Genomic DNA, 57,671 nt, shown 5'->3' with positions numbered 1-57,671 from the left:
GTAACTGGCTCACCGGTACTCAGGGATGGCAGGGTGGTGGAAGTACAGGGGTTGTTCCAGGATATATCGCAGCAAAAACAGGCGCTGATCGAACTCAGCAACAGCCAGGAACAATTGTCCTCCCTCACTACCAATATCCCCGGGGCCGTCATGCAATATAAAATCACTCCCGATAGCAAGGAGGAACTCTTGTACCTTAGTCAGGGGTCCATTGACCTGTGGGGCATCCCCCCTGAGGAAGCTATTGCGGATATCAGCATCCTTTGGAACGCCATTCTTCCAGGTTACGCCCAGGGGCTGCAAACAGCTATTGAGCATTCCGCCCGCGAAATGACGACCTTTTCCTTTGACTGGAAAATCCGCCACAGGGATGGAACGATCAAGTGGGTTAATGGCAAAGGCTCTCCCAAAAAATTACCTGATGGCAGTACCGTTTGGAATACCATTATTACGGATATCACGCCCCTAAAAAATGCCCAGCAAGCGTTGGAGAACCAAAGCCTGATGCAGGCAAAGCTGATGAAGATTGCTTCCGAATACATCAACTTCCCTATTGAGGAAATGGACGACCGTATTCAGGCTTCTCTCAAAGAGATTGGGCAATTCGTCAATGCGGACCGGGTTTATGTGATACAGTACGATTTCGAGAAAAATACAGCCTCCAATACCCATGAGTGGTGTGCCGATTCCATTGAGCCCGTAAAAGACAGCCTGCAGGATATCCCGATAGAGGAATATATAGTATTGATAAATCTCCACGTAGAGGGTAAAAACTTTATCATCCCCGATATCTCAAGGATGGAGGAAAGCACCGCTAAGACTGACCTTCAGCGGCAGCAGATCAAAAGCCTGCTGACAGTGCCCATGATGCGGGAAAATGAATGCCTGGGCTGTGTGGGCTTTGATTCTGTACAACAAGTCCACGACTATTCGGAAGAAGAACTCAAGCTGCTTAAGCTTTTCAGCGAAGTCCTGGTGAATACCCTTACCCGGGCTAAAAACGACCAAAAACTGCGCTCCAGTCAGGAACAACTTGCTAAGCTGACCGCGAGCGTGCCAGGTGCAATCTTCCAGATGGAAATGGATGCAGAAGGGAAAATTACTTTCCCGTTTATGAGCGAAGGCATTCACGACTTGCACGAAAACCTGACCCCTGCCTTGTTGAAAGCCCAACCTGAATTAGGGTTTTCGGTCATTCATCCGGAGGACCTGCCCGGCCTTCTTGAAAAGATCGAACAATCCAGGAAAAACCTGACTCCATACTTCGTTGATTACCGTACTATTCATCCCAATGATGAAGTGCACTGGAACCGGGCTATTTCCCAACCGGAGCAAAAGCCCGATGGAAAGGTGGTTTGGCATGGTATTTTTCAGAACATCACGGAGCAGCGAAAACTTGAGGAAATTCACAAGTTTGCCCAAGAGCTAAAAGTGAAGAACAAGGAGATGGAGCAGTTCGCCTATGTGGCTTCCCATGACTTACAGGAGCCGCTGCGTACTATACGGAGCTATTCCGGCCTGCTCAACCGCCGGTTTAATGATCAGCTGGGAGCGGATGGCCAGCAGTTTCTCAACTTCATTGGCGATGCTTCCCTGCGCATGAGCAACCTTATTAAAGGACTCCTGGAATACAGTCAGATTGGAAGCGACCGCCGCGTCAGCACGGTTGATTGCAATGTGCTGCTGCAGGAGATACTGCAGGACCTGAACTCCAGCATCAGCAAAAACCAGGCAAAGATCAAGGTAAACCACCTGCCTACCCTTCAGGGCTATAAGGTGGAATTACGGCAGCTCTTCCAAAACCTGATCAGCAATGCCATCAAATTCCACAAAGCCGGTGAGGAGCCTGTGATAGAAATTCATGCAACTGAAAAACAGAATTACTGGCAATTTTCGGTAAAGGACAACGGGATCGGTATTGACCCAAAGTATCAAAGTAAAATTTTTACTATTTTTCAGCGCCTCCACCGGCCGAACGACTACGAGGGAACAGGCATCGGACTGGCTCAATGCAAGAAGATCGTAGAGATGCACCATGGGCAAATCTGGCTGGAATCGACAGAAGGACAGGGTGCTACATTCTTTTTCAACCTTAAAAAAGGAGGATATGACTCAAAAGCTGAATAAGATACTGCTGGTTGATGATAATGAGGCCGATAATTACCTGCACAAGCTTATCATCTCTGAGGCACAAGTCGCGGAAACCGTGGTAGACCAACCTGATGGCAAAGCTGCTATAGAATATCTGCAGGGCGAAGCCGGAAAGCTGCCACCTGATCTCATCTTTCTCGACATCAACATGCCCCGTATGAACGGATGGGAGTTCCTTGAAGCCTACAATCAACTACCCGATGAAGCGCAAAAAGCAGTGGTGATTGTCATGCTTACCACTTCCGTTTTCAGCAAAGACCGGGAACGGGCAGAGCACCTGCCCAACTTTTCCGGTTTTCTAAATAAGCCGCTGACCCAAGAGGATCTGCTCCGGGTACTTCGGAAGAACTTCCCTGACCGCTTCGAATAGACTACTGCCCCGGTACGCCAACCTGTATGGCTTCCTCCAGGTGAATATTCATGGTGGGCGTACCGCTGAAGTTTTCCACCTCTCCACGGAAACAGACTTTTTTGTTAGCCAGGACGATCTGTGGATCGAATGAAAAATTGGGCAGGTCTTTTTTGCGGATAAAAACGGAAAAAATCTGGTTGGGGAAGCGCTTATCGATATTCAGCCAAAGATTGCCGCTGCGGCTGTAACGGGTGCTTACGACTGTGCCGCATACATTAATCTCCGTTCCCTTGCCCATATACTGCCGGCTTTGTACCGTATTAAAATGATTGGGTGGCAAGTCGGGTGGAAATAAAGGCTCCACGTCTCCACCAGCCAGTTCCGGGATCCACGCGCTTTTATCAAGGATTTGCTCCAGGGCATTTTCCTGGACTTCAGGCAGCTTATTGAAAAAATCCAACCCCGTCACGGCCTCCACCTGATCTATAGAGACAGCAAAGCTCTCCAGCGGATAGCTAATCTCTTCATTGGGCATAATGAAGCCAATCCCGCGCCCGTTTTTCAAATCAAGCGCTACTTTGAAGTACCGCTCCGGAATGGATACCTTGTTGACAGAACGCTCGATCACCGGCAAATCCGGCTCCAGTACCGGGCCTGTAACGACATACAACTGCACGCCCGGGTTTTCGTACAGGTAGCCCCGCAACAGGGCTTCGAGCTCTGCCCAGGCCTCCCGGTTGAATTCCGCAACCTGAGGCGACATATTGGAGTAGTAATAACTCTCGGAAAGGGCCTTTTCGGACCACCGGAAATCAGCAGAGGGTGCCAGGTGGCCCCGGTCATACCCAAACCCATCGTACTCATAGGTACTGTCTGCTTGCAGATATTTAAGGAAATAATCTTCCTCCACCGCTGTACCGGTTGCCACTTTGGGGTCAGGCCGGAAATCATTCGTTCGGCCTACGTTGCCGGAAGTGACGTCCGGCAGGATAATATGCGCTACCCAGGCGGCCTGTTCGTGCGCCTCGGCATACTCCAATGCCATGGCTGAATGCATAATGTAATCTTCGGAGGGTAGCCCGATAGCTTGAAGGTCATGCTGAATGCGCTCCAGCTTAATGCCTTCCCGCCGCTCGTTGAGGACTTTCTTTTGAGCCTCCAGGGCAGCCAGTTCAGCCTCTACAGCGCGGAGTTGTTCGTCCAGGTTTTGAGCCTGCAGCAAAGCCGGGAAAAGTAAGATCAGGAAGAGTAGGGAGCGGAACATAGTCTCATTTTTTACCAAAGTTACAATTCTTTACAATTTCAGTTTGGCTACATTTGCGGGAAACGTCCATTTCCATGCGGTACTTTCTGCACTTTGCATATCAGGGTTATAATTTCCGGGGCTGGCAGCAGCAGCCGGGTGAAGTGCGTACCGTGCAGGGGGTAATGGAGGGGGTTCTCCAACGTATCCTGAAGCATGAAGTCTCACTCGTAGGCTGTGGACGCACTGACGCGCAGGTGCATGCCAGCCAGTATTTTGCGCATTTCGATACACCGGAGGAACTGCGAACCGATTTCAAGTTCATCCTCAATAAGAATTTACCGGCCACGATTTCCATTTTTGATATCATACCGGTACATCCCAGAGCTCATGCCCGCTATGATGCCACCGACCGGCAGTACGACTATCTTTTGAATACCCGCAAGCAGGCCTTCCTGGGCGAGCTTAGCGCCCTGTACCTGCGGAAACCACCGGATGTAGCCCGTATGCAGGCCGCAGCAGCACAACTTTTACAGTTTAAGGACTTCCATGCGTACTGTCTGACGCCCGACCGGCACAATACCACGATTTGCCACCTGCGCGATGTCCGTATTTTTGCTAATCCCGACCGGACCCGGATACGCCTGCAGTTTACTGCCAACCGCTTTCTGAGAGGCATGATCCGCATTCTGGTGCACCGACTGCTTGAGGTAGGCTGGGAGCAAATTACACTGGATGACTTCCTGCAGCCTCTGCGTGACCACAACCCGCCCCGCCCCTTGCGCTCTGCTTATCCGGAAGGTTTGTACCTTTCCAAAGTAACCTACCCCTATATTGATAAGCCGCCCAGGGTTCAATTGAATTTTGAAGCGTAGCCGGGGCGCGTTACCAGACTACTACTTTCCGAACAGCGCGCTGCCCTTCAGCTGTTATCTGCAAAAAGTAGATGCCGGCCGGAATAGCCTGCAGGGACAATAGTGCCGTAGCTTCCTGGCTTTGCACGGTTGCAACCACCTGCCCGGCCGCACTGATGAGCTCCAGTGAAGCCTGAATCTCCTGCCCCAGCTGCACATGAAGTACGTGCCGTGCCGGGTTGGGGAATACCTGTACCCGACTTGCCCAGCCCGGTTCCGCCACCGGAGAGGTACTGTCCAGCCAAAGGTTGGTTTGGAAGGCGTTTAAACCGCCACGCTCGTTGCCCACGATCATTTCCAGCTTGCCATCGTTGTCAATATCAGCTATGGCAGGACGGGTGCGGATACCAACGCGGACATCGCCCATGCGCTCGGAATCCAGGTCAAAGGTGCCGGACAGGTTGCCCTCGATATTGTTGTAGACTTCAAGCTGCCCGGCTTCTGTTCCTGTCACCAAAACATAGGTCCCCTGCTGATCAATGATCTGCGGCGCAGAGTAGCCTGAAATGCTGCCAGGGATGGCCGTGTTGATATTGCCCAACGCAAGGATATTCGGGGCGGCTTCCGGGTCAGCATCAAACAAGGGCTCGCCAGCCGTTCCAATATTCTTGAAGAAATTGATATTGCCGGTCCGCTCACCGATAACCAGATCGGGCAGCCCATCCCGGTCCAGGTCAATGATTTGGGGCACGGAGAGGCTGCCCACATCTATATCCATGTACTCGTACTGCCAGGGGCCGAAAACCATCGGATTGCCGGCACCTGCGATATTCTCAGCATAAAAAAGGCGGCCCAGCACCTCTCCCACCAGTATGTCTTCATCACCATCACCATCCAAATCGCCGAAAGTGGGAGCAAAATTGGTGTAAGAGTTGAAAACAGAAAGCCCCAGGTAGTCCTCATCCACCAGCTCGAAGGCAGGAGATTGGGCAGTACCGGTATTTTCAAAGAGATAAAGACGAGTGTCCCGTTCGCCAAAGGGCTCAAAAGCGCCAACCGTACCCACCACCAGGTCCAAAAGCCCGTCTGCATTATAATCCACAAAGGTGGGGCTGGCACCGGTACCAAAGTCGAGCATATCTTCCACGAAAAGATCCCGCTGTTGGTATTGGAAATCCGGCATATCAGCGGTCCCCGCATTCGGGTAAGCCCAAAGCACGTTGCGGTCTTCCGAAATATTGACAGAATTGGGGGCAACCAGCAGGTCCTTAAGCCCGTCAAAGTCGATATCGGCCCGGAAGGCTACCGGAAATTGCGGCACATCCGCCGTCACTCCATTCACAGGGAAGCCGAGTTCCTGATCCGTAATCCAGGCCTGCTCGCAACTGCCACCGTTGCGGAGTAAATTAAGCGTAGAGTAGGTGACATCGCCCAGTAACATATCTTTATCGCCATCCGCGTCAGCATCGTAAGTGAGCAGGGTACTTCCCGGGTGGCGCTCCGTCAGCCCGCCCTGTAAGCTGAAGCAGCCTCCGGGGTTCTCTGCCAGGCCAACTTCCTGCTCAATGCTGTTTTCAAAAATACCGCCCCAGCAGTTTCCACCAGTTCAAAAATGAGGCTGTCGCGCCCGTACCCCTCTTCAATAGACTGATTGGCGTACAATTCTATGTAACCACCGGCCGGATTGAAGGTCAGGATGTCCAGGTCTCCATCGCAGTCCAGATCATCAATTGCCGGATAATCCACGTTACTTACGTAAAGCTGCGTGGTCGTCCCGTTGGACAGTACAAAGGGGATGATGTTATTGGGGTGCTTCAGAGGCAGGCGCTCAAAGGCGATGTGCCCGTCCTCGTAATAGCCGGTGTAGACCAGAACGCCCTGCACGAATTCCGTACGCTGGGACTGCCCGAAAATATCCATTATGCCGTCATCGTTGAAATCCCGCATAATGATCCAGTCGCCCAGCAGTTCCGGAAAGTAGCGGGCATAGCCCGGTGCGTAAGCAAAGGCCCCTCCGGTATTCAGGAAAGGCAGCAGGACGTTGCCGGTGCGGTCGAAAATCACCAGGTCTGTGAGCCCATCCTGATTCAGGTCCACTTCGTTGGGCTGTGGATTGTTGAGCCCGCCGGCGAAGGGCAGGTCTTTTGCTTCCCCATCCACTGTTACCGGGAAGGAAATGGCCGGATAGGGTTGTGCATCCGACGAGAGCGCGTGTAACAGTACGGTCGCGAGCAGTAGTGCCAATCTTTTCATAATTCGGAATTGGTCGTTTATTGAAATCTTCGTTAATTGTGTGCCTTTCAGAATTCTATTTCCTAAGAACAGTTATACAGCGCAGGAGTTATGGCTTTGCCCCTGCTTTACGGCGGCTGAATTTATTAAAAAGCAAGCATGAAAAACGCTTACCGGTACCTTTTTCTACTCTTTTGCAGTGCGCTTACCATATTTGCCTTTGGGCAAAGCACGGCTCCCTCCCTCGGCAAAGACTACCAGCTGCGTGCCGGTCGGGACCACCTGGTTTTCGCTTCGGCCCAGAGCGGGGATTCCCTCGCCCTCGAAATCAACAGCACCAAACATACTCTGCCGCTTATACGGGGAGAAGCCAAACTACCGGTTGAGCTGTCCCAGCGCGGAGCGCTGCTGCTCATTCAGCATGCTGGCAAAGGCTACCGGCTTTATCACTTATCTGCCCGCAATGATGGTACGCCCCGGTTGCGCCGTATCCCGATGTGGCTGTCGGTGGTGCCCCCGCTTATCGCCATCCTGCTGGCCCTGATATTCAAGGAGGTCATCGTCTCTTTGTTCGTTGGGGTTTGGGTGGGTGCCTTTATTGCCGGAGGTATGCGCATTGAATCCCTTTACTATACCCTGCTGAGCCTTTTTGATGTCGTAGAACGCTATGTCATTCAGGCCCTGGCCGACAGCGGGCACCTGGCTATTATTGTCTTTTCCTCACTAATAGGCGGCATGGTGGCCATTATTTCCCGAAACGGGGGTATGGCCGGAGTGGTACTGGCCTTTTCGCGCTACGCCCGCTCTCCCCGCAGTGCACAGTTCATTACCTGGCTGCTGGGCGTGGCCATCTTTTTTGATGATTATGCGAATACGCTCATCGTAGGCAACACCATGCGTTCGGTAACGGATAAATTCAGGGTCTCCCGGGAAAAACTGGCCTACATCGTAGACAGTACGGCGGCACCGGTGGCGGCTGTGGCTTTTATTACCACCTGGATTGGAGCCGAATTGGGCTACATTGATGATGGTTTGCTGCAGATCACTGAAAAAACGGGTACGGACCTGGGACTGACGCCTTACGGGGTCTTCATCAGTTCTCTGAAATACTCCTTTTACCCGGTGATGACCCTGGCTTTCATCCTCATGCTGGTTTACACCAAACGGGACTTCGGCGGCATGTACGCTGCGGAGAAACGGGCGCGGGAAACGGGCGAGCTGTTCACCAAGCGAAGCGCCGCAGCTGAGGAGGATATGGAAAACCTGGACCCCATTGACGGGGCACCGCTAAAGTGGTACAATGCTGTTATCCCCGTTGCGCTGGTCATTCTGATTACCCTCTACGGGCTCATCGATACCGGGCTGGCAAGCACTTACGGCGAACTGCTTGATGCGGGGCTGGCACCGGCATCCCAAAGCTGGGGGGCAGTGTGGGGCAGCATCAGCGCCCTGCCGGATGTGGGCGATTCCTTTTTGATGAAGGTGGGCAAGCTGATCGGAAATTCCGATTCCTATGTCGCTCTGCTGTGGGCTTCCCTTTCGGGCGTGATCGCCGCCATCCTTCTTACTGTAGGCGGTCGTATCATGGGGCTGGCAGACGCCATTTCCACCATGATCACCGGTTTTAAAGCTATGCTGCCGGCCATTCTCATCCTCACAATGGCCTGGTCTCTGGCAGCCACCACCGAGGAACTGCATACGGCAACCTTCCTCACTTCCGCACTACAGGACAGCATCAACCCGTTTGTCATGCCGGTCATTATTTTCATTTTGGCAGCGGTGATCAGTTTCTCCACGGGCTCAAGCTGGAGCACCATGGCCATTCTCTATCCTATTGCAATCCCCACCACCTGGGCGATTTGTGTGGCACAGGGGGTGGAAACAGAGGCCGCTATGGAGCTTTTATTCAATGTGATCTCTACGACGCTGGCCGCTTCGGTGCTGGGCGACCACTGCTCGCCGATTTCAGACACCACCATTCTCAGCTCCCTGGCATCAGACTGCAACCATATTGACCACGTGCGCACACAGCTGCCTTATGCTTTGACGGTAGGGGCGGTGGCATTAGTTGCAGGCGGGCTGTCTACCTTTTTAGGTGGCGGCTGGGGCATTTGCCTGCTGTTGCTGGTCATTGGGCTTACGGTCTTGTTTGGCATAGTGCGCACTTTCGGGAAATTAGTTGACTAACATAACCAAAGTATAACCATGAAGAATGTTTGGATTCTGCTGCTGGCGATCTGCCTCAGCACTTATGTAAAAGCCACGGAAGGCATGTGGCTACCCTTGCTGCTGGCCCAGCTCAACGAGCAGGAAATGCAGAGCATGGGCATGAAAATGACTGCCGAGGACATCTACAGCGTCAATAAAGGCAGCCTGAAAGATGCGATTGTCCACTTTGGCGGCTTTTGCACCGGGGAGGTCATATCCGATCAGGGCCTCGTACTGACCAACCACCACTGCGGCTACGGACAGATTCAGAGCCATTCCTCTCTGGAAAACAACTACCTGGAGGACGGCTTCTGGGCCATGAACCGGAAACAGGAAATCCCCAATCCCGGACTGTTTGTCACCTTTATCGTCCGTATTGAGGATGTGACGGATTTGGTCCTGAACAACGTCACAGAAGATATGGACGCCAAAATGCGGCAATCATGGGTAGACAAAAACACGAAGGAAGTGACCGCTGCCGCTAAAATGGAAGACTATCAGGAAGCCATGGTGCGCGACTTCTTTGAGGGCACCAAATACTACATGTTCGTCACGGAGACTTACCGGGATATCCGCCTGGTGGGAGCGCCGCCCTCCTCTATTGGTAAGTTTGGTGCGGATACTGACAACTGGGTCTGGCCGCGGCACACCGGCGACTTTTCCCTTTTCCGCATTTACGCCAGCCCGGATAACAAGCCGGCCGAGTATAGTGAGGAGAACGTGCCCTTCAAGCCCCGCCACCACCTGCCGATTTCTCTGGATGGCGTGGAAGAAGACGACTTCACATTGGTTTTTGGCTTCCCCGGGCGTACCGAAGAATACCTGCCGGCTGCTGCTATTGAGCAGCGGGTGGATGTGGTCAACCCCATTCGGATCGGCATCCGCGACCGTGCCCTGAATGTCGTTAATACCGCTATGCAGGCTGACCCGGGAGTACGTATCAAGTACGCCTCCAAGCAGTCCCGCATCGCCAACTACTGGAAAAAGTGGATCGGTGAGAATCAGGGTATCAAGGCAACGGACGGCGTAGGCCGCAAAAAAGCCTACGAAGCAGAGTTCAGGGAACGCGTGATGGGCAACCCTGAATGGCGTGAAAAGTACGGCAGCCTGCTGAGCAGCTTCGAGCGCTTGTACGGCGACCTTGAGCCTTACGCCGCGACCAATACCGCAGTTGGGGAAATCGCCGGGCGCAATATTGAGCTGTTCCGACTGGCCAACACCCTGCATAGCGTTGTCAAAATGTATGAATCCAGCGGAGCACCAATGGTGGAAAGCCGAATGGGCCGCCTTGAAGATTTTGTAGAGGATTTTTATAAAGACTATGAGCCTTCGGTGGATCAGGGCGTTTTCGCCACGCTCATGGATTACTACTTTACAGAAATCGCCGATGAGCATCAGGCGCCATTTGCCGTAGAGCGCTATGTGGAAGCCGGCAAGGATGCTGATAAGCTGGCCTCCATGATCTATCTGAAAAGCAAGCTGGCCCGCCCGGGCGTATTGGAACTGGCTATGGAAGAGGGCCCGGAGGCGCTGATTAAGCTCATCAAAAATGATGTGGCCTATGCGCTGGCCCGTGCTATTTCTGATTACAACGATAATAATGTGGCGGGCAAATACCGGGACATCAAAGCCGAAATTGATAATCTTCAGCAGCAGTACATGCGCGCGCAAATTGACGTTTTCACTGAGCGCCGCTTCTACCCGGACGCCAACGGCACCCTGCGCGTTACCTACGGCAAAGTCGACGGTTATCAGCCCCGCGATGCTGTGCGCTACGAGCCCGTCACCTACCTCGATGGGGTCATGGAAAAGTACGTGCCCGGCGACTACGAATTTGACGTGCCACAGCGCCTGCGCAAGCTTTACCAGAAGAAGGACTACGGTGATTACGGAGAAGATGGCAAAATGCCGGTCTGCTTTATCGGTACCAACCACACTACAGGCGGCAACTCCGGCAGCCCGGCTATTGATGCCTACGGCAATCTCATCGGCCTCAACTTCGACCGCGCCTGGGAGGGCACGATGAGCGACCTGAACTACGATGCCTCCATTTGCCGCAATATTATGGTAGATGCACGCTACATCCTGTTTGTCATCGACAAATTTGCCGGTGCCGGTCATTTGGTGGACGAAATGACTTTGGTGCACCCGAAGAAAGGGTAAACGGCTGATTTATTGTTTATTGGAACGGGGCATGCCGATTATCGGCATACCCCGTTTCACTTACTGCCCGGATTCTTCCCATTCTAAGGCCCTTTTCCCTACCTTTGTACCCCGTAACAAAACAACCTGTTGGGCAACCAGCATCTACCAAAGAAATTTCACATGACCAAGTACATCTTTGTTACGGGCGGGGTCACCTCTTCCCTCGGTAAAGGTATTATTGCAGCTTCACTGGCTAAACTGCTGCAGGCGCGGGGCTTCTCCGTGACCATTCAAAAATTCGACCCTTACATCAATGTAGACCCGGGCACGCTCAATCCCTATGAGCACGGGGAGTGCTATGTGACCGATGACGGGGCGGAAACGGACCTCGATCTGGGGCACTACGAGCGCTTCCTGAACACGCCTACTTCCCAGGCCAATAACGTGACCACCGGCCGGATTTATCAGACGGTGATTGAGAAGGAGCGGGCAGGCGACTACCTGGGCAAAACCGTGCAGGTCATTCCCCATATTACCGATGAGATCAAGCGGCGGGTGCAACTCCTGGGCGCTACCAATGAATACGATATTGTGATTACCGAGTTGGGCGGTACGGTGGGCGACATCGAGTCCCTGCCCTATCTGGAAGCTCTGCGGCAATTGCGGTGGGAGCTCGGCACCGACAACTGCCTGGTCATTCACCTGACCCTCATCCCCTACCTGAATGCGGCTAAGGAGCTGAAGACCAAGCCGACACAGCACTCTGTGAAGGAACTGTTGAATACCGGTATTCAACCGGATATTCTGGTGTGCCGCACGGAGCACCCCATTGGCATGGAAATCCGCCGTAAGCTGGCCCTGTTCTGTAATGTGGATGTGGGCTCCGTTATTGAAGCAATCGATGCGGAGAGTATCTACGATGTGCCTCTGCTGATGCTGCGCGAAAAGCTCGATACAGTAGCTATCACCCGTCTGCGCTTAAAGGACCGGCAGGAGCCACAGCTCAATGCATGGAAAAACTTTCTGGGAAAACTCAAAAACCCTACCTACGCCATCAACATCGGCCTGGTGGGCAAGTACAACGAGCTGCAGGATGCCTACAAATCCATACACGAATCTTTCGTTCACGCCGGCGCTGTAAATGAGTGCAAGGTAAAAGTCCACCCTATTCACTCCGAACAGCTGGAAGGCACGCCCGAAGAGGTAGCCGAGCGGCTGCGGGATTTTGATGGTGTGCTGGTAGCCCCTGGCTTTGGGGAGCGCGGTATTGAAGGGAAGATCAATGCCATCAAATATGTGCGGGAACAGCAGGTACCGTTCTTTGGCATTTGCCTGGGCATGCAGTGCGCCGTTGTGGAATTTGCCCGCAACGTCATGCAGCTGGAGGGTGCTTCTTCCACCGAAGTCGATCCCGGTACGCCCCACCCCGTTATTGACCTGATGCCCGACCAGAAAAAGATCACCAAAAAAGGTGGCACCATGCGCCTGGGCGCCTACCCCTGTGAAATCCGCCGCCGGAGCAAAGCCAGTGCAGCCTACGGCAGCCTGAAAGTCAGCGAGCGCCACCGCCACCGCTACGAGTTCAACAACCAATACCGGGAGGCCATGGAAAAGGCAGGTATGATCGCTTCCGGTATTAATCCGGACGCGGACCTGGTGGAAATTGTGGAAATCAAAGACCACCCCTGGTTCGTTGGCGTGCAGTTCCACCCGGAGCTCAAGAGCACAGTGGAAGTACCACAGCCCCTGTTTGTGGCTTTCGTGAAAGCAGCGCTGGACCGGAAGTACAACTCGGAGCAGTAATTGGTACCGCCCACCCGGACCGAAAAGTGGCTGCGGCCGGCACTGCTGGCTGCAGCCGTTTTGGGGATTGCGTACAGCAGCCCTTTTCCATTTTTCTGGGATACGATACAACTCGGTTCCAAGCATGCTCACCATTATTACCATACCGGCTTTGCTCAGCTCTTGCTGCCCGATGACATTGACAGCGGGCACCCGCCGTTTTTCGGGATGTACCTGGCGGCTACGTGGATGCTGTTTGGAAAATCGCTGGCGGTGAGCCACTGGGCAATGCTGCCTTTTGTACTAGGCATTGTGGGGCTGTTGTTCCCGGTGGGGCGGCACTTTGGCGGGAACCGGGGATGGGCATTCCCTCTTCTGGCTTTGGCCTTGCCACCGCTGTCCGGGCAGTTGGTACTGGTCAGCCCGGATGTGGTGCTGGCGTTTGGCTTTCTGCTGGGTTTATTTGGTGTGCTTTACCAAAAAGACTGGGCATTGGCTCTTGGTGCGCTCCTGCTCGCTGCTGTCAGTACCCGGGGGATGATGACGGTCGTGATTTTGTTTTTGTTTGAGCTGTATCTGCGCTTTTCAATGCTCAATCGAGCCGCAAACAAGCCGATGACATACCTGTATAGTGTTCTGAAAACGCTCCCGCCCTACCTTCCATCCGGGCTGCTGGCCCTGGCTTTCCTGCTTTACCATTATCTGGAAAAAGGCTGGATCGGCTACCATGCTGGTTCCGAATGGGCGCCAAGTTTCGCTCGGGTGGGCCTCGGCGGGCTGCTCAAAAACGGGCTGGTCCTGGGCTGGCGGCTGGCCGATTATGGCATGGTGTTCAGCTGGGTGGCCCTGGGGCTGGTGATTTGGCGAAAGCCAACGACCTTCCGCCATCCAAAAGTCCAAAGTGCACTATGGCTGGCCGGTATCAGCTTGGTTTTGCTCACGCCCACCTTTCTGCTGTACAGCGGGCTGCAGCAACACCGGTATTTGCTACCTTTATTGCTTGCAGCATTACTCCTCGCCTTCACGGCTATTGCTCAAAGCTCGTGGAACCGTATCTGGAAGGACCGCCTGTTTGCGTTGTTGTTCACCGGGTTGCTTACCGGGCACTTCTGGGTATACCCTGACCACATTGCCCAAAGCTGGGACACTACCCTCGCCCACCTGCCTTACTACCGCCTTAAAGACCAGATGATCGCCTATCTGGATGAGCAGGGCATCCCGCTGGAGACCGTAGGTGCTGCCTTCCCGGAAACCGGGCCACAGTATTTCAAAGATTTATCCGACAGGGCATCTGGCTTTGCGCCAAAGGATTTATCCAAACAGCGCTACATCCTTTACTCCAATGTGATGAATGATTTTTCGGATGGGGAACTGGAGCAGCTTCAATCAGGCTGGACGGTCCTAAAACAGCTGGAAAGGGGCGGTGTGGAGCTCGTTTTATTTGGTAAACCCTGAGGATCAGCGTAAAGAAAGACCAGGCTACTGTCAACAATTTTGTCGGATTCTCGTCTATAATTACCGATAAACCATAAGCCCCATGAAGTTCTGGCTACTTTTCGTTGTTCTTGCATTTCCTACCTTGGCATCCGCTCAGCTTTGCGAAGGCGAGCCCGGTGCCGCCGCCCTGTCCGAAGGTTTTGGGCAGGGCCCCAACTTCGGGCCACCGCTGCCATCCGGCATAACCAGTTACAGCTACAACGACGGGAGCCCCCAGGCCGGCACCTACATGGTCACGAACCGCACTCAGCTCAATGGGGCAAATTGGCACGATGGACTGGACAATACCCCGGATGACGGGTTCGGGTATATGCTCCTTTTTGATGCGGCTGATACTCCGGGTGAGTTTTTCAGCCTCCTTATTGACGGGCTTTGCCCCGGCACCCGGTATGAATTCAGTGCCTACATAACCAATGTTGTTACGCCCTCAGCATGCGGTGGGGAAAGCACGGAGCCCAGTATCCGCTTTGAGCTCCGTGACCCGGATGATGAGGAACTGTTGGAAAGCCTCTCGACCGGAAACTTACCGACCACTCCAATCCTGAGCTGGAACCGGTTTGGCATAGTTTTCACCCTGCCGGAAGACCAGGATGCCCTTCGGCTCAGTATCCTTAATTTTGCGCCTGGCGACTGCGGCAATGATTTCGCTATAGACGATATCAGCCTGCGCATTTGTAATCCGGTGCGGGAACAGACGGCTACCCTGTGTACCAGTACCCCTCTGATTATTGACGGGCGGGAATTTCCAGAGCCCGGCATCTACAGGGATACTCTGCCAGGTGCCCCATTTTGCAACGACAGCATTTTGATCACTGAAATCATTGATGGCATTGGAGACGAGGTGTTGCTGGATACTTTCCTGTGCCCCGGGCAGGCCTTTGCTGTTGGTGACCGATGGTACGATAAGCCTGGTTTTTACACCGATACGCTACTGAGCAGCCTGGGGTGCGACAGCGTGGTGCAATTGCTGTTATCTACCGTTGATTTTGAGGCCAGTGTGCAGGCTTCACAAGATACCATTATCGCCGGGCAATCCGTTCAGTTGCAAGGGAGTGGCGTCGGGGTTGGGCCTCTGATTTGGTCCTGGCAGCCCGATAATGTTTTGGATTGCAGTGATTGCCCCGAGCCAACAGCGACCCTGTTCGAAACCACCAATTTCCTGGCTACAGTACGCGACAGCCTCACCGGCTGTACCGATACGCTTGAACAGCGGATCATCATACCGCCCTGTGAGGATATCTATGCTCCTACGGGTTTCTCCCCCAACGGCGACGGCCGGAATGATACCTTTGAGATTTTCTTCGGACCTTGCGTGCAGGAGGTCCTCCAACTGGAAGTTTTTGACCGGTGGGGCGGCCTGGTCTTTCGTTCCCGCGTGCCCAATGATACCTGGGATGGCCAACGGGCAGGAGTGCCCTGTAATAACGGGCTTTACGTTTACCAGGCTGTACTTGCCCTGAAGGATGGGACCAACCGCATCTGGAGGGGAAGCGTGCAGCTCCTTCGATAAAAAATTCAAAACAAAAAACAGTCCTCATGCGCAAACTCAAACTTCAGGAACTCAACCGGCCTGATATCGACACCTTCAAAGCACAGCCCAAAGCCCCTGTGGTACTTGTGCTGGACAATATCCGCTCCGGCCTGAATGTCGGGGCTGCCTTTCGGACTGCTGATGCTTTTGCGCTGGAACACATCCACCTTTGCGGCATCACCGCCCGCCCGCCGCACCGGGAAATTCTGAAGACGGCCATCGGAGCTACCGAATCGGTCAGCTGGAGCTACCATGAAGACACCATTGCTGCCATTAAACAGCTACAGGGACAGGGCTATACTGTGCTGGCCGTAGAGCAGGCAGATGAGCGGACCTGGTTGCAGGACTTCCGCTGGCAGGAGGATCAGAAAGTTGCGTTGGTCTTCGGCAATGAAGTAGAAGGCGTCAGCGATGCCGCGATGGAACAGGTTGATGGCTGCCTGGAAGTACCACAGTATGGCACCAAGCATTCCCTGAATATTGCGGTCTGCGTAGGAGTCGTTTGCTGGGAGGTCACCAGGCAGTGGCGGTTTTGATGACACCCGGCGCTCTCCCTGTCCGACGTAGTTCGAGAACAACGAAGTCGGTCCCTTCGCCGGGCGTCCTAACAAGACCAACCGAGAACACCGGGGGAAAGTACCGCCTCCGTCAGGACTATGGCAGTCAGAGCGTACCCCGGTGTTCGAAAAACCTTTAGTAGCTTTGTCAAAAAACGGATGACAAAGACCCTCTTGCCAATCCTCCTCACCTTATTGGCGCTGACCGCTTGTTCCAACTCCAAAACTCAGGAGGCAGCGGAGCCCACTCCCCACCCCACCCGCGGCGTATGGCTGACCAACGTAGACAGTGACGCCCTCTTTTCCAAAACCGGGCTGGAAGCCGCAGTGGAGCACTGCGCCCGCCTGGGCTTCAACACCATTTATACCGTCACCTGGAACCGGGGCTACACCCTCTACCCCAGTGCGGTTATGGAAAAAACCTTTGGCGTACGCATTGACCCCAAGCTCGGAGGGCGCGACCCGCTGCAGGAGCTCATTGACCTCGCTCATGCTAAAAATATCCGTGTGGTTGCCTGGTTTGAGTTTGGATTCGCCAGCTCTTATAAAGAAGCGGATGGGGGCTACCTGCTCCGGCAAAAGCCACATTGGGCCGCCCGGGACTCCGCCGGGCAGATCGTCTCCAAAAATGGGTTTCAATGGATGAACGCTTTTGATCCGGAAGTGCAGGACTTTGTGCTTAGCCTGGTAAAAGAGGTAGTGGAAAAGTACGATGTAGATGGCATTCAGGGCGACGACCGACTGCCCGCTCTGCCTTCGCTGGCCGGGTACGATAGCCTCACGGTAGCCGCTTACCAAACAGAACACGATGGGCAGCGCCCGCCGATGAATTACAAGGATACAGCCTGGGTGGACTGGCGCGCCAACCGTCTCAACGACTTCATGGGACGGATGAGCCGGGAACTTCGGGCCCTGGACAGCACGCTGACCCTGTCCTTCTCCCCCAGCATCTATCCCTGGAGTAAATTCGAATACCTGCAGGACTGGCCGACATGGGTAAAAAATGGCTGGGTGGATGAAATCTGCCCGCAGGTCTACCGCTACGATATTGAAGCCTACCGCTCAGCACTCAATGCCATCGTTAATGAACAGGTCGCGCCAGAGCAGCATCATCTGCTCGCCCCCGGCATCCTGCTCAAAGTCGGGGACTATATCGCCTCCGACACCCTGCTCCGCCAAATGGTGGAACACAACCGCTCGCTCGGATTGGAGGGCGAAGTCTTCTTCTTTTATGAAGGGCTGAAAAGGCAGGAGGCCTTTTTTGAAGAACTGTATTAGCCCCGGCCTGACAGGCTGAGGCTAATCAAATTACTTATTCAGTCCCCCTTCAAACGTAACCGGTAGCTGCTGAAAGGGGCGTACCAGCTCATCCGCTAACACGGACCATTGCCGTCGGGTGATTGGGGCTTCTGCTTCAGGCAGGTTGAGCCCGGCAGCCTTATCCACTTCTGCCACAGCCGCTTCAAATGCATCAGGTTTGCCCCGCCAGGCAACCTCCAGCGAAAGTGCCCCTGCCAGTTGGACCAGTGCGTTTTTGGCTTGAGCTAAGGTAACGGGAGCCCCGTCGGTCTTTTCGTTCCATTCCATGCCCAGCCGGATTAGGCCCTGTGCCAGAGCAGTGTCTGTCAGGATGGAATCCGGGTAGAACCAGGTGCGGTTGGCCCACTTGTAAGGCTCGCCTGTGCCTGCCAGCAAACCGGCAGCACCGATCCGTTGAATGGCTTCGAAGTGGGGATCGCCGGGTTTTACATCGTAGTAAGGCATCAGGTAACCACCGGCCTCCAGCACGCCCTGCTGCACTTCGCGCACGGGCAAATCTGACACACGCTGCCCTCGTTGAGCAGCCATTGCCGCCATCAGGCCAGCCGCCTGCCCTACCTGCAGGATCACCGGCTGCAAGCGGGTGGAGCCATTGGCGATATTGGTTACCGAAATGGCTTTGTCGGCCATCAGCAGGTTGGGTACTCCCTGAACGACTAAACTGCCCGCCGGGATATTGAAGGAAGGTACCTTGGGAAAGTCAATCTCCGGAGCTTCCGGATTTTTCTCATGATGGTGGTCGACCGGGTAATCCCCCACAGCAATACCCGTCCGGTATAGGGGCGGATCGTTATCGTAAGGGCTTTTGATATGATTGATAGTCGTGAGCACCAACCCTTTGATACGCCGGCCTTCACGGTGATAGGGCATTAGAGCCATACGGTCCTGAGTGGGGAATTCATCATCTGCAAGGCCCAGGTTGGTATAGCCCAGCTCGTTCTGCAGGTAATATACAAACTGCCGGGTTTGATTTTTCGCCTGTTCATAAGCCGCCACCCGTTCTTCTTCGGTCATTGCCATCACGTTCACATAATAATCATTGCCGATAATCGGCCAGTTGATCATGTACTTGTTATTGGGCAGCTTGCCGTAGTCCAGCATTTTATCGCACTCAATACGCTCCGGGTCATCACAACGCTTGCGGCAAAGGCAGAAGAACTCCTCCGGGTCGTACCCTTCAGGCGCTTCCAGCAGCGGAGCCTTGCCTTCTCCATAATCTTTAAGAATGGCTACATAGGTCAGGTCCTGCACAATAGTATTGGCTTGTTCCGGCGCCATGCTTTCCCCGGTTTCGGACCGGCTGTCCATGCCCACCCAAAAGTCTGCGCCGGCAGCGGCCGCCACATCCCCAAGGTCAGTACCATCTACCAGGATTTTGCCTTTCAGAACCTGTGTGCTTCCGGATTCGGATACGGTACGGACGGCCCACAGGTCGCCGGAGCGCCAGACCGAATCCCACCTTGCAGATGGGAAAGGCGTCAGCAAGGCTTCCCTTTGTATTATGGAATCCAGTATTGCCGCCCCTACATGTGGTTCAAACTGCGTATTGCTCACCCAGCCCGTAAAGACAGCTTCCGGGCCGCCGTAGTAGTCATAGAGTGCAGAGCGGAATTCCCCCCACAGCCCCGCCGGCATTTCATGGTTGCCATCGATAGCGCTCACGCCTGCAGAAGTCAGCATCCCGCCATACCATGGCATTGGATTGACCAGGGCCGTCTGCGCACCGGACCGAGCCGACTGAATTGCTGCAGCTGTCCCCCCTGTGCCCTCACCGACAACCAGCACATCATATACCAAATCAGATACCGGTGCATCGGGGCTGTAACACCCCATCAGCATCGAAAGAAAACACATCGTCAGGCAGCAGGCTAAGTTTTTTTTCATTTTATTAAGTCATTTTTTAGTGAAAGGAATTCAGCAGCTTTTACTAAATCGTGAGCCCTGAAAAGCACGGTTTACAGTATTTCCCGCACAACTAGGCAATAACGTGCAAATTCCGGCACAAACCGGCAACTACTTTACTGCATGTTCAAAATTGTGTGCGCACACAATTTTCTTAAATTTATTGTGCGAATCTAACAATTATGCATAAATTAGTCCCCGGAAAGCGATAAAATAGGGCAGGAAGCAAAATTACCAAAAGGAAATTCCAGCTTTTTGACCTACCTGTAAACCGCAAATCTGAAACAGGCAAAAAACGGCGGTTAATTGACTTAGCCTTTAGTTTTCCTGCCTTCCCATCGAACATTACCTGTCTGGCATGACCGGTAGGTTTGCTATTTTAGTATCCCCAAAGTCATGAAAACGCGACTATATCATCAACTAAGCCTTGTAACCAATTTTCATGATTGTGATCAACAAAATTCAAAACAATGAGTAAAAAACTACTAACGACCCTATGCTTTGCCATGCTGCTGGCGTTCCCGTTGGTGGCACAGCAGACCGTCACGGGTACGGTCACCTCTGATGGTGAATCCCTGATCGGGGTGAACATCATCGAGAAAGGAACCTCAAACGGGGTGCTAACCGATTTGGACGGCAACTACTCCATTAAAGTTGGAGAAGATGCCACTTTGGTATTCAGCTACACCGGCTACGAGACACAGGAAGTGGCGGTAGGCAGTCAAACCAAGATTGATGTACAACTCTCTGCGGGTGTTAACCTGGACGAGGTGGTTGTCACGGCCTTGGGTATTCAAAAGGAAAAGAAGGCACTGACCTACTCCGTTTCTGAGGTAGACCCTGCCGGGTTTGCTGAAGCACGTGAAATGAACGTAGTTAACTCCCTTTCCGGAAAAGTAGCAGGTGTGAACGTCTCCACTACTTCCACAGGTGCTGCGGGCTCTTCACGGGTAGTCATCCGTGGTAACAACTCACTTTCCGGCACGAACCAGCCTTTGTATGTTGTGGATGGTATTCCTATCGACAACACCAACCTGGGCTCTGCCGGTATGTGGGGTGGTTCTGACGGAGGTGATGGTATTTCTTCCATCAATCCTGAGGATATTGAGAGTATTTCTGTTCTGAAGGGAGCATCTGCAGCTGCTCTTTATGGTTATCGCTCTGCAAACGGTGTTATTCTTATCACCACCAAAAGCGGTAGTAAGCGTAAAGGCATTGGCGTAGAGTTCAACTCCAGCGTACGGACAGAATCGCTCATCAACACTTATGACTTCCAGCGGGAATATGGTCATGGCCGTAACGGTACTGCACCAACAACTGTAGACCAGGCGCTGGAAGAGCAGCTTTACGCCTGGGGTGAGCCTTTGGATCCTAACCGGAACGTCATGCAGTTTGACGGAGTAGAGCGGCCCTACGGTGACGCAGGGGACAACATCGACCGATTCTATGAAACAGGTCTGACATTTATCAACACGCTGACTTTGACTGGCGGTTCTGACAAGGTAAACTTTCGTTTCTCCGCTTCAAACCTGGACAACAGCGACATCATGCCAAACTCTGGCCTGACCCGCCGCAACTTCACTCTGCGTACCAACGCACAGCTGAGCGAGCGTTTCAGTGCCTCGGTTTCCGCAATGTATGTACATGAGCAAGCAGACAACCGCCCTCGTCTGTCTGACTCTCCAGGTAATGCGAACTACACAGCGTGGTCACTGCCGGCTACTATAGATGTGGAAACACTTCAGGGGGACCCTAATAAGCTGGGTGCCGGAGAAGATGGCACAGAGCTGCAGTTCAACGACAACGTATTCGTAACTAACCCTTACTGGGCTGCGCATCAATTCGATAACGACAGCAAGAAAGACCGCCTGATGGGTAAGGTGCAGCTACAGTACGACATCGTTGGTGGCTTGTACGCCCGTGGCCGTATTGGTTTAGACCGTTTCACCAACCGTACCCGTAACCTGACGCCATACGGAACTGCTTACAGCCCACGTGGCCAGCTTTCTGAAGGGCAGCGGGAGGTACAGGAATTGAACACGGAGCTTCTGCTTGGTTATGATCAGGATTTAACGGATAACATCTCGATTAGCGTTTTTGCAGGTGGCAACCAGCAGCGTAACTTCTCTGAGTCTTTGGGCGGATCTGGAAACAACTTCAATATTCCGTTCCTCCATGCGATTGGAAACCTGCAAAACCAGTCTGTAAACTATGGTTTCAGCGAATGGCAGGTGAACTCCCTGTTTGGCTCTGCTGAGGTTGGTCTGATGCGGGCATTTTATGTAAACGGTACCTACCGCAACGACTGGTTTTCTACATTGACTTCACCAATCGAGGGTGCAGGAGGGGATAACAATCAGGGCTACTATTCTGCAGGTGTGAGTGCTGTACTTTCTGACTTGCTTGTAATGCCCAGAACTATTGACTTCCTGAAGCTTCGTGCGTCTTATGCAACAGGATCCGGTCCTGGTGTGGCGGCTTCTCCTTATCAGTTGAACCTGACCTATGGAATCTTCGGACAGGGCCACCTGGGACAAGCGCTCGGTGGTATTACCAACGGCTCGATTCCTAACGCTAACCTGATCCCGCTCCTAACTAAGGAATTGGAATTCGGTTTGGATATGCGCCTGTTTACCGGTCGTTTGGGCATTGACCTGACTTACTACGACCGGACTACAGAGAACGACATCATCAGCGCCGCAGTGTCTTCTACTTCTGGCTTCGGCTCCAAGATTGTAAACCTTGGGGAAATGAGCAACAGAGGCATCGAGCTCTTGCTGACGGGTACGCCTATCAAGACACAAGACTTCACCTGGGATATCAACCTGAACTACGCTTACAACGACAACGTTGTGGTGAGCCTGCTTGACCCTGACAACGATGAGGAAAGCATCCGTGGTGATGAAAGCCGGACGCGGTCTGCTTACATCGAGCACGTTGAAGGTTTACCATACAGCCAGGTAGCTGGTTTTGCATACGTTCGCGACGAGGCAGGTGAAATCGTTCTTGACGACAATGGTCTTCCTCAGCAGGGTGAATTCACCCACTTTGGTACAGGCGTGGCACCAACCATGGTTGGTTTTGGTAGCACATTCCGCTACAAGAACTTTAGCCTTAACTTCCTGATTGACTCCCGTTGGGGCGGTAAGATCTATTCTGCTACCAACGCTTTTGCCTACCTGCGTGGTCTGCATAAAGAAACGCTGGAAGGACGTGAAACAGGTATTGGCTCCATTCCCGCAGAGGACGTGGAGGATTACTATGGTCGGATTTACAGCATCACAGAGCAGTTTATTTACGACGCTGATTACGTCAAGCTTCGTCAGATTCAGTTTACCTACAACCTGCCATCAAGTGTTATTGCCAACCTGCCGATCAGCGGTCTGAACGTTGGTATCGGTGCACGTAACGTAGGACTTCTGTACAGTGCTGCAGACAATATTGATCCGGAATCTACTTACAACGTAGGCAATGCGCAAGGTCTTGAAATGTTTGGTGTGCCGGCAACGCGCTCCGTTCAGTTCAACCTGGGCGTCCGTTTCTAAGCATTAATCCTCTGTTCATTGACAAAACTTTTTAAAATGAAACAACTTTTCAGAAATATAACCCTTGTGGCGGTGGCTTTAATGCTGACCACTACGGCCTGTGATGACGGTTTTGCGGAGTTGAACACCAACCCCAACGCAGCCATCGAGATTAATCCGAATTTCCAGTTTTCCTGGATACAGTTGCGTACTTCCGGGGAGCGCTATGAGAACTGGCGGGCGGTCCTGATTTACTCTTCCACCATGATGCAGCACCTCGCTACCACCTGTGGCTACTGGTCTGGTGATAAGTATTTCTACAATGCCGGTTATTCTTCTTCGCTCTTTGACCGTCAGTACACGCAGGCAGTGAAGGATATTCAGGACCTTATTGCAACCCTGGAGTCTGGTGCTGCTGGTGACCAAACGATGCTGGGCATGGCTCGCATCTGGCGCACGGTTATCTTCCACCGCCTTACGGATGTGTACGGTGATATCCCTTACTCTGAAGCCGGAAAAGGCTTTATCGAAGGTATTGATTTCCCGGTATTCGACTCTCAGGAGTTTATCTACAAGGATATGCTCAAGGAGTTGGAAGAAGGCATTGCTCAAATCAGCGATGATCCGAATCAACCAGGTTTTGGTTCAGCAGATTTTCTCTTTTCAGGAGATAAGGGTAAATGGCGCCGCTTCGGCTACTCTATGATGCTCCGCCTCGGCATGCGGATGTCTGAAGTTGACCCTGCGGAAGCACAGAAGTGGGTAGAGAAAGCCATTCAGGGCGGTACCCTGCAAGCTGGTGAAGATGCTTTCATTGAGCACACCAACGGACCGGAAGGTATTAACCGCAACGGTATCGGTGAAGTCCTTGACCTGACTAACGGTTCTGCCGGTGAGGGTTGCCCACGCCTGAGCGCAACTTTCGTCAACTGGATGAAAGACCACAACGACCCTCGTCTGGATATCATTGGTAATCTGCCTGTAAATGGTACCGAGCACAATGGTATGCCTAACGGACTGGACACCGAGACGCTGTTGGACAACCCAACCGGAACTTCTGCAGATGATTTCAGTACAGTCAATCAGGCTATCGTAAAGGTTTCTTCGCCTATGATGTTCCTCACTGTTGCTGAGTCTGAACTGCTGCTGGCAGAAGCGGCTGTACGTGGCTGGCACTCTGGTAGTGCACAACAGCATTACGAAAATGGTATCCGCGCTGCTATGAAGAACTGGGAGCGCTTCGATGCTTCTATCGTAGTAGAGGATGCTGTAATCGATCAGTACCTTGCTGACAACCCATTTGATGAAGCTAATGCCATGCAGCAAATCGGTGAGCAGTACTGGGCCGCTACCTTCCTGAATGAGTATGAGACCTTCTCTAACTGGCGTCGTACAGGGTATCCTGAACTGACTCCGGTTGACTACCCGAACAACGTTACAGGGGGTACTATACCGGTACGTCTTGTACTGCCTCAGGGTGAGCTGGGCGTTAATCCTAATATGCAGGATGCCTTGAACCGGCAAAGCCTGGGAACCAACTTCCCAGATCACTTCTCCGTACCGGTTTGGTGGGACAAGTAAATTTGATGATGAATTAAGGAGTTATACCAGCCTGTCTTCAGGCTGAACGAGGGCCCTGCCGTTCGAATGAGCGGCAGGGCTTTTTGATTACAGCTCACCTACGATCTTCCGTCCGTGATATTCCCTCCCACCTAAGACTTGGTGGAGTTGCTGAACATTCGTATTTGTAATGCTGCCGGCCGCGATGACCGTTATTTCTGGCGCAGCACACTTCAACAGCTTGCGGAGCTGACCCAGACCTGTCTGTGCCGTGGGGGCACCGCCTGAGGTCAGAAGGTACTTCAAATTAGGAATGGCTTTGAGCTGCCCGACGGCCGCTTCCATGTCCGGTACTTCATCAATGGCTTTGTGGAAGGTAACAGGCCGGCCCTCCATAGCTTCGCACAGGGTGTTGAGCAGGGGGAGGTCTATCTGATGCTGAGGCGTAAGGGTGCCAATAACGAACCCTGGTACGCCCAAATCGAGGAAGCGGGCAATGCTGGCTCTCATTTGTGCCACTTCAACTTCGGTATAGATGAAGTTGCCGCCCCGGGGGCGGATCATGACTTTTACGGGTATTTGCACCTGCTTCAATACCTCCTTTACCAGCTGCCAGTCGGGCGTGGTCCCGCCCAGGTCCAACCGGGCACACAGTTCTAAGCGATCAGCACCAAGCGCTTCAGCCCGGCGGCACTGTTCCAGGGTTTCCACACAGGCTTCCCGGATGATTCCTTCCATGTTTCGTCATTTTATCCTGCAAAGAACGAAAATCCCTTCCCCTTTTGCCAACCAATCCGGATATTGGAGCCTTATTAGAGGTTATGAACACAAATTTTGTATGCCCCTGAATAATCTTTTCCGCCAGCTCTGCATCACGTCCTCACCTTCGTAGCTACACGAAGAAAGGGAATAAAAGGGCTCCCTTTCTGAAGTCGAGGTTCCGGGCGCTCTTTGATCTGACGAAAAATCTTTATTAATTGTCTATACAAAACCTGTATTCATAACCTCTATTCTGAAAAACAACCTGTGAGATGAAAGTAGAACTGACCCGCCTGGACGATGACTTCCACCTGCAAGCCGCCAATGAAGACGGCCTAACCGTCGAAACCGATGGCTCTCCTTCCATCGGCGGGCACAACAAGGCGCTTCGGCCTATGCAGATGCTATTGGCATCCCTGGGCAGCTGCAGCGCCATCGATGTCATCCATTTACTGCGTAAACAGCGGCAGGAATTGCGGGACATTAAGGTAACGGTGACTGGTGAGCGGGATACCACTAAAACACCATCTCCTTTCACAGCCATCCATGTGCACTATACGCTTTACGGAAATATTGCCGATAATAAAGCAGAGCGGGCGGTGAGCATGTCTATGGAGAAACTTTGCTCTGTCAAAATCATGCTGGAAAAAGCCGCTGAGATCACCTGGAGTTGGGAAAAGGCGGATTAACCCTGAATCCCAACTTGCGAAAAACCACCATCAATGCGCACATTCAAACCCGTCAGGTAAGAAGAGGCAGGCATAGCCAAAAAGGCGATGGTCCGCGCGACTTCCTCCGGCTCCCCTACCCTGCCCAATGGCGTGGCATCATTAATGCGCTGGACTTTCTCCGGGATTTTCAACACCCGGTCCACCCGTGCTGTGGCAATAAACCAGGGGTCTACTGAATTCACCCGGATACCATCCTTGCCCCAGTCCACGGCCAGGTACTTGGTCATCCGGTCCATCGCAGCTTTTGACATCGCGTAGATGCCTGTGGTCCACATTACACCGGTTTTGCCGGCAATAGAGGCTACGTTTACGATACTTGGCCCGTCTCCCTTCAACAGAAGCGGGTGCAGCCGGACACTGAGGTCGAAGGCCGTGCCCACGTTGATGTCCATTACATGCTGCAGGTCCTCAAAAGTGGCTTCCAGGGTGGGTTTCCGGACGTTGGTGCCCACGTTGTTGACCAGGATATCCAGTTTGCCCCAGAGCGAAGCGGCGCGCTCCACGATGGCTATACGCTCTTTTTCTTCGCCTATATCCGCCACCATACCGAATGCTTTGTAGCCTTTCTGCTGGTAGTCTTCTTCAGCTTCGCGGATCAGGTCTTCTGAGCGGGCCAGGAACAGCACCTCAGCGCCCAGGGCGAGGAACTCTTCTGTAGTGGCTTTCCCAATGCCCTTGCTGGCTCCGGTAACGATTGCAGTCTTTCCTTTGAGTGTCCAATGCTTCATGTTCTTGGTTGGTATTTGCGTCCGTTTTGAGAACAGCAAAAGCCCGCAGTAGTTTGTTGCCCATCAAAAAAGCCGCTCCCTGCTGTAAGGAACGGCCACTTTTGATAAACTCGGTTGAAGGGTAAGGTTGAATTAAGCACCGGGCACAATGCCTGCACCCGGTGCCTAACCCCGGTTGCCTTTATTCCTTGACGACCCGCTTGTGGACAATACTCCGCCCGGTAGTGATCCGGACCAGGTAAACGCCCGATGGCAGATTCGCCAGCGACAGGCGCCGGTTGTCTTCCACCTGCACCGGCAGCTCCTGCCCGTTCATATTGAGCAGTTGTATCTGATCGGCTTCAAACCCGTGGGGGCTGACGATGTTGACCCAATCGGTTGCCGGGTTCGGGAAGAGGGTGAATACGCCACTTCCGGAGTCTGCCTCTTCATTGGAAACGACCTTAAAGATGGTTTCCTGCCCCTGAATTGGCAGGCGGTTCTCTTCCAGGTCGATACAGAAGGTTTTCTCTACAGATACTTCCGATTCCGTAAGCCCGGCAATATCATCGATTATTCCAATGATGTAGGCGACCTGCCCGTGCCCGGAGACGTTGTTCTGGTCAATCCGGGTCATGGCAATCTCAATACGCCCATCCGGGTAGACTTTATCAACGGTGAGGGTGTTGACCCCGGGCTCGCCAAACCAGCTTGTGGGGTACACCACTTCGATCTCATCGGGGTTGATGACCTCGGGGTCAAACTGCACGGTAAAGGCTACACCGTAAGCATTCTGCACAGGCGTATTGGCTGAACCAATGAGGATGGGGGCCTGGAAGGTCGCACCACTGGGCTGGTCTGCCGGGAAGTTAATGAAAGCCGGTGGGTCCAGATCAGTCCCCGGAAGCTCGGTGATGGGCTCGGGCACACCGTGCGATAAGCCATAGTTATCCATCAGAACCATACGGTCCGCCTCATTAATAACCCCGTCGCCATTGCAATCTGCATGCTTGTAGTTGGTGCCATCTGCGAAGGTGCTGTCCCAATTCATGGCTACCGCAGGGCTCCAGGAATTATCCTGATTTACCCGCGCCGGGCCGGATACGCCATAGCCCAGACCAATCGACAGCAGGTCAATGTGGTGCGCCAGGTTGTCGGCATTGGCATCGCCGGGCCAGACTTCCTCCGTAGCAGGGGACCAGCAAAGGTTATCCAGGAAGCCGGTGCCCAGGATTCTCATGACCGTCACTTCGCCAGTAATCACGATCCGGGAAGCCTCCGAAAAGTTATTGGTATTGGCGTACGGTATGCGCTTAATGGTATTGCCATTCGGCAGGGTAACGAGGGTATTGGCCGTAAGGGTATCGAGCAAGGTCAGCACATTGAAGTCGTCCTCCGTCAGGTAAACCTCCGTTTCCTGTGTGGAATAGTCAAAGGAGACCTCACCTGCGGGTTCCGGGAATTCGAAGTACAGCTCCGCATCCGTGAACTCGACGACTTGCCCCTCTGCCGGATCGAAGAAATTCAGGTCTTCTGAATCGACAACTTCCATGGAGCACAGGCAGAAATCACCCAGGGAATAGCCAAAGAATACCCCACCCTGTGTGCCCACCTCCTGCAGCTCACCGGTCCCGTCACCGGGCGGGCTCTGGAAACCTGCAAACGGCTCGAAGTCCAAGCACGCTCCGTCTGGCCCCAGGCAGTCCGGTACTTCAAAAGCGACCCACTTGCAGCAGTCCGGCTGATCGTTAATGCACACCTTCACTGAATCTACACCACCAGTACCAACCCCATAGCCTTCCAACAGCAACGGAAGCTCCTCCATGCTGTAGAAATTGATGAGTTCACCATTCGAGTTATACAGGTCAAAAAAGTCGTTTCCAGGATTTTGGACGGCAAAATCCACCGTCAAATCATAAGCTTCGCCACCGGAGCAACCGTTTGTCTCGGCAGAAGCTTGTACAATCGCGCAGGCGTTGCTTTCAATACCGTCTACGCAAATATTATCGAAGGCAACGCGGGCGTATTGATTAAAAGTATTGAAGTAAAGCTCTTCCACCGGCCCGGAGAAAACCATACGTCCTTTATTGAAATCCACAACCTCAAAGCGGAGCGTAATACCGTTTTCCAAGGCTATTTCATCATCGACAAAAGGTAGGAAAACCGCTTCAAAGCCGGCACCTAGCGAAATCAGCAGACTGTCTGCCGCGCCTTCAAAGTAATCGATTGAGACTGTTCGGGGAGGAGCGTTGGGTGCTACCGGCTCCAGCACAATGCCTAATATCGCCTCGCTAAAGGAAACGACTTTCCCCTCCGCAGCGTCAAACCCCGGGTAAGCCCCTGCTTCTTCAATACGGACTGCCCCTGCATCATTATCTTCGAAAGTAGTGTAGATCAGTTCAGCCCAGGGCTCCGCGCCAATAATATCTTCTCCTGCACCCGCGGGTGATTCAAAAGGTGCATAAGCTTCAAGAGGAAGACAACCGCTGATGAGTGGCGGGCAGTCAAAAGCGACAAACTCGGTAAAACCACTGCAGTCTCCTCCGCTCAGGTCTTCCACAATCAGTTCATAGATATTGTCAGTAAACGGATCAAACGGGCCCACCACTACCGGGCGCTCATCGCCGTAGCTGAGGGTGTCGTAGATTTCGCCATTACCGAAGATCTTGTAGAGCCCGTTCTCCGGCTGATTGCCTGACACAAAGTCGAGCTCCATGTAGAAACCTTGCTCATCGCAGAAGGCAAATTCAGCCACTACATCTGTGATCAGACAGGCATCGCCCTGACAGTTTGGCTGGGTATAAACGACTTCCTTGCAACAATCCGGCTGATCAAAAATACAGGCTTTGAAAGTGATTTCTTCTGTATTAACCAGTTCCAGGTTAATCAGCTCTCCCGGCAGTGCGGCAAGCGTGCTTTGCCCGATATAGTCGCCATTGAGGTAGAACCAAAACAGTAAATCGTTCTGCGGTTCTTCGACCGCAATATCTACCAGTAAATCATAAGTGCCATCCCCATTGCAATCCTGGGGCGTTGCAGCAAGCTCAAGGATTTGGCAATCACCACCGTTGTCACAGGACTTTGGACCGACCTCCACATAACCAAAGCAGGTGGGATTGGCGAAGTCGAGGATGAGAAAGTCATAGACCGTCACCCCGTCTCCGGCAAAGGGCCCGAGGGTCACAAAAGGCTCGCTGTAGTCAAATGGACCAAAAATTTCCCCGTCCGCGAATATGAAGTAGCCCAGGTCACCGGGATCATTGACCTGCACTTCGATGTCAACGAGGAAGGTGCCGTCTTCGCAGGGATGAGGCTCGGCGATGACGTTGTTGAAGATGCAGCCTACGTTGCAGGCCGGCGCATCAAAAAGCTTTTCCGTGAAGGCGTTGCAATCCGTTGCCCCGATGTTCACCTGATAGGTCTCCCCGTCGCCGGGCAGCCCCGGGATGGTCACCGGGAAGTCATTAAGCCCGTATACCTCGCTGTAGCCCAGCCCAGGTATGGATACTTCGAAACTGGTAGGCACACCGCTGTATTCCAGGTCGAGGACAAGGTTGTATTTCCCGTCGTCATTGCAATCTGTTGCATCGGCAAATACGGCTTCGATGTCGCATCCCGGATTGCAAAATGGGGTTTCTATGGTCGTTTCTGCAGGCTGACACTGCCCGTCCGGATAAGCAAACAGGTTCAAGGGTGCTCCATTGCCTTCAAATGGCCCTATGGTCAGTGGCAATTCTGAAAAAGTATAGGATCCGTAAAACGCCCCGTCTACTTCAAGAATAAAAATATCTCCAAAATCAGAGGCGACTAAATCAAGCTCCACATAGTAGCTGTCCCCGTCACAAGGCGTAGCCTCCGCCACAATATTCAGGATATCTGAGCAGTAGCAGGGAATAGCATCCACTCCTTTGGAAATACAGCACTCCGGGTTTTCAGAATAACAAATGGAGATCACATCCTGCACGTCTCCCGGGTTGATGGCCCAGATATCAAGGCTGAGGTCTTCTCCGGTATATTCGCTCCAGCGAAGGTCTCCGTTGACAAAAATATCTATGGGGGCTCCATTCAGGGCGGCTTCGTCCAGGTCTATAAATGCAGAATAGCTGCCAAAAATACCGGTACACCACTCCGGGAACACTTCAAAATCAGGAATATCACAGTCTGGATTACAATCGCTCACATCGACCGGCACTTCGACTTCGCAGAATACACTATTGGGCGACTGATTGCCCCACTGTTCTACCAATACAGTAAGTTGATCCGTACCTGGGTTAATAAATGGGCCCACTTCTACTGTGGTGTTGATTCCCACCAGGCCATACGAGAAAGCATTACCGATCCTGATCATCACGAATGGCCCACCGTTAGGGTTATCATTCGAAGTGGTCACGGAAAAAGTCAGCACGCCATTGGGCTGGCAATCAATCACCTCCACCGATGCTTCCAAGCCACAGTCTACCGGATCACAGGGCACTTCAAAGTCAACATAGGCGCAGCAGTCCGGCTGATTGGCAAAGCAAATCGACAAGCTATCTGTTCCAGACCCGGGGGAGGGCCAGCCTGATAGCTGTAAGGTAAATGGTGAGGGCTCACCATAAGTCAATGTTTCTGAATAGCCGGTCGCCAGGGAAGTCACTTGCAGTACATCACCGTTTTGAGCATTATCAATGGTCATCGGGATGTTGTAGGTGCCATCGTTGTTGCACCCGGCAGCCGGGACCAGTAAATTGAATCCCTCCAGCACACAGCCATCTGCACAGTCCGGCGTGATGATCGTTTGGGAAGCCCCGCAGTCGCCTTCGGTATCGTATACCCAAACCGTTATGGGCTCACCGTACCCCAGTACCGGGCCTACTGTCACGGGCAGGTCGGCATAGGCATAGGTTTCCAGGAACCCGTTGGAGGTTTCTACTTTAAAGGATTCACTTGGGAGGTTGCCAAGAGCGTCAAAGCCGAGCTCGAAGTAAAAGAGGGAGTCCCCATCGCAGGGTAGAAAGCCGATGCTAAGGTTGTCAAAAACACAGTCTGCGCAGCCTACATCGTAGCTGATTTCCTTACAGCAATCAGCGTTGGCATTGAAGTCGCAAATCTGCAATACCTCAAACTGTGCGGCAGGCAGGGGCAGATCAAGCACCAATTGTTGCCCATTGTAGATCAGGGTTTCCAGGTAGTTGGTTTCCTGAGCTGAAACGGTCAGGGTATCCCCCTCCTGCGCCCCTTCGACCACCAGGATGATCGTGTAAATATCTTCGCCGGGGAAACACTGAACGTCACCCTCCATCACAATGCCTTCCAGCGTGCAATCCGCGCCACAATCCTGTGCAGGCAATACTTTCGTCAGAAAACAATCAGGCTGGCCGAAAGCCGAGACCTTGAACTCGATATCATCAGTCGGGGCGATAAACGGGCTTAGGGTCACCGGAAAATCACCTGCAGCATACAACTGGTAGTTGCCATTGGTAAACAGCTGAAGCGTGTCTGTGGGCAGCCCATCGTATTCGATATCAATGGTGACTTCAAAAACACCGTTGGGATTACAATCGCCGGCTTCCACAATGAGCTCCTGCAGGTCACAGGGCGGCGGCGGATTAATGCAGACATTATCAATATGCAGACCGGAAACGCCTCCAATGAGCAAGCTTTGGACATTGCCTTCGAAGATCAATTGTCCTGAGCTATTGATATTGTTATCCGGCACGACTTCCAGCGTCACTCCGGGGGCCAGTGGATAAAACCCGGGCTCCAGTACAAACTGAATCAGGAGGGCCGCGCCGTTAGCCGCAAAATTGATGGTACCATCGCCATCGGGGGTGTAGTGGTAATCGACCGTAACCTGCTCCACCGGTTCAGGGTAAGCGGTAAAATCGTAGATCGAATTAATGCTGGCAAATTCGAGGAACTGCCCGGAGGCTTGGGTGAAATCCGGAAAGTCTGCGACCTGACGGACCCGCAAATCGCCGTACACGCTGCTCCAGAACAGGGTTTGAACAGGAGCGAGACGCATTGCCACATCAGATTCAGTATAAAATACCGTGCCGGGCGGTGTCCCCGCCTGAGCGCCATAGCCCGGGGTATCCATCATTTCGAATTCCAGGCAATTACCGGAATTTGTGGTATCAAAAGGAGTGGCGCAGACGTTGTCCACCCCAAATTCCTGCCCTCCCACGAGCAGGCTAAAGACCTCGCCGGTAATACAAACGGTCCCCGCAGAAAGGAAGGTATTGTTGCTGCTACTGTCGAGGGTAACGGTGACCTCTACCCCCGGAAAGTCAATACCGGCAATATCCGGGAAGCCTGTGAGCACGGCCACATCGCTGCCGTTGACAGAAAAATTCTCTTCTCCTCCCCCATCAAAGAAATCGAAGCAAACTTGCTGCACGCCGTTCGGATATTGCAACTCCAGGGCGTTATTGCCCATGAACAGGAAATTCCCGTCCAGCCAGTTCACGTTTGCCCCTTCAATGGCGGCATTGCCGAAGCCGGTATTGCCATTGAAGTACTCAATTTCACGGGCAATGGCGATCAGCCCGTCTTGTTCAAAGAGTGTATCGCCGGGGAGGTTATTCAACGCCGGGCCAAAGGCAGGGCCCGCGGGGAAGTCTTCGAAATCTAGACAAGCCTGTTGTGCATACAGGCTGAGTGCGCTAAACAGCAGCGGCAGTAGGTAAAAGTACTTTGCGTTCATGGATTGAAGGATTCGGTTCATCTTAAATATGTTTCGCTGAGGTCCGTTGATTGGATTCGATCACAATACAAAAATGATAAACCTCCTGCCGGGCAACAAGTACATTTTTGGTCTTTTTTTGGATTTTTTTCTCCAATAAATCATTCGTTTATAGCCCTTAATGCCTATAAAAACTGAAAATTAACAAAACAAACAGCCTGTATTTTTTGGATTTTTTATCTTTAGTACATGCATCAACATAAACTCATACAGCTGCTCCGAAGCCTGTCCCGGCGGGAAATGACCCGTTTCCGGGAATTTGCGGAATCGCCCTACCATAATAAGCACGATGGGGTACGCCTGCTCGTACAGTACCTCAGCTCGGCTTATCCTGACTTCACGGAGGAACGATGTGAGCGCGAAAAGCTTTTCCAGGCCCTCTTCCCGGGCACGCCTCACGATCAGCCTAAGTTAGCAGTTATTTTCACCTACACCGTACGGCTGCTGGAACTATTCCTGGAAATCGAGGGCTTCCTCGAAAAACCTGATGCCCGCACCCCGTTTTTGCTTGGGCAGCTCCGGCAACGGCAGCAACTTCGATGGTTTGAGAAAGCCCTTTCCAAATCGGAAGCCAATGCCGCACAACAGCGGGAGCGCGATGCAGACTGGTACTATTTGAGGTTTCGGCTCGCCACAGAATCGGATTACTTTTTCACGACGGTCGCCGAACGCCGCCGGGACAGCAGCCTGCAGGACAAGCAATTCTACCTGAATCACTATTTTCTCTCCGTAAAGCTAAGGGATGCCTGCGAGATGGCGGTGCGGGAACGGATACTCAAGGTCGCCTATCAGGACGCTTTGGTTGCGGTGGCGCTGCAACAAGTAGAAGAAGATCCGGAAAGATATCAGTCCATACCAGCCATCAATATTTACTACCAGCTTTATCAAATGATTACCAAAGCCGGAGAGGACTACTACTACGGCGTGCTACACCACCTGAGCTGCCAACAGGAAGACCTCCCGGACGAAGAGCTGAAAAACATTTACAATTACCTTCAGAATTACTGTATTCAAAAAATCAATACTGGAGAGGCTAAGTTTTTGCAGGAAATTTTCCAACTGTATCAGGTACAGCTTGACAAAGGGTTACTGCTGGAAGACGGGCAGCTGTCGGAATGGCACTACAAAAACATCGTCACTACCGCTCTGCGCCTCAACGCTCTGGATTGGGTGTACCATTTTATCGAGGACTACCGCGAATTGCTGCCTGAAGGTGCCCGGGACAATGCCTACCGGTTTAACCTGGCCTCCTATCATTATGCAGCAAAGGAGTACGACAAGGTCCTCGCATTACTCACCCGGGTGGAATACAGCGACCTAAGGTACAGCCTTGGCGCTAAGGCTCTGCTGCTGCGGACTTATTACGACCTTGAAGAATACAGTGCTCTATACGCACTCGTGGACTCCTTCCGGCAGTACCTTGTACGCAATAAACTAATGGCAGATGGGCGCCGGCAGGGGTACTACAACCTCTTCAAACTGACCCGGCGGGCCGCTGTCTTACTTGAAAACACCGGCTATTACAACCGCAGGCGCTACCACAAGGAATGGCAGCGCCTGCATAGAGATACTCAGGAGGCAGCGGCGGTCTTTAACAAGGCCTGGCTGCAGCAGAAAATCGCTGAACTGGAGCCCTGAAAACCCTATTACCGCATCAGGACCACATCGCCCTGGAACAGCTCCACCACGCCATCGACATACTCCACCTTGGCAAACCAGGTGAAGACCGCTCCGTTCATGAGCTCGCCCCGGTAATGCCCGTCCCATCCGTAGTCCGGATTGTTCGGTGGGGCATTGAAAACGGTAAAGACGGGCTCTCCCCAGCGGCTGTACACTTCGAAGGCTTCAATCTTAACCACTTCCGGTCCGGTCTGCACAAAGAAGACGTCATTGGCTCCATCGCCGTTGGGCGAAAAGACGTTGGGCAGATATACCCTCCGCTGCTTATTCAGAATGAGCTGTATCTGATCAGTGGCCGTACAACCATTCAGGTCGGTGATTTGCACCTGGTACAAGCCGGAAGCTGAAGGAGTAACAAAGGTTACCGGGCAGTCATAGCAGGAAAGGCTGTCGGCCCCTTGCCACAGGTAACGGGTGATTTCGTCCTCCGGGATATTGACATCCGCCGTAAGCCGCACTTCCTCGCCAAGGCCAACCTGGATTTGCCCGTTGATATCCTGCTCAATGATTTCCACATCGAGGTCATTGCCTTCTTCCAGCACTACTTCCGTCTCGTACTCACACCCAATCGCATCCTGAACGATAAGGGTGTAAACCCCTCCGTCCAAATTGGTAAATGTAGCCTGCTGATCGAAGGCTTCCCCGTTGAAGCTGTAAAGGTATGGGCTTGTGCCACCTTCCACGCCACTGACGAGAATGCTACCATTGCCTTGCCCGAAGCAGGTAGGCCCGTTAGCAGTTGTCAGCAGTGCAGTGGGAGCAGCAGCGATTTCAGAAACCTCTACTGTGGACACGCTTTGGCAATTGTTGTCTTCGTCCGTTACGATCAGGAAGTACAGGCCAGCAGTATCCACCGAGAGGCTCAGATCTCCGCCGATTATATTGCTTTGCTGCCCAAATGCCCACTGATGCGTGATATCCGGACCGGTTTGGGAGCCAGTGCCGTTCAGGGTAGCGGTGGGATTCAGGCAGTCAATTTGCTGCGGCTGCCCGGCATCCGCTACCGGTGCTTCAATATCCTGGGTAATAACCACCTCATCTTCACTCTGGCAACTGTTGCGGGTATTGAGAACGACCAGGGTGTAGGTACCCGGTGTATTGACCATTACGGAGTCAGAAGTGGCTACAGTAGACCCGTTTTCGTTCTGCCAGGCGTACTGAATCTCCTCGCCCTGCGTTGACCCGGCAGCACTAAGCGAAACACTCGTGATGGCGCAGTCCAGCCGCTGAGTGAGGCCAGCTTCCGATGTTGGCGTTTCGATATCCTGAATGACCTGTATTGTGTCTCTTTCCGCACAGCCCGTTTCCATATCCTCCAGCAGCAGGACGTAGAACCCCGGATCTTCTGTAGGAAGCTGATCCGTATTCGTAGCCAGCACGGTGCCGCTCAGGTCCTCCCACTGATAGATCAGCGCCGGCCAGGAAGATGATGCACTTCCGTCAATGACCAGACTGGTGGTGGCACAATCGAGCGTATCATTTACGGCCAGGCTGACCACGGGCACGTCATTGGAAAGGGGCACCTCAGCCAGACCGGGCTCAGACACGCACCCGTGGATGGTATCGGTCACAATTAATTCATAGGTGCCAGCAGTGCTGACGGTTGGAGAAGGTACAACTGCGGTTTGAGCATTGATACCGGGCCCCGTCCACTCGTACACAAAAGCCGGCCCCGTACTGGTTCCGTTGCCACCTATGGCCACGGACTCGACCGTGCAGGTCAGGGTATCCGGCATACCGGGATCAGCAACGGGTAGCGGGATAGCCTCCACCTGCAAACTGGCTTGGTTCTGACAGCCATTGGTATCAACCACTTCCAGCACAAACAGGCCGGCAGTGCTGACGGTCAGGGTGGAATCTCCGGCACTACCATTCCATTCATAAGAGGTGAAGGGAGCCGAAGCTTGCAGCACGGTGCTTGATCCGGCACAGAAATAAGGCGTCCCTTCCACCTCAAAATCGGGCAGGGGGAAGGTAATGATGTCATAGGAAGCCGTATCCATACAGCCATTAACGTCTGTGGCAAATACAGTGTAGGTGCCGGCTTCGGTGATGGTCCGCTCGGGGTCAAAGCTCCCGTCTTCCCACTCAAAGGAAGACAGGCTTGCTCCGTTCGCGGTAAGGATGGCGGACGCATCCACGCAAAAGCCCTGGGGCGCATCAATACTGACCACCGGTTCCGGGAAGAGGCTGACATCCACACTGGCGGTACCGGCGCAGCCTGAGGCATCTTCTACGTAAACGGAATAAGAACCAGGCTCTGTGACTGTGATTCCCGAAGTCTGCGCTCCGTCCTGCCATTCGTAGACCGTATAGCCGGCTCCGGCACTAAGCTGAGTCTCAGTGCCCGGGCAAAACTGCAATGGCCCCGAGATCACCGGGCTTAATTCTTCCTGCTGCGACACCTGAAGGCTGGCGGTATTGGTGCAGCCGTTGTCGTCGGTAACGGTCAGGGTATACAAGCCTTCCTGATCCACCTCAATGGAGGAAGCGCCGCTGCCTGTCGACCATTCGTAAGCAGCATAATCGGCTCCGGCATTCAGCGTAGCAAAACCGCCCGGGCAAAAAGAAGCAGAACCTCCGATGGCCACAGCGGGCAAATTGTATTCCAAAAGCTGGTAGCTATCCTGGCTAATACAGCCGTTCACATCGGTGACCGTTACCCGGTAAACGCCTCCGCTATCAATGGTTATACTCTCTGCGCTGCTGCCGGTAGACCAAGTATACGCGACATACTCTGCTCCTGCGGACAAAGTAGCCGTTGTATCGGTGCAGAAACCCGCTGGCCCCTGAATATCCGGTGCCAAAACCGAATACACCCCTACCTCAATGCTATTGGAGGTTACACAGCCGTTGGCATCGGTAACGGTGACTTCAATCGTGCCAGGTGCTGTAACTTCCACTTCGGGTGTGCCGGTATTATTGCTCCACTGGTAATTTTCGAAGCCTGCTTCTGCGGTCAGTGTGGTCGAAGTGCCGGGGCAGAAGTTGGGCGCTCCGTCAATCTGAGGGACAGAGGTGGCGTATTCACTGGTTTCTATCGTAGTCGTCCCCACACACCCCTGAGCATTCGTTACGGTCAGGGTCACATTGCCTGGGTTAGCCACTGCGGTTGTGCCGGTCGTATCCCCAGTGCTCCAGGCATAGGAAGCGAATATAGAGGAAGCCGATAGCGTGGTGGATTCGCCCGGGCAAAAAGCAGGCACTCCGTTAATTTGGGGAGCAGGCAGGCTGATCTCATCCACAAAAAAGGAAGCCTCACCCTGACAACCATTGGCATCGGTGACGGTAACGGTGGACGGACCTTGTGTGGATACGATCAAAGAATCATTGGCAGACCCATCGTTCCAAGAGTAGCTCTCAAAGCCAGCAGTGGCCTGGAGCACAATACTATCGCCTGCACAGAAAAAGCTCTCACCGGTTATTTCGGGCTCGGGCAGTGCGTTTTCAATAAGACTAACCGAATTGGTACTGCTGCAACCATTAGCATCAGTAACGGTAAGGCTGACTTCTCCGGGCTCAGATACGGTCGTACTATCTATTGTGGCTCCGGTGCTCCACTGATAAGACTCGAAGGTGCTATCCACACCAAGCACTACGGCTTCTCCATCACAGAAAGTAAGGGTTCCGGTAATATTGAATTCTGGTAAAGGCTGCGCAGTGACCGTTTGCGAAGTACTGTTTTCACAGCCGTTGGCATCGGTAACGGTTACGGAGACCACATCGGAGTCCGCTACTGTCACAGACGGGGCCGTACTGCCCGTCGACCATTCGTAGGTTTCGTAAGCCGCTGAGAGGGCGAGCATGCTTGATGTGTCTGCACAGAAAGCCAATTCGCCAATGATTTCAGGCGTAGGCAGAGGATTTTCCGTTACCGTCACGGAAGCGGCATTCTGGCAACCGTTATTGTCCGTGACCATCAGGCTATAGTCGCCTGGAGCCGTAACGTCCAAAATTTGCCCGGATTCATTTCCCGTCCATTCGTAATCGGCCATACCTGCCGGCCCGCTCAGGCTGGTGGATGCGCCTTCGCAGAAAGACAGTTCTCCTGTGATGGGAACCTCTGGCAATGGGTTTTCGGTAACGACATAGGAAGCCGTCCCTGTACATCCGTTTGCGTCAGTGACCGTGAGCGTGTAGGTGCCTCCTGCAGTTACTTCCAATTCCTGAGTGGGTGTATTATCAGACCACTCATAGGAAGCGAAGCCTCCCTGTCCCACCAGAAAGACAGACGCCCCTTCGCAAAACTCGGTGGGGCCGGTAATTTCCGGAGAAAGTTCTGTGACCTCCGTAACGCCAATCGAGGCCACGCTCTGGCAGCCCGATGCGTTGGTGACCGTCACGAAAACGGTGCCGGGAGTGGTGATTTCAGCGGTTGGAGTAGTCGCGCCATTGGACCACTCATACGAAAGGCCGGCCGGGCTTGCCGTAAGAGTCGTACTGGTACCGGTACAATAGCTTGTCACACCGGAAATGGAAGCATCCGGCAAGGCCACCTCTTCGACTTCAAAGGTAGCAGTACCCGTACATCCATTCAGATCAGTGGCGGTAACGCTGTAGGTTCCGGCACTGCTAATAGCTATTGTAGGGTCTGTTTCCGTATTACTCCAAATGATATCGGTGTAGGCGGAACCATTAACGACATTCAGCACTCCGAACGCCTCCTCGCAAATGAAATCATCTCCAGTAATTTGCACATCCGGCAGTGGGTTTTCGACCACGGTTGCGCTGGTCTCGGCAACACAGCCGTTGGCATCCGTAACCGTAACGCCCACATTGCCTCCACTGATAACTTCCTCTGTTTGGGCACTGCCGCCGGTAGACCAGCTGTAGCTATCGTAAGCCGGGCTCACCGAGAGGGCCGTTGAAGCATCATCACAGAAGCTAAGGCTACCGGAAATAGAAGGCGGAAGTGCTGCGTCTTCAGCAACCGTAAAAACAGAAGTGGTACTGCACCCCTGATTCGTCACGGTAACGCTGTAGGTCCCAGGGCCTGGAATGGTAATTTGCCCGGTATTACTATTGTTAGACCAGGTAATGCCGTCGTAGGCCGCAGCATTAATGATAGCGAGCGTGCCTTCAATATCCGGGCACAAAAGCGCAGGACCGGATATTTGCGGGTCAGGCAGACTGATTTCTGATACTGTTGCAAGCGCTGTTCCTTCGCAGCCATTAGCATCCGTTACCGTCACTTCCACATCCCCGGGGGTATTGACACTCAAAATGTTGCCGGTGGTCCCGTCGGACCATTCATAACTACTGAACCCGCCATTGGCTGTTAGCGTAGTACTTTCGCCAGGGCAGATTTGAAGGTCACCGCTAATCGTTGGCGCAGGGGCAGGGCTTTCGCCTACCGTGAAGGAAGATTCGCCAATACAGTTGCCAGGCTGAGTCGTGACGGTCACGGAATAGGTGCCCGGGCTGAATATTGGAATGGTCTGAGTGACATCGTTGGTATTCCAGAGGTAACTGGCAAAGTTGCCGGACACACTCAGGAATTCAGGGTTGCCATCACAGATCGCATCCGGGCCTGTTATATCGGGAACGGGGTTCTGGAGTACTTCCACCACCAGTACGGCAGGCAGGGCACATTCCCCCGGTGAAGGAGTGAAAGTCAGCGCAAAAATCCCGTTTATGGATGGTGTAAAAGTCCCGGCATTGACACCGGTCCCGCTCCAGGTACCCAGAACGCCATCCTGTACATTCGACAACAACAGCGGGGGAGCACCCTGGCAAAATGGGCCAATGGGTATGAGGGAGGGCGTAACCGGAGGAACCACAGTAACAGGAACGGCGGCACGGTCTGAAGCACAATCCCCAATATCACAGGCAACATAATAGGTGGTATTGTTATTGAGCACGGGGGTATTATAGACTGGCCCGCTAGCAATCGGGCTGCCACCGGTGGGGCTTGTATACCAGCGGATCGTACCTCCGGGGCAAGCTGCTGCCGAAAGCATAGCACTCTCTCCCTGACACACCTGTACCGGAGTTACTATTGGAGGGGGTGGCGGGATACAAGGCTGCACACAATCCACAAATGCTGCCCATCCGTTACCGGTACCGCTAAAGTCACTGTCAAAAACGAAGGTCAGGCATCCGGAGGGGTGGCTGGAGGTCACGATGCCTGGGCTGTTGTTGCTAAAAGTTCCAATAATCGGAGAACTGGTGTTGGGCCCATCATAGATGGTCAGGTCGTCGAAAGGGCCTTCAAGGTCAAAAACATTAAAGGTTACCTCCACCAGATCACCGGGAATATCCGGACAAATGGTCGTTACTGTATTTTCCTGATTGGAATACTGACCGCCCGGGCCACCCGAATCATAGAAAAAATCGCCGCAGCCGGGAGGGTAAATACAGGTGCCATCGTCAAAATTGGCAGTGGGGTCATAATTGGTGGCCAGCGGGTCTGTACAACCACAGACAGTGGGAGGCACCCCGGGGAAAATCGGAGCAATGCTACCGGCAAAACCCACATCGACGTTGGCATGGTCCGTAATACATAATTCAATTGTATACGGACCACTGCCACAGGCAGCAGCCAGTTGAGCAAAGGTATTTACCGTATTGACATTACAAGGGTCCGTAGAGAGCCCATAGTTCCCTCCCCCAAACGCTAGCCCATTGTCCGGGTTAGGGCCGCCCCCTTCTGAAAAGGTGAAGTACCCATTCACACTGGCTGAAGACCCAAAGGGCGAACCGGCATTGCAGGAGCCGCCACCGGGGCGGGTTACCAGCATGAGAGTTTCTCCGCAGGCATTCACCCGTATCGACAGGTCGCCGATAAAGGTATGTTCCAGTTCCATGGAAAAGCCTATCGGGTTACCGGTAATAGCAGGGTTAATTGGAATGTTGACGCAGTAGGATACCGATGGATTGGCTACCGGTTGATTTTCGTCAGGCAGGCTTATGCTCGGGTCTGTGCACTGAGCTACAGCCGGAGTGACAGGCAACAGGAAGCATGCACCGGATAAAAGCATAGCAATTAGACAAACTGCAGTAGTCGAGTAGTTGTTCAGCATAGATTGGGTTCTGTTAATGCCCGGAGTGTTGGTTACTCAAGGCTTTGCAATAACTCATTTGGCATATCCCGGGGTAGGTATTGATCGTATTGGGCATAGGTAATAGGTGCCAAATAATGACAGGCTAATGTACAATTTTTTGAGCAAGCTGCATAAAGCGGTCATCAATTACGGGGCTGACTGGGCACCGGAATCAGGCAGAAAGTGAACCCAACCTGAGTGGGAACAGGCCCATCTACTTACGGCATTCTACGTTCCGGCACCTTTGGCAAGTGCCAGGATTAACGTACGAGGTTAACCCCTCCCTTAAACAGGCGGACCTCCCCATCTACGAAACGTATTTGGGCAAAGTAGGTAAAATGGCCAATATTCATAGGCTGCCCCCTGAAGACGCCATTCCAGCCATATTGCGGGTCATTGGGCGGGAACTCCTGCATTTGGAAAACTTTTTCCCCCCAGCGGCTGTAAATCTCAAAGTTTTCCACCTCAACCACATCGCTGCCTGCATAAATCAGGAAGAAATCATTACTGCCATCTCCGTTTGGGGTAAAAGCATTTGGGATATACACCTGATAATCGCGGATCACCCGAACGAGCAGGTTGTCGGTAGCTGTACAGCCAGCGGTGTCGGTTATGGTAGCAAAATAACGGATGGTACTCTCTGGCTGGTCTATCCAGGAAAGGCATTGGTCGCAGGCAGCCGAATCCTGTGGCTCCCACAGGATGGATGTCCATTCTCCATCCCGGAGGTTGGTTAATGCATTCAGGAAAACCTCGTCGCCGAGCCGGATTTCCTGATCTTCTCCCAATTGAAGCTGTGGCAGGCTGCCTTCTTCCAATGGAATGGTCGTTTCATATTCACAACCCTCCACATCCTGAATGAGCAATTCGTAGGCACCACTGCCCAAACCGGTGTATTGGGGCTCCATCGACAGCGCCCCCCCGTTCAGGCTGTAAAGATAAGGGCCGGTCCCTCCGGTTACGGAAAGAACCTGTATTTGCCCGTTTTCGTCTTCGTAACAGATGGGATTGACAGCTGATACTTCTGCCCCTGCAAGGGTGTTGGGGTTTTCGGCAACCCAGACCTGAGCGGTATCAGCACAACCGTTTACTGCGTTTTGCACGATCAACTGATAGTTTCCGGGCGTAGCCACGGTTTGCTGCAACACCCCACTAGCAAGCCCGCTTTCCGGACCGGACCAGCTGTAGGTCAGCTGATCTCCCGCAGAGGAACCAGAACCGTCCAGCATAACCGTTTCGTTGATACAATCAATGGCATCAGGGGCCACAATCAGCGCCACAGGAGGCAGGGTATCAATAACAATTTGGATAGAGTCTGTAGCAGAACATCCGTTAACAGGATCCGTAACAGTCAGAAAGAAGTGCCCGGGCTCCACTGTGGTATAATTAGGCAAATCTGCTCCGGGAATATCTCCAAGGACCGCTTCCGACCATTGCAGCATCGGCTCTCCGTAAACGGCATGCACCGATGCCTGTATCAAAGAAGAAGTGGTATTGCAGTCCAAATCGGGCGCATTGGGGTTGATGACCACTGTTGGGATATCATAATCCCCCTGTACAGAGACTGCTTCCACGGCAAAACAACCGGTTGCAGTGTCCGTAACCATCAAACTGAAGTCCCCGACAGTGCTGGCTTCGTACACCAGATTGGTAGCACCGGAAACCGGTTCCCCATTGGCATCCAGCCATTGATAAACGGTGGTGGGCCCATTTTGAGAACCTGCACCCGTCAGGGTTACCGTAGGGGTGTTACAGTCGAGCGTGTCTTCCACGCTTACTGCCACAGCGGGTGTGTAGCTGTTGTCGGTCACTTCTACCGCACTGAGCTCAGACACACAGCCGGTTTGCAAATCGGTGACCACCAAGCCATACATACCAATTTCGGAAACCTCCGGATTAGGATTGTTTTGGTTGCCGGAATTTATACCGGGACCGGTCCACATGAAGCTCAGAAAATCAGGCGGAGCCACTTCCGGCCCAATAAAGACGGATCTCGTATCACAGTCCATGGCTTCGTTTTCTCCTGCATCGGCAAGGGGCAGAGTGGTCAGGTCCACTTCAAAAGTATCTATGGCAATGCATTCATTATCACTTTGGGCACGGGCCGTGTAGAACCCTTCCGCTGACACCTGAATGGTCGTCGTAGTTTCCCCTGTAGACCAATCCAGAAAAGTACCGTCAGTGGTGACGCTTAATTCATTGGAGGTGCCCTCGCACAGTACGCTTTGCCCGGAGATATCTACTTCAGGATTGGCGTAGGGCTTGATTTCCCATTCTGCGGAGTTCATGCACCCTACAGTATCCTGTACAGTCACAGCATAGACTCCTTCCTCAGTCACCGAAATTTCCCGGCTCGTCATCCCATTGCTCCACTGATAGGAAGCATATCCTTCTTCAGCAGCAAACACAGCTGCTCCCGCGGGGCAAAACCCGGTATCCCCCTCTATCTCTGGAGCGTCGACCACAAAGACAAAAACCGCCGTTACTGCATTCGCGGTGCACCCGAGGCTGTCCGTAACCACCACACCATAGCCGCCCTGCTCACTAACTGTAATTTCATTGGTGGTGGCCCCATTTGACCATTGTACAGCTGCCCACTCCCCTTCCACAGAGATGGTGGTGGAACTACCCAGACAGATGTTTTGTGCCGGCGTCAATTCCAGATCGGGCGTAGGCTGAATGAAAACTTCAGCAGTATCAATTGCAGTACAACCATTCTCATCCGTTACCGCAAGGGTGTAAATGCCGGGAGATTGCACATTAATACTCAGGTCTTCTTCTCCGTTGCTCCACAGGTAAGACTCAAAGCCTGCCTGAGCTTCAATCTGGAAGCTTTCCCCGTCACAGCCAGCCTGGTAAACAGGCAATTCGGGGTCAGGTAATGGAAAGGCTGTGATTTGTATGGTATCAGCAGCTGTGCAGCCTGCTGTATTCGTAACCGTCACAGCAAAATTACCGCTTTGGGTGACGGGTATACTCGATGTCGTCTCACCTCCTGACCACTGATAGCTGGTATGGTCGCCCGCATTTAGGAAAATGGAATCGCGCTCGCAAAACGGTGCAGCACCGGTGATCTCCACATCAGGAGCAACAGAGGCGATGACAATAGCATTTGCGGAACTTACGCATCCGAAAGCATCGGTCACTGTAACCATATAGGCCTGTGGGTCCGTCACCATAATCTGACTGGTCGTATCCCCGGTAGACCACAATAAGGTATAATCATTATCCGCTACGCTCAGCGCGTTCGCTTCTCCGGGGCATACACTGAGGTCACCTGTAATGACTGCCTCCGGTTCGGGTATTTCTTCAACAATAATAGCGGATTGGGTGGTACAGCCTTCAGGGGTGGTCGCTGTTAAAATGTAAGTGCCAGGCACATCCACTTCAATTTCTGATGCCGTCTCTCCGGTAGCCCACTCGTAGGCTAAACCAGCTCCTGCAGACACCCCGATAACCACAGCGCCATCCTCGCAGTACCAGGCTGAATCAGGCAATGCCACCTCTGGCAAATCAATAACCTCAAAGTCAAAAGTAGCGGTATTTGAACAGCCATTATCCCCTGTAGCAGTAACCAGATAAGTGGCGGTACTATCTGCTATAATTTCGGAACCCCCAGTACCAGAGGACCAGATATAGTCCATCAGCCCCGGCGTTGCCTGCAACGTAGCGCTGTCCGTAGCGCAAACGAAATCCGGCCGGTAATTTCAATAGCTGGCAGGGCCAATTCCTCAACGGTAAATATGGAGTCGCGGATACACCCATTCAAATCCAGGACAGATACCTGATACAGGCCGGGAGCCGTAATAATTGCATCTGCTTCCTCACTTCCCGTTGACCAGGTCACAAAGGGGTACTCAGCGGGGGCAACAGACAGGGTTATGCTGTCGCCCTCACAGAATGTTACAGGCCCCTGCAAATTGATATCCGGTAACGGGTTTTCTGCCACCGCAACGGCGAAGCTGTCCTGACAACTGTTCGCATCCGTAACAGTCAGGTAATAAAGCCCGGGAGTAGTCGCTTCAATTACAGCCGAGGTATCCCCGGTTGACCAGCTGTATTGGGTGAAACCGGGGGCTGCTTCCAGGTCCACGCTGCCATTCGTGCAGAATGCTGCACTGTCGGGCAGGTTGGCTTCCGGCAATGGCACCTCTGTAATTTCCGTATTGGTTGTGCCTGTGCAACCGTTAGCATCTGTTACCGTTAGCCCATAGGTGCCTGGCGTGGATACATCAAGGGTTGGGGCATTGACCGCACCCTCCCAGCTGTAAGTCGCATAAATAGCGCTGGCAGACAACTCCAGGCTGCTACCTACACACAGGCTCGGCCCACCCAGGATCTCGGGCACCGGCAAAGACAGGGTTTCTGCCACGGCAGAATCGACAGCCACACAGTTGTTCGCTCCGGTAATGGTCACGTAGTAAGTCCCGGCGGCATCTACTGTGACCGAAGGCCCGTTACCGGGCACCGACCACTGGTAATCAGCATAACCGGTATTGGCTTGTATTTCGGTATCTTCATTTTCACAAAAGGTGTATGGCCCGGACAGCCCGCTCACCGGGACTGCTTCCTCCTGCACCAGGATATCGTCGGTGGCGGTACATCCAAATTCGTTAGTCACCTCAAGCTGATAGGTACCTGCACTGTCCACAACCGTTGTGGCGGTTGTGGCTCCGTTACTCCAGTGGTAAGTTGAGTAAGTACCATTGGCACTGATCTCTACCGAGCTGTTGGCGCAAAAGACGGCTTCTTCATCCAGTGCGAGCTGAGGGTTGGGAAATTGCGCCACTATGGCATCCGTAGTGCCGGTACAGCCTTCCTGAGAAGTTACGGTAACGCTATAGTTCCCCGGAGCATTCACCACCAGCGTACTGTCTGTGCTGCCACCATTCCAGGACAGGCTTGAGTACAGCCCTTCCACAAACAAACTAACGGCACCGCCCTCACAAAGGCTGGTATCCCCGCCGATTTGCGGTTCCGGCTCGGCAAAAGCAACGACATCCAGCGTATCTGCCCCAGTGCAGCCATTTCCGTCCACCACAGTCACACTGTAGGTACCCGGTGCTGTTATGGGAAGGGTAAAGTCCTGATTGGTCCCCCCCCAATCTACTGAAACGTAGGGGTCCACACTCAACACCCCGGTAGCATCCGGGCAAAGCCCCACCGGGCCAAAAATTTCAGGCACCGGCGGTAAAAATGCCTCAACTTGTATGGAATCAATAGCAGTACAGCCCCGGTCATCCGTGACGGTAACGCTATAGGAACCAGCTTCTGCAATGGCTGCAGCCGGGCCAGTTGCACCGCTGCTCCAAACGTAATTCGAATACACCTGGCCCACGAAGGCAAAGACGGTATCTCCCGCGCAAAGGCTTTCGGCATTAACGATGGTAACATCCAATGTAAGCGGATCGTACTCTGTGACCTGCAGGGAATCTACGCCGGTACAGCCATTGGCCGCCGTAACGGTGACCAGATAGGTACCGCCTTCCTCTACGGTGATGGTATTAGTGGTGTCACCGGTAGACCAGAGGTAGCCTTCGTAGTTTTGTACCGTCAGCAGTAAGCTGCTGCCTCCATCACAGAATACGGTATCGCCATCCACCTCGGGCAGAGGGGCATCAATAGCCAACAGTTCGGTATCGGCGGAATAAGTACAGCCAAAGGTGTCTGTGACGGTCACGGCATAGTTGCCTGTAGAATCCACTACCAGCAAGCTGTCTATACTGCCATCAGACCATTGATAGGCGGCCCAGGATTCAGAAAGTGCCAGGGTGGCATTTCCGTCCGGGCACAGACCAGGAGGGGAGGCAATCTGTGGCTGTTGAGCCGGTACTTCTTCGATGGTTAGCGTCGTATCGCCCTGACAACCGAATGGGTCCGTCACTCGCAACAGGTAATTACCGGGCTGATCTATCACCAGAAAGCTGTCTGCTGAAAGCCCCACCCAGCTGTAAGTATCGTAACTGCCCTGAACAATCAGGGTATCGGTTGTGCCTTCACACAGATAGGGACCACCGTCAATGATGGGCGCAGGGGTAGGGATTTCGGTAACGGCCACTTCCCGGATGATGGTACAACCGTTACCCGGTGCAGTGACGGTTACAGTGTAGGTTCCGGACTCGTCTACCACAATAGCCGGATCGGTAGCAGTGGTTGACCATTCGTAAGAAGCAAAGTCAGGACCGGCGTCCAGAGTCAGATCCGTACCTTCACAGAAAGAGGCCTCAAAGCCGACCATAATCGTTGGAGAAGGTTCAATGCTTAGGGTCATTGTATCTGAATTGGTGCAGCCATCGGAGCTGACCTCAAGGATGTATTCGACCGTGCCGGAAAAATTATCGGGAAAGACCGCCTGCGGTGCAGGGCTTGAGGGGTCATCAAGGTAACTCAGGGCCTCTGGCGTGCCCATCCAGGTGTAGGTTTCGAAGCCCGTAGCGTAAGTCACCTCACTATTGAGGGTGAACGGTACATTGCCGGAACAAAGCGCCGTGTCCTGATCGAGGGCCACCACCTGCAATTCACAGTTGGGGTTGGCGGTACAATCGAAATAATCTGCAGCCTGACCGGAAAAGGAGATGCTGAAGCCGTCTGACTCAGACTGCTCCCCACCTACCCCGTAGAATTCATTGATGTAGAGATAAAAGCCCTGCCCGGGCTCTACAACCATGGGCGCTACATATCCATTGGCCATAGCACCGGTTTCGTCAAAGAAGATCCCTTCTGAAAGGTCGGTTTCCCCATTGCCTAATCCTGTAAACGGACAAAAACCACACTGAAAAGTCTGGGTTTCCTCCACCGACCAGGCATAAGAACAGCGGTCGGGCTCTCCAAGGCTGTCACAGCGGGTGTCGGCAGCAAATAATGCGAAGTCGTAGTCGACATCACCGCCTTCGTAAGGAGAAATGGTAAAAAGGAGATCGCTGCCCGGTGGCATGTCATTGCGAAAGCGAAAATAGAGCCATACGCTGGAAGACTCGCCAGTCTCATGGCACCCAATAGAGTTATCGGAGTTTTGAAAATCGTTGAGCTCGCCCGGAGAGTCCGGAACGTCAATATTTCGGTCGCCACAAACCACTATCGCACCACTGCAATCGGAGACGTTCTGCGCAATCATCCAAAGGGGCAGCAATGTCAGGGTTAGGATCAGACGGCTTTTGAGATTACAACACCGCATCAATATAGTTTTTCATTCCGGCAATAGCCAGCAATGGATGCCAGCAATTATAAAATGCTATGCATCATGGGATTATAACTCTTCCGGGGCTAATAGGCAAGTGTCTTGTTTATCGATCTGAAAGCGGTTGTGTTCCTGTATAGTACGCTGAATCGGGAGCTGTACTCAGGCATCTGGTAGAAAAAGACAACTTATTCGGGGGGCGAATACAATACAAATATAAAAAAAGTTAAACAGTAATCCCATCATTTGGGAAAACAGCCCGAATAATTCTCTTTTTCCTGCTTTGATACAAGACACCTGAGCCGGACAGATTGCTGCCTGATCATTAAAAAACTAAAATATAATTTTATTCTGCTTCTGTAAACATTTGCTTTACAGAAACTAAGACAACCCCCGGCGCTTCATTTCTTCATGAACAAGGCGGTGTTCCCGGGTCATATCGCCAGTAACGGAGGAGTTCTCCTCCGCTCTGCGGATCAGATAAGGCACCACTTCCCGCACCGGCCCGTATGGCAGGTACTTCCCTACCTTAAAACCGGCAGCAGCGAGGTTGAAGGTGAGGTTGTCGCTCATGCCGTAGAGCTGGCAAAACATCAGGTGGGGATGATCGCGCGAAATGCCCTTACGGTGAATCAACTCAGCCTGCAGTAAATTGCTCTCAGCGTTGTGAGAAGCATTGCAGGAGGCAATACGCTCGTAATTGTCAATACAGAATTTCACTCCGGTGTTGTACGCATCATCGGTTGCGGCTTTTGTGGGGTGGATGGGAGATTCATAGCCATGCTCCTTTGCGCGGGCTCTTTCTTTTTCCATATAAGCCCCCCGCACCAGCTTCGCTCCCAAAATGTAGCCATTGCGTTTTGCCTGATTGTAAGAACTGATGAGGTATTGCAGGCGGTCCTTCCGGTACATCTGAAAGGTATTATACACGACAGCTTTTTCCTGATTGTACCGGAGCATCATCATATTGACGAAGTGGTCGATGGGGTCCTGTATCCAGGTCTCCTCCGCATCGAAAAATACACTGACACCCTTTTGAGCAGCGATATGGCAAATCGCATCGATGCGCTTCAGGATATTTTTATATTCAGCCCGTGTCTCTTTGGTAAAGGCTTCGCCTTCCTGTATTTGCTTCAACAAACCAAAGCGGGCCATGCCGGTCACTTTGGTACTCACCACGGGTACATGGTCTGCTTTGGCAGCAAATTCAATAGCGCGGATGGTTTCGTTCATCGTCTGATTGTACTCCTCTTCAGAATCCTTGGCCTCTGCCCCGTAGTCCAGGATAGTCAGGCATCCTTGTTGAGCAAGTTTATTGATGGAAGGCTGACTGTTCAAAAGCGTAGTGCCCCCGCAAAATTGCTCATAAATGGTATTTTTGACAATCCCTTCCACAAAGGGCAGGTGCATCCTAATAGCCGCCAGCCCCAGTTTTGAACCGATGCCAACGAGCCAATGCCGGTTCATCATGCCAAAAATCCAGGCAGACTTGCGCAGCTCTTCATCGGTTTTGCCTGCAAAGGCTACCTCGGTATTGGAAAAATCAACAATGGGTTCTTCCTTGCTATTGATGACTTCATCAACGGCTTTCTTCATTCTTTCTATATCCTTCACAGGTTTACCTATCTTTTCCATGAATGTAATTTGGTCCGGTTAAGGGCTATCCCAAGGTAAGCTATATTTATCATTTTTTAATATCCCGTTCGGTCCAAATTGCCCACGCAGCTTCGGCTTGGCCATGCAGCATTTGCAGGCCATTCATAGCTTTTGCCCCCTGCTTCAGCCCCAATTCCATAAATGCGGTGGAGGCGGGATTATAGACCAAATCGTATAAATAATGACTGCTGCCCAGCGCATGATAGGGTAATTCGGGCTTGCCTGCAGTATGGGGAGACATACCCAGCGGCGTGGTGTTGATGAGGAGTTCGTGAGCGGCTATCATTTCGGGCGTGACCTGCTCGTAGCTCAACCGGTGATTTCCAGGTGTGCGCGACACCATTTTGAACGGAATCTCCAGCCGGCCTAAAACAAAGGCTACCGCTTTAGCTGCACCACCGGTCCCCAACACCAAAGCCCTCAGGTTGGACCAGCTTCCCCGGGTGGCTTCCAGCCAACTGCAAAGGGAGGTTTCAAAGCCCACCACATCGGTATTAAAGCCCTCCAGCTGATCTCCGCTACGACGGATTGTATTCACAGCGCCAACGGCGGACGCCCCTTCTGACAGTTTGTCCAGATACGGCAAAACGGCCTGCTTGTAGGGGATGGTCACATTTAGCCCGACCAGGTTGGGGTGTTCTTGCAACAGTTCCGGCAGGGCTTCGATTTTACGGATGGGAAACAGCTCGTAGCAGGCGTCAGTGATATCGGCTTTGGCAAACTTCTCCGAGAAGTATTGTTTGGAAAAAGAGTGCGAAAGCGGATATCCGATCAATCCAAACAGCCGCTCATATTCATTCAATGGCTTCATCAAAAACTTTTTTACAGCCCGCGCTTATCTAACCGGTCCAGTGCGAAGACAATCGCCAAACCGGCAACCATGCAAATGAGGGCGCCCGCCAGAAAAGAAGGGCCGACCTCAGCAGCGTACTGCCCCGGCATTAAATTAACCTCCTTGATCACTTTGTCAACCACCATTCCCGGCTGCAGTTCTACCATTTCCCCTTCTTCAGTAAGGCCAAGCACAGCTTTGCGCCAGGGCCAGATTTTGTTAAGGGAGCCCAGCATAAAGCCGGTCAGGACGGCCAGGGTCAGGTTGTGGTAGTGTTTGAACGTCCAGGACAACACCCGGGAGAAAGTCGCCAGGCCCAACAGGCAGCCTGCACCAAAAACGCCCAGGACGACCAGGCTCTCCGGTGCCAGCGTTTTGAGCGCATCCTTAATGGTCGGTATAATAATGGTATACATCCCCATCAGCAGGAGGATGAAACTACCGGAAATACCCGGCAGGATGAGTGCAGAAATGGCAATCATACCCGATACAAATACCAGCCCCAAATGGGTACTGCCTTCCGAAGGGCTGGCAATGGTGATAATGTAGGCGACAAGTGTTCCGACTACCAGGCCGACCACTTCAGTAGCCTTCCAAACACCTACCTGCCGCCCAATGTAGATGGCGGAGGCGATGATGAGCCCAAAAAAGAAAGCCCATAGTTGAATCGGATAATTTTCCAGCAGATGGGTAATGCCAAATACGCCTACTACAATCCCGAAAACCATACCGCCCAGTAAAGTTAGCAGAAAGGTTCCGTTGGCTTTGCTCCAGGCACCAGCCAAACCTTCCCTGCCTAGAGTGCGCCAGACTTCAGGGCCCAGGATGTGTTTGATAGTCTCAAGCAGACGCTCGTAAATACCAGTGATGAAAGCGATGGTACCGCCGGATACGCCCGGTATGACTTCTGCCATGCCCATCGCCATGCCCTTGAGTACCAGTCCGATTGTTGCTGTCCAGTTTTTCATGGCAGCAAAGCTAAATATTCAATCTGAAAAAACCGGCCTTTTCTGGTCAGCGCCTTCTTTATTCCGCTGTGGCGATCATAGCAGATTTTGCTTCCTGCACACCAGTGCTTAATCCGTAGGGGTAGGATGCCCTGCCTGAAAACTGCTGCCATTGCTCTGCTGCGTAGGTGCGTATGTCTGAAAGGCGGGGAAAATCGTATACCAATTGCCCACGGTCGAGGACAGGGACTAAAAGGTCCTGCCCGTTTGTGGCTTCCAATGTCAGGTAGCGGTTTTGGCTTTCCTCCCATAGCTGCGCCCCCTCGAATCCATGCCGGATATCATAGAGGACATCCCCCTGATATTGACCCTCTTTTTCGGACCGCCAGACCTGCAAAATGCCGGGATGAGAAGATTTTACAGCTTCCTCGGACCGCTTGATCCGGTCTTCCCACTCTCCATGCTCATTTTGTATGCCTGCCAGTTTGTAAACGCCGCCCAGAGCCGGGTCTCCGTGCCCGGTTGCCAGGCGGGTGCCAACTCCCCAAACGGTAATTTTGGCGCCTTCTTTTTTCAATTGCGCAATTCGGTACTCGTCAAGGTCATTGCTGGCCACAATCGCTGCATTTTTGAAACCGGCTTCGTCCAGCATTTGGCGGGCTTTCTGGCTCAGAGCGGTCAGGTCGCCCGAGTCGAGTCGAATGCCATTCATTTCATGCCCCTGTTCGCGCAGCCACTGCCCTACCTGTATGGCGTTCCGCACCCCGGCTTCTGTATCGTAGGTGTCGACCAGGAAAATGCAGTTGCCGGGTAAGGCTTCGGCATATTGCCGGAAGGCCAACAGCTCATCTTCGTAGGCCATCACCCAGCTGTGGGCGTGCGTACCCTTAACAGGAATGCCGTAGATGCGCCCTGCCATCACATTACTGGTCGCGTGCACGCCGCCGATGTAAGTAGCCCGGGCCGCCGTCATCGCACCATCCAAACCCTGAGAACGGCGCATCCCAAACTCCAGTACGCTGTCGCCCTGCGCCGCATCCACAATCCGGGCAGCTTTGGTCGCCAGCAGAGTGGAGAAATTGATCAGCGTGAGCAGGCCGGTTTCCACCAACTGACACTGCAGGATAGGCCCCTCCACCCTCAGCATCGGCTGATTAGGGAAAGCCGCTGTACCTTCCGGCATAGCATGCACCGTTAGTTCAAGCTCCATACGCTGCAGGTAGTTGAGAAAAGCTTCATTGAAAAAAGGAGCGCCAGTCGAGCCCTTCAAACCACCCAAATACTGAATGTCCGATACGGAAAACCGGAACTGTTGTAAAAAATCCACTGCAAGTTCCAGGCCCGCGCTTATGGCAAAACCACTCTGAAATGGCGGCTTTCGGTAAAAGAGATGAAAGTTTGCCTTTCGGTTATGCAAACCCGATTTCCAATACCCGTAAGCCATGGTAAGCTGATAAAGGTCGGTCATTAGCCCAAAAGGGCCGCGGTAAAGTTGACTGAGGTGCGTGTTCGGCATGTGGAAATTAGTTAGTTTAATTTTAAAACTAAGTTAAACCCTTTATAGTTGACATGCAAGTGCAATTTTTATTTTCTTCCAGGGCCCAGCCAACCGAAAGGTGTTTTCCCGGGTTCTTATCCGGAATAGAAAAGCTGCCTATGAAGAATTTACTGATTATCCCCTTTCTTTTGCTTTCCTTTTTGGGCCAGGCCCAAACGGATACCTGGGAAGAGGTCAAATCCTTTGAAGGGCGATTCCGGGTCCTGGCTCCCGGTGCCATGCAACTGGCGGTGGATACAATGGAAACACCGGTTGGAGCACTGACCTACTATACCTATTATTACCAGCCGCCGGCAGGAGAAAAATCGGCCGAGAACCTGATGTATATGGTGAGTTATTGTGACTATCCGGAAGGCAGTTTGCATGCAGACAGCACGGAATTACTCGCGGAGTTTTTTGAGACGACCCGGGAGTCCGGCGCTTTCTCCATCAACGGAGACCTGATCTACCATTCTGAACGCAACCTCGGAGATGCAAACGGGCAATACTGGAGGATCGATTACCTGGACGGGAATGCCGTGCTGAAGACTTGGGCACTGGTGGCAGGCCGGCGTTTTTATTCGGTACAAACAGCGACCGTTGCCACCCGAAGCCTCAACCGGTCAACCGACCGCTTTTTCGAGAGCTTCATCCTTATTGAGGCGGAGCAACCTGCTTCACAAAAGCCTTAGCGTGCCGGATAGCGTCCGGAAAGAAGGCATTGAACTCTGTATTTAATTCCTGAAAGTGGCTAACCATGGTGTCAAGGGCACCGGCGAGCAGCTCAGGGCGGCTCACCCGGTGGCTCATCCGCCTGAAGGTGTAGGCAATGCCATTGTGGGTGGCGTAGGTCTCGAGCCAGTTGTCTGCAATCATTTTGGGCACGTAGGTATGTACAGGCTCGGGCATAAGGTGGTGATGGCGCTTCAGGCAGGCGTAGGCATCCAAAATAAAGTCAGACAGCGGCTGCTCTGAGTAGGTGGACCAGTTCAGGGCAAGAAAATAATCGTAAAACACATCAATGATGACGGGCGCATACTTGGAGTGCCGGTCGTACATACGCCGTACGCCTTTTAGCACTTCGGGGTGCTGATCGGTGTAGGAATCAATGGCACGGTGCAGGGCTACGCCTTTTTGCACTGCCGGCGGTAGTTGACTCACCTGCGCATTATTGAGGTAGTCCCCCAAAAAGTTGCCCACCATAAGGTGGTCGTCTTTACCGGAGAGAAAAAAGTGGGCGAGAAAATTCATGCCATAATAACGCTGCTGAACCAGGAGAGTTGAAAGCTCATCCTTACTAAGGTATGGGCACGTCCGAAGCTTCGGGCGTATTCATGCCCAGAAAATCAAGCACCGCCTCAGGCAGCAGCTCGGTGAGGGGCAGGTCGGCGCCATAGGTAAAATACCCAATCAGAGCGATGTGAAAGAGGAGGGTAAACAACAACGCCTTGGAACGGATGGCGCGGGCACTACGGATGGATTTGCTTTGGTAATACATAGCCATTGGGTTTTGGTACGGTGAAATAACGCAGCCCGGACTGCATATATTTTTTACTAAAATGTTAAGAGCACTTACATCGTTGCCACAGTGGTGGTTATCATGACTGCAGTCAGCATTTCCTGAACGGCCTTGCCAACTTCTTCCTGCATTTTTTCGCCATCCGTGAGTTGCTCGAGCCGGGCTTTGGCTGCTTTGCGCTGAGCTTTGTCTTTAATCATCTCTGCGTAAAGCTCACACTTCAGGATAATGACCAGCAGCATGCGTTCCTTTTTATCGGGCTCGGTGGTTTCGTCCAGCATCAGAGCGCGGAGTCGCTGCCGCAATTCATTTTCAGGCGCTGCATCTTTGGTTGGATACCGGTCTACGGAAAAAACCCAGAGTACTTTGCCTTCGGTTTTCTCCAGTATGCCTTCCTGCACCAGTTTGTCTACGGTCAGCTGCCGGAGTTTGGTCAGGCGCTGTACGCAAGTGTGTATCCAGTTGGAAATCCGGTCTGGCTTCTTTCGCTTTGCGATGCGTTCGATGAGGTTATTGAGGGCCCGGCTGTCGGTAATGGCATTGGTAAGCAGATGAACGCGGCCGTCCTCAATTTTAATGCGCTCTTCGAGCAGGAGGTCGAGCATAAAAGCAGCGCCGAAGGCGTAGTTGATATAGCCCCCGGCGTGCGTAAAGTTACCTTTTTCGTCGTCCAGGCTAATCAGTGTAATGGCTTCGTGCAGGTAAAGGTCCATATCTTTTTATGGGAATATAAGCTTCTTTACCAGATGATGCCAGAAAACTCTACCGACCAGTACCCTGATTAGATGAATCCTATTTAAAGTAGCTCTTCCATTTTCCGAATGCTTTCTCAAAATCTTCCTGGAGTTCCTTCCATTCTTCTTTGGCTTCGCTTTGCCATTCCGTGGTTTTCTTTTTGAGTTCAGCGATGCGCTTCTGGGCTTCTTCCCGGGCTTCCTCGTATTCTTCTGAGGCTTCTGATTTGGCATTGGCGGCCAGCACATCCATCTGGGCACGGAACCGCATCAGGCGGTCTTGTAGCGAGCTTGCGGCTTCTGCAGATCCGGCTTTTTCTTCCTCTGCAGCTTTCTTGGCTTTTGCCTGAAGGTTATCTAAAGTGGAGCCGAAGGCAGCCTGTTGTTCAGCAAGGTTTTCAGCTGCAGCTGTCTTTGATTTTTTGAGCTTTGCCAATAGCTCGTCGTATTCTTCCTTTAGCTCTGCCCGGGCTTCCCCGAACTCTTCTTTCACTTCAGCCTGCTGCTCTTCCAACCAGTGCTGAAGGCGGATTTTCTGCTTTTCAAACTCCTCGGCGGCTTCCTTTTTGCCCAGATTGAACTGTACCTGAAGCTGCTCCAGGTCGGATTGCCATTCTTTGAGGCGGTCTTGCATGCGTTGCTTAAGTGTAGACATAACGGTTTGGTTTTATCATTGAACAAAAAAAGTCGACAAAATGCTCGCCCGGATTGAGCAAAATTAGATACAACCGAAAATCCAATCGACCAATCGAATCGTAAATCTGGTA

The 57,671-nt window shown here is 52.8% G+C and carries 33 protein-coding genes (1 of these 33 cut by a window edge); 15 read left to right on the top strand and 18 right to left on the bottom strand.

Going from position 1 to position 57,671, the window contains the following annotated elements:
• Together ACO08I_RS27800 and ACO08I_RS27795 are read left to right on the top strand one after the other, a co-directional pair.
• Positions 1-2,127: the 3' portion of a PAS domain-containing protein gene (locus tag ACO08I_RS27800; protein WP_421947762.1), read on the top strand. Its footprint begins 1,443 nt before the window's first position; the window shows 2,127 of its 3,570 coding nt (coding positions 1,444-3,570); the start codon falls outside the window, past its left edge; it ends in the stop codon at positions 2,125-2,127.
• Entirely contained in the window at positions 2,108-2,521 is a 414-nt protein-coding gene (locus ACO08I_RS27795) for a response regulator (RefSeq protein WP_421947761.1), read from the top strand. Before ACO08I_RS27800 ends, ACO08I_RS27795 begins: the two co-directional genes overlap by 20 nt.
• 1 nt (position 2,522) lies before the next feature.
• Here the strand turns inward: ACO08I_RS27795 and ACO08I_RS27790 are convergent, their stop codons facing one another.
• The gene (locus ACO08I_RS27790; protein WP_421947760.1) at positions 2,523-3,767 is read right to left on the bottom strand and encodes a DNA/RNA non-specific endonuclease; all 1,245 of its coding nucleotides are present in this window, start codon (positions 3,765-3,767) and stop codon (positions 2,523-2,525) included.
• Positions 3,768-3,841: 74 nt separating this feature from the next.
• Here ACO08I_RS27790 and ACO08I_RS27785 point away from each other — a divergent pair, with 74 nt between their 5' ends.
• Positions 3,842-4,621: a tRNA pseudouridine synthase A gene (locus ACO08I_RS27785; protein WP_282778975.1), complete on the top strand. Its 780-nt coding sequence runs from the start codon at positions 3,842-3,844 to the stop codon at positions 4,619-4,621.
• A 10-nt stretch (positions 4,622-4,631) separates the two neighbouring features.
• Here ACO08I_RS27785 and ACO08I_RS27780 read toward each other — a convergent pair whose 3' ends face one another.
• Together ACO08I_RS27780 and ACO08I_RS27775 are read right to left on the bottom strand one after the other, a co-directional pair.
• Positions 4,632-6,041, bottom strand: coding sequence for a T9SS type A sorting domain-containing protein (locus ACO08I_RS27780; protein WP_421947759.1), 1,410 nt, complete (start codon positions 6,039-6,041; stop codon positions 4,632-4,634).
• A 62-nt stretch (positions 6,042-6,103) separates the two neighbouring features.
• Entirely contained in the window at positions 6,104-6,853 is a 750-nt protein-coding gene (locus ACO08I_RS27775; RefSeq protein WP_421947758.1) for an FG-GAP repeat domain-containing protein, read from the bottom strand.
• Positions 6,854-6,991: 138 nt separating this feature from the next.
• On the opposite strand from ACO08I_RS27775, the gene ACO08I_RS27770 reads away from it, so the two are divergent.
• The 7 genes from ACO08I_RS27770 to ACO08I_RS27740 all read left to right on the top strand — a co-directional run bounded on the left by ACO08I_RS27770 (position 6,992) and on the right by ACO08I_RS27740 (position 17,830).
• On the top strand, positions 6,992-9,019 hold the full coding sequence (locus ACO08I_RS27770) for a Na+/H+ antiporter NhaC family protein (protein ID WP_421947757.1): 2,028 nt from the start codon (positions 6,992-6,994) through the stop codon (positions 9,017-9,019).
• Positions 9,020-9,037: 18 nt separating this feature from the next.
• Positions 9,038-11,203 (top strand): S46 family peptidase, encoded by a 2,166-nt coding sequence (locus ACO08I_RS27765; RefSeq protein WP_421947756.1) that lies wholly within the window; start codon positions 9,038-9,040, stop codon positions 11,201-11,203.
• Between the two features lie 162 nt (positions 11,204-11,365).
• Positions 11,366-12,988, top strand: coding sequence for a CTP synthase (locus ACO08I_RS27760; protein ID WP_282778982.1), 1,623 nt, complete (start codon positions 11,366-11,368; stop codon positions 12,986-12,988).
• On the top strand, positions 12,989-14,422 hold the full coding sequence (locus ACO08I_RS27755) for a hypothetical protein (protein WP_421947755.1): 1,434 nt from the start codon (positions 12,989-12,991) through the stop codon (positions 14,420-14,422).
• 82 nt (positions 14,423-14,504) lie between these two features.
• Positions 14,505-15,974 (top strand): gliding motility-associated C-terminal domain-containing protein, encoded by a 1,470-nt coding sequence (locus ACO08I_RS27750; protein WP_421947754.1) that lies wholly within the window; start codon positions 14,505-14,507, stop codon positions 15,972-15,974.
• A 26-nt stretch (positions 15,975-16,000) separates the two neighbouring features.
• Positions 16,001-16,531 (top strand): RNA methyltransferase, encoded by a 531-nt coding sequence (locus tag ACO08I_RS27745; RefSeq protein ID WP_421947753.1) that lies wholly within the window; start codon positions 16,001-16,003, stop codon positions 16,529-16,531.
• A 180-nt stretch (positions 16,532-16,711) separates the two neighbouring features.
• A complete protein-coding gene (locus ACO08I_RS27740; RefSeq protein ID WP_421947752.1) occupies positions 16,712-17,830 on the top strand; it encodes a glycoside hydrolase family 10 protein in 1,119 nt (372 codons plus the stop codon).
• 30 nt (positions 17,831-17,860) lie between these two features.
• On the opposite strand, the gene ACO08I_RS27735 is transcribed toward ACO08I_RS27740, so the two are convergent.
• Positions 17,861-19,756, bottom strand: coding sequence for an FAD-dependent oxidoreductase (locus tag ACO08I_RS27735; protein ID WP_421947751.1), 1,896 nt, complete (start codon positions 19,754-19,756; stop codon positions 17,861-17,863).
• 488 nt (positions 19,757-20,244) lie between these two features.
• Here ACO08I_RS27735 and ACO08I_RS27730 point away from each other — a divergent pair, with 488 nt between their 5' ends.
• Positions 20,245-23,319, top strand: coding sequence for a SusC/RagA family TonB-linked outer membrane protein (locus tag ACO08I_RS27730; RefSeq protein WP_421947750.1), 3,075 nt, complete (start codon positions 20,245-20,247; stop codon positions 23,317-23,319).
• A gap of 36 nt (positions 23,320-23,355) precedes the next feature.
• Positions 23,356-24,879 carry a SusD/RagB family nutrient-binding outer membrane lipoprotein gene (locus ACO08I_RS27725; protein WP_421947749.1) on the top strand — a complete coding sequence of 508 codons (1,524 nt, stop codon included), beginning with the start codon at positions 23,356-23,358 and terminating at the stop codon, positions 24,877-24,879.
• An 87-nt stretch (positions 24,880-24,966) separates the two neighbouring features.
• Here the strand turns inward: ACO08I_RS27725 and ACO08I_RS27720 are convergent, their stop codons facing one another.
• On the bottom strand, positions 24,967-25,596 hold the full coding sequence (locus tag ACO08I_RS27720; RefSeq protein ID WP_421947748.1) for a copper homeostasis protein CutC: 630 nt from the start codon (positions 25,594-25,596) through the stop codon (positions 24,967-24,969).
• Positions 25,597-25,889: 293 nt separating this feature from the next.
• Between ACO08I_RS27720 and ACO08I_RS27715 the strand changes: the two genes are divergently transcribed.
• Positions 25,890-26,306, top strand: coding sequence for an OsmC family protein (locus ACO08I_RS27715; protein ID WP_282778999.1), 417 nt, complete (start codon positions 25,890-25,892; stop codon positions 26,304-26,306).
• Here the strand turns inward: ACO08I_RS27715 and ACO08I_RS27710 are convergent.
• The gene (locus tag ACO08I_RS27710; protein ID WP_421947747.1) at positions 26,303-27,076 is read right to left on the bottom strand and encodes an SDR family oxidoreductase; all 774 of its coding nucleotides are present in this window, start codon (positions 27,074-27,076) and stop codon (positions 26,303-26,305) included. The genes ACO08I_RS27715 and ACO08I_RS27710 overlap by 4 nt on opposite strands.
• A 181-nt stretch (positions 27,077-27,257) precedes the next feature.
• Positions 27,258-33,761, bottom strand: coding sequence for a T9SS type A sorting domain-containing protein (locus tag ACO08I_RS27705; RefSeq protein WP_421947746.1), 6,504 nt, complete (start codon positions 33,759-33,761; stop codon positions 27,258-27,260).
• A gap of 207 nt (positions 33,762-33,968) precedes the next feature.
• On the opposite strand from ACO08I_RS27705, the gene ACO08I_RS27700 reads away from it, so the two are divergent.
• Positions 33,969-35,417, top strand: a complete 1,449-nt coding sequence (locus ACO08I_RS27700) for a hypothetical protein (protein ID WP_421947745.1) — start codon at positions 33,969-33,971, stop codon at positions 35,415-35,417.
• 8 nt (positions 35,418-35,425) lie between these two features.
• On the opposite strand, the gene ACO08I_RS27695 is transcribed toward ACO08I_RS27700, so the two are convergent.
• The 7 genes from ACO08I_RS27695 to ACO08I_RS27665 form a co-directional block, all read right to left on the bottom strand.
• A complete protein-coding gene (locus tag ACO08I_RS27695; protein ID WP_421947744.1) occupies positions 35,426-42,481 on the bottom strand; it encodes a gliding motility-associated C-terminal domain-containing protein in 7,056 nt (2,351 codons plus the stop codon).
• 281 nt (positions 42,482-42,762) lie between these two features.
• Positions 42,763-46,146: a gliding motility-associated C-terminal domain-containing protein gene (locus tag ACO08I_RS27690; protein WP_421947743.1), complete on the bottom strand. Its 3,384-nt coding sequence runs from the start codon at positions 46,144-46,146 to the stop codon at positions 42,763-42,765.
• Positions 46,146-49,676 carry a hypothetical protein gene (locus ACO08I_RS27685; protein ID WP_421947742.1) on the bottom strand — a complete coding sequence of 1,177 codons (3,531 nt, stop codon included), beginning with the start codon at positions 49,674-49,676 and terminating at the stop codon, positions 46,146-46,148. Before ACO08I_RS27685 ends, ACO08I_RS27690 begins: the two co-directional genes overlap by 1 nt.
• A 384-nt stretch (positions 49,677-50,060) precedes the next feature.
• Positions 50,061-51,314: a proline dehydrogenase family protein gene (locus tag ACO08I_RS27680; RefSeq protein ID WP_421947741.1), complete on the bottom strand. Its 1,254-nt coding sequence runs from the start codon at positions 51,312-51,314 to the stop codon at positions 50,061-50,063.
• A gap of 49 nt (positions 51,315-51,363) precedes the next feature.
• A complete protein-coding gene (locus tag ACO08I_RS27675; RefSeq protein ID WP_421947740.1) occupies positions 51,364-52,146 on the bottom strand; it encodes a shikimate dehydrogenase family protein in 783 nt (260 codons plus the stop codon).
• Between the two features lie 11 nt (positions 52,147-52,157).
• Positions 52,158-53,135 (bottom strand): DUF368 domain-containing protein, encoded by a 978-nt coding sequence (locus tag ACO08I_RS27670; protein ID WP_421947739.1) that lies wholly within the window; start codon positions 53,133-53,135, stop codon positions 52,158-52,160.
• 58 nt (positions 53,136-53,193) lie between these two features.
• A complete protein-coding gene (locus tag ACO08I_RS27665; protein ID WP_421947738.1) occupies positions 53,194-54,630 on the bottom strand; it encodes a nicotinate phosphoribosyltransferase in 1,437 nt (478 codons plus the stop codon).
• A gap of 140 nt (positions 54,631-54,770) precedes the next feature.
• Here ACO08I_RS27665 and ACO08I_RS27660 point away from each other — a divergent pair, with 140 nt between their 5' ends.
• Positions 54,771-55,343, top strand: a complete 573-nt coding sequence (locus ACO08I_RS27660) for a hypothetical protein (protein ID WP_282779020.1) — start codon at positions 54,771-54,773, stop codon at positions 55,341-55,343.
• Here the strand turns inward: ACO08I_RS27660 and ACO08I_RS27655 are convergent.
• From ACO08I_RS27655 to ACO08I_RS27640, 4 genes are all read right to left on the bottom strand, one after another.
• A complete protein-coding gene (locus tag ACO08I_RS27655) occupies positions 55,306-55,902 on the bottom strand; it encodes an ACP phosphodiesterase (RefSeq protein WP_421947737.1) in 597 nt (198 codons plus the stop codon). The genes ACO08I_RS27660 and ACO08I_RS27655 overlap by 38 nt on opposite strands.
• A gap of 46 nt (positions 55,903-55,948) precedes the next feature.
• Positions 55,949-56,149 (bottom strand): hypothetical protein, encoded by a 201-nt coding sequence (locus ACO08I_RS27650; protein ID WP_421947736.1) that lies wholly within the window; start codon positions 56,147-56,149, stop codon positions 55,949-55,951.
• A gap of 74 nt (positions 56,150-56,223) precedes the next feature.
• Positions 56,224-56,883 (bottom strand): GOLPH3/VPS74 family protein, encoded by a 660-nt coding sequence (locus tag ACO08I_RS27645; RefSeq protein WP_282779025.1) that lies wholly within the window; start codon positions 56,881-56,883, stop codon positions 56,224-56,226.
• A gap of 79 nt (positions 56,884-56,962) precedes the next feature.
• Positions 56,963-57,559 (bottom strand): hypothetical protein, encoded by a 597-nt coding sequence (locus ACO08I_RS27640; protein ID WP_282779027.1) that lies wholly within the window; start codon positions 57,557-57,559, stop codon positions 56,963-56,965.
• Positions 57,560-57,671: the final 112 nt, after the last annotated feature.

This window comes from Phaeodactylibacter xiamenensis (assembly GCF_965229835.1).
GTDB classification, from domain to species: domain Bacteria; phylum Bacteroidota; class Bacteroidia; order Chitinophagales; family Saprospiraceae; genus Phaeodactylibacter; species Phaeodactylibacter xiamenensis.
This window is presented reverse-complemented; position numbering and strand designations above follow the sequence as displayed.

Bases quoted from the DNA above. Each gene is read 5' to 3' on its own strand.
- ACO08I_RS27795 (WP_421947761.1), top strand. From the start codon at position 2,108: ATGACTCAAAAGCTGAATAAGATACTGCTGGTTGATGATAATGAGGCC.
- ACO08I_RS27790 (WP_421947760.1), bottom strand. From the start codon at position 3,767: ATGTTCCGCTCCCTACTCTTCCTGATCTTACTTTTCCCGGCTTTGCTG.
- ACO08I_RS27785 (WP_282778975.1), top strand. From the start codon at position 3,842: ATGCGGTACTTTCTGCACTTTGCATATCAGGGTTATAATTTCCGGGGC.
- ACO08I_RS27780 (WP_421947759.1), bottom strand. From the start codon at position 6,041: ATGTTACTGGGCGATGTCACCTACTCTACGCTTAATTTACTCCGCAAC.
- ACO08I_RS27775 (WP_421947758.1), bottom strand. From the start codon at position 6,853: ATGAAAAGATTGGCACTACTGCTCGCGACCGTACTGTTACACGCGCTC.
- ACO08I_RS27770 (WP_421947757.1), top strand. From the start codon at position 6,992: ATGAAAAACGCTTACCGGTACCTTTTTCTACTCTTTTGCAGTGCGCTT.
- ACO08I_RS27765 (WP_421947756.1), top strand. From the start codon at position 9,038: ATGAAGAATGTTTGGATTCTGCTGCTGGCGATCTGCCTCAGCACTTAT.
- ACO08I_RS27760 (WP_282778982.1), top strand. From the start codon at position 11,366: ATGACCAAGTACATCTTTGTTACGGGCGGGGTCACCTCTTCCCTCGGT.
- ACO08I_RS27750 (WP_421947754.1), top strand. From the start codon at position 14,505: ATGAAGTTCTGGCTACTTTTCGTTGTTCTTGCATTTCCTACCTTGGCA.
- ACO08I_RS27745 (WP_421947753.1), top strand. From the start codon at position 16,001: ATGCGCAAACTCAAACTTCAGGAACTCAACCGGCCTGATATCGACACC.
- ACO08I_RS27740 (WP_421947752.1), top strand. From the start codon at position 16,712: ATGACAAAGACCCTCTTGCCAATCCTCCTCACCTTATTGGCGCTGACC.
- ACO08I_RS27735 (WP_421947751.1), bottom strand. From the start codon at position 19,756: ATGAAAAAAAACTTAGCCTGCTGCCTGACGATGTGTTTTCTTTCGATG.
- ACO08I_RS27730 (WP_421947750.1), top strand. From the start codon at position 20,245: ATGAGTAAAAAACTACTAACGACCCTATGCTTTGCCATGCTGCTGGCG.
- ACO08I_RS27725 (WP_421947749.1), top strand. From the start codon at position 23,356: ATGAAACAACTTTTCAGAAATATAACCCTTGTGGCGGTGGCTTTAATG.
- ACO08I_RS27720 (WP_421947748.1), bottom strand. From the start codon at position 25,596: ATGGAAGGAATCATCCGGGAAGCCTGTGTGGAAACCCTGGAACAGTGC.
- ACO08I_RS27715 (WP_282778999.1), top strand. From the start codon at position 25,890: ATGAAAGTAGAACTGACCCGCCTGGACGATGACTTCCACCTGCAAGCC.
- ACO08I_RS27710 (WP_421947747.1), bottom strand. From the start codon at position 27,076: ATGAAGCATTGGACACTCAAAGGAAAGACTGCAATCGTTACCGGAGCC.
- ACO08I_RS27705 (WP_421947746.1), bottom strand. From the start codon at position 33,761: ATGAACCGAATCCTTCAATCCATGAACGCAAAGTACTTTTACCTACTG.
- ACO08I_RS27700 (WP_421947745.1), top strand. From the start codon at position 33,969: ATGCATCAACATAAACTCATACAGCTGCTCCGAAGCCTGTCCCGGCGG.
- ACO08I_RS27695 (WP_421947744.1), bottom strand. From the start codon at position 42,481: ATGCTGAACAACTACTCGACTACTGCAGTTTGTCTAATTGCTATGCTT.
- ACO08I_RS27690 (WP_421947743.1), bottom strand. From the start codon at position 46,146: ATGGACTATATCTGGTCCTCTGGTACTGGGGGTTCCGAAATTATAGCA.
- ACO08I_RS27685 (WP_421947742.1), bottom strand. From the start codon at position 49,676: ATGCGGTGTTGTAATCTCAAAAGCCGTCTGATCCTAACCCTGACATTG.
- ACO08I_RS27680 (WP_421947741.1), bottom strand. From the start codon at position 51,314: ATGGAAAAGATAGGTAAACCTGTGAAGGATATAGAAAGAATGAAGAAA.
- ACO08I_RS27675 (WP_421947740.1), bottom strand. From the start codon at position 52,146: ATGAAGCCATTGAATGAATATGAGCGGCTGTTTGGATTGATCGGATAT.
- ACO08I_RS27670 (WP_421947739.1), bottom strand. From the start codon at position 53,135: ATGAAAAACTGGACAGCAACAATCGGACTGGTACTCAAGGGCATGGCG.
- ACO08I_RS27665 (WP_421947738.1), bottom strand. From the start codon at position 54,630: ATGCCGAACACGCACCTCAGTCAACTTTACCGCGGCCCTTTTGGGCTA.
- ACO08I_RS27660 (WP_282779020.1), top strand. From the start codon at position 54,771: ATGAAGAATTTACTGATTATCCCCTTTCTTTTGCTTTCCTTTTTGGGC.
- ACO08I_RS27655 (WP_421947737.1), bottom strand. From the start codon at position 55,902: ATGAATTTTCTCGCCCACTTTTTTCTCTCCGGTAAAGACGACCACCTT.
- ACO08I_RS27650 (WP_421947736.1), bottom strand. From the start codon at position 56,149: ATGTATTACCAAAGCAAATCCATCCGTAGTGCCCGCGCCATCCGTTCC.
- ACO08I_RS27645 (WP_282779025.1), bottom strand. From the start codon at position 56,883: ATGGACCTTTACCTGCACGAAGCCATTACACTGATTAGCCTGGACGAC.
- ACO08I_RS27640 (WP_282779027.1), bottom strand. From the start codon at position 57,559: ATGTCTACACTTAAGCAACGCATGCAAGACCGCCTCAAAGAATGGCAA.